Below are 41,941 nucleotides of genomic sequence, written 5' to 3'. Positions count from 1 at the left end.
CTGTCAGCGGCGCAGCAGTGGGTGACGCGCTTCGTGCAGTGGTACAACCACGAACACCGCCACAGCGCCATACGGTTCGTCACCCCGGGGGAGCGGCATGCCGGCCTGGATAACGAGGTGCTGGCAAGGCGAGACGCCATCTATGCCGAGGCGAAACGGCAACATCCCGGGCGGTGGAGCAGTGCCACCCGCAACTGGACACCGCGCCGGACAGTCTGGCTGAACCCCGACCAGGAAGACCCGCTGGTTCAACAGGATCAGCGATTAGAAGCCGCCTGATTACAGGTTCCAACAAGCTTGACAGACATCGGTCTCACGGCGCCTGAAATCGAAGGCTAACCTCATGAGGATCAGCAAGGCATGAAATTTGATTAAAGCCCTTGTTTTAGAAAATCTGAGAGCAATATGACGTCTAACCACGAGAAATCGAAGTACTCTTGAGCAATTCTCACCTTCAGATATATGTGCTGAGACCTTGTCTGCTTGAGGAAAAATAGACCCCACAAGATCGCTTCACGTTTGCTGAAGCCCAAGGCGCGAGTGCCATGCAGCAATACTTTCCTCGGGATATTGCGCAAAGCACTGATCATTCTCCTGTATGTCAGGTGTGACCCAATCAGCCTTACTGTCGAGCATGATATGCACGTGCTCTGGTGCACGCGGTAACGGCGTATCAATGGCGCTGGCATAAAGGTGCACTAGCGCTGGCCAGCGACTATCGAAGACCCAGAGTGAAGTCCCGCATTCACGGCAGAAATGTCGCTCGCCTATCGTCGGCTGCCCCTCGATCAGGGGGTGATATATCCCCTTGTGCTCATCACCCTCCACCTGAAGGCTTTCCGCCTCACCGCTGATATTGATGGCGTAACCGCCGCCGCCATTCAACTTTCGACAGATGGAGCAATAACAGCGCTGATAGGGATACGGATGAGGTGATTCAAGACTAAAACTCACTGCACGGCAGTGGCACGCACCTTCCAGAAACATATCGCCTCCCGGCATTGGTCATCATCGAGCGTCACAGATGCCTGCGCTCATTTTTAGAACATCTAGCGTGTTTCTTTAGCGCACCGCTCCTGACAATACTGAGTTGCTGTCATCAGTGTGAGCAAGATGCGCGGGATAGCTGATGAACAAGAACATACAATAACAACCGGAGTCTCTCATGCCCCTTAACCAACTATTGGACTGGCGGCTGCACCTGCTGGTCGTGGTGCTCTCCCTCGGAGCCGAGTTCATCGGTATCCTCAAGTTCCCTATTGGCCCTGGCACTCTGTTGCTGCTGCCATTGTTCTACGCCTTCATCGCGGCAGTACTGTGTAATCCGCATCTGTTCAGTGGCACCAAGCGCTTCATTCCTCCTGTCGTCAGCATGGCGGCAGGCCCGGTAATTCTACTGTCGATCATGCCGTTCATCGCTCGCTTCGGCTCGACCATTGGTCCGGCGATAGAGCAGTTGATCTCTGCAGGGCCGGCACTGGTGCTTCAGGAGCTGGGCAATCTCGGCACCATGTTGATTGCGATGCCGATTGCCGTCGTTGTGCTCAAGATGGGCCGCGAGGCCATTGGCGCAACCTATTCGATTGCCCGTGAACCGAATATCGCGATCATCTCCGACAAGTATGGCCTCAAGGGGCCGGAAGGCGTCGGGGTAATGGGCGTCTATGTGGTCGGCACCATGTTTGGCACCTTGTGGTTTGCGCTGATGGCGGGATATCTGACGTCGTTGGACATCTTCGATCCGCGGGCGCTGGCCATGGCCTGTGGCGTCGGTAGCGGCAGCATGGTGGCGGCCTGTTCCGGCGCGATTGCCGGGGCACTGCCGGAGATGGGCGAAGAGCTGCTGGCCTTTGCCGGTGCCAGTAACCTGCTGACCTACGCGACCGGCCTTTATGTATCGTTGTTCATTGCACTGCCCGTCGCTGAGCGTCTGTTCACATTCTTCAGTGCCAAGCGTGGCGTGGCACCAGATGCATTGGCCGAAGAAGACGCCAAGGTGGCCAAGGATGCCATGGTAGAAGAACGTCCGGAACAGCAGCTGGGCAAGACGGCCATCGTCGTTGCGGTCGTCTGTGTGGTGGGCTGGGTAGTCAACACCATCAACGGCGCCGGTCTGATCGATGCGGCACCCGGCATGTTGATCCTGTATGTGATGACGATGCTGGGCCTACTGGTTGCCCGTATCATGCCCTTCTATCTTCCAGCCATCGCCTGGGTGTCACTGGTCAGCATCCTGATGACACTGCCGTGGTTCCCGGGAAGTGGATGGATTACCGAGCAGCTCTCGTTCGTCAACTTCCTCGCCATCGTCACACCGGTACTGGCCTATGCAGGCCTGGCTCTCAGCCGTCGTGAGTTCACCATGTTCCGCCAGGCAGGCTGGAAGCTGGTCATCATCTCACTACTGGTCTTCACCGGCACCTATATCGGCTCTGCCGCCATCGCGCAGTGGCTGCTGTAACGACGACGCATGATGCGTGCAACGTGCGCGCTGATTGATCACTGACTCACTCGTTCTACCGGCGTCGACAGGCGCCGGCATCAACAGGATTTCGTCATGCAATTACCTGAGATCATCGACGACGCCCTCTTACGTAGCTGGCGTCACGAGTTTCACCGCCATCCCGAAACGGCCTTTGAAGAACATCGCACCTCCGCGCGAGTCGCCGAGATACTTCGGGCTGCCGGCCTTGAGGTCACTACCGGTCTTGCCGAGACGGGCGTGATAGCAGTGCTGGACGGCAACAAGGGACCAGGCCAGACCATTGGGCTGCGCGCTGACATGGATGCGCTGGATGTCACCGAATCCAATGCGGTGGCTCACTGCTCACATATTCCCGGCAAGATGCATGCCTGCGGACATGATGGCCATACCACGATGTTGCTGGGAGCCGCATGTCAGCTGGCGCGCCAACCGGACTTCGCCGGACGCGTGGTCTTCGTGTTCCAGCCAGCTGAAGAGAATGAAGGCGGCGGACGCCGCATGGTCGAAGATGGCCTGTTCGAACAGTTCCCGATGGATGCCATCTACGGTCTACATAACTGGCCGGGGCTTGCGCTGGGTGAAGCCGCCGTACACGAAGATGCTGTCATGGCAGCGTTTGATGTCTTCACTCTGACACTGAGTGGTCATGGCTGTCATGCCGCCATGCCGCACTTGGGTAAGGACACCATCCTGGCGGCCTGCCAGCTGGTCACGCAGTTGCAGGGATTGATCAGCCGCGAGACACCCGCACACAAGACAGCGATTCTGAGCGTGACCCAGTTCCATGCGGGCGATGCATTCAATGTCATGCCTGAGCACGTCGAGCTACGTGGGACATTGCGCTGCTTTGACCCTGAGCTGCGCGCGCACCTTCAACAGCGCTTCCAGCAGGCCGTCGAGGCAACTGCCAGCTTCCATGGCCTCAAGGTCAACTTCGATTATCAGCCACGCTATCCGGCCACACTCAATGCGCCAGGCCATGCCGAGCGTTGCGCCAGTGTGCTGGAGCAACTGCCGGGGATGCGCAAGGTGCACCGCGACCTGCCGCCGTCCATGGCCTCGGAAGATTTTGCTTATCTCCTGCAGGAATGCCCAGGCGCCTATATCTGGCTCGGCAACGGCGAAGACAGCGCCTCATTACACAATCCGTATTACGACTTCAATGACGCAGCGATACCGCTCGGCGTGAGTTACTGGACATCACTTATCCGCCGGTTGCTCGCAGCAACCTGTCCATGACGATGGTGCCCTGATGAGGCCCAGATGACTCCAATGAGAGAAACGCGGCATGAAGATTAGCGTAATCGGTTCGGGATCACTGGGAGCTCATGTGACCGAGGCTCTCCAAAGGGAGAGCTTTGATGTTGTGGCGCAAGACACTGCACACACGCTACCCAACTGCGATGTCTATCTGCTGGCATTATCGACCTCACAGCAGATACAGAAGGTACTGTCAGGACATGAGGGACTACTGCGCCTGGCCCCCATGGGCAGTGTCATCATCGATATGTCGACTGGTGATGTGAATATCAGTCGTGAGCTGGCCGTCCAGACGCGCCTGGCAGGCCACTATTGGCTGGAGGCACCGGTCAGCCATAACCCCGCTGATAATGCGGCGGGGAATCTGACGCTGTTGGTCGGCAGTGATGCCGCAACGCTCGAACGCATGGCCCCCGTGCTGGAGGCCATCTGTACCCGCTATCAGCATGTTGGCGATGCAGGCTGTGGTCACGCCGTCGTACTGGCCAACGACTATCTCCACGCCGCTCACCTCATCACGACGGCAGAGGCTGTCGCCATGACGTATCGCGCTGGCGTCGCGCCGGAGGCTTGCATCCAAGGCATCAATGTCGGCGCTGGGCGTAGTGTCGTCAGCGAGATAAATTTCCCACGTTGGGTACTCCCGGGACGCTATGACTCGGAGTTCACGACGGGGACGATGCGTCGCGATTTACGGCTGGCACGCAGCTTTGTTACCACACAGAACCTGCCAGAAGGACTCATGAAGGCAGTGTTTGAACGCTGGCAGCCACCCGAACAGTGTCCGGCTGATGACGACGACCTCAATCGCATCTGTGACCGCTGGCTCAGAGATGTACCAACCCCTCCCTCATCGACATCGCGCTAACTCTGCGCTCAAGCGTCAGGGCAGCGGAAAGACGTGATCCAGCGTTCAAGATGTCGCAATAATTGCAGGCTGGCGCGCGGCATGCGGCGCCCAATTCGCGTGATGATATGCGCGCGAGCCTCGCGGAAAGTGGTGTATTCGACGGCGCGTGCGACGAGTACCCCCTCGCTCAGCTCACGAGCCGCCGCAAAGGCCGGCAATAGCGTGATGCAGAGATGTGAGCGTGCAGCCTGCTTGAGCACTTCCATCGAATTCGTCTGCACCACTGTCTGCGGACGGACGCCAGCATCATTGAAACCATCATCCATCAACTGACGCACCCCGTGTCCCGGCCCCCATAGTGCCAGTGGGTGAGCCGCGACCTCCTCAAGCGTCAGTGCATGATGCTCCCCCGCCAGCGGGTGTTCCGGCGACATCAGTGCCATCAATGGCTGCGGGCTTGAGTGCCAGAAACGAAGCTGCGGATGGACTCGCTCGTGATACATCAAGCCAATATCCGCCTCATCCTCGACTACGGAATCGATGATGCATTGCATACTGCCGGTATCAACCTTGAGCTTGATGCCGGGATACTGCTCACGGAAGGCACGTAGTGGCGTATTGATGAGATCACCGACGAATCCTTCACCAATGATGAGCCGAATCTCACCCGTTTCAAGGCGCTGATAAGCATCCAGCTGCTCACCAAATACCTGATCAAGCTTCTCGCGTTGCTGGATGTAATCCAGCAACATTTCGCCCACGGCCGTGGGCTGAACACCGTCACGTGTTCGTTCGACAAGGGGGGCGGCAAGCGCTTCCTCGATCAGTCCGATCTGACGGCTGACCGCCGAGGGCGCAATATCGAGACGCGCCGCAGCACGCCGAATCGAGCCGGCAGCGACGGTAACCTGGAAGTAGACAAGGCGCTGATGCGGGATATCCATGAGTAGGGTCTTGTAAGTGGCAGACGGAGGCACGACGAAGCAGGCAGCGCATCGGCGCGCTTATGGAGAGGCACGATGAAGTGAAACAGAGATTATCAGATTCTGCCTCCATAAAGGCGCTGCCCTGAAGCCAAACGCTGAATGCGTTAGAATGGGGATTCAGCTTTTCGACTGCTGTCTTCAAGATCCTGTTTTTCAGGGCCTATTGCTCATGAACAGATGACGCAGCCCCAACGACAAGGAGATCCATCATGCTGACACTTTCCAGCTCGGTGACACTGGCCGATTGGGAGATTGACCTGACCCAGATTCGTGCCCAAGGCAATGGTGGCCAAAACGTCAACAAGGTGGCGTCGGCCGTCCACCTTCGCTTTGATGTCCAGCGCTCCACACTGCCGGCGTTCTACAAGGAACGGTTGATGCAGCTGTCGGACCAGCGTATCAGCAAGGATGGCATCATCATTCTCAAGGCCCAGAGCCACCGTACCCTTGAACACAATAAGGAAGATGCGCTGGCACGCTTGAAAGCGCTGATTCTGGATGCCGTCAAAGTGCAAAAAGCACGCCGTGCGACGCGCCCCAGCAAGAGTGCCAAACGACGACGTGTCGATAGCAAGACGCGCAAGGGCAAGATCAAGACCATGCGCAGCAAGGTAGAAGATTGAGACTTGTTGCTCCCTGAATTCACACAGTAAGCTCATCGCTTGAGCATAGAGACTTACCGATGCTCGCCACTCTTCTTTCAAGGATGATATTCGATGAGCCATACGCGCAGTTCTCTGGCACTCCCTTCCCTCATCATCGGTAGCCTATTGGCTGTAGGGCTGGTATGGAGTGGCAGCTATATCAAGCAAGCCGCGCAGGTATGGGAATCCTCCAGCCGCGTCGTCACCGTCAAAGGACTGGCAGAACGTGAGGTCAAGGCTGACCTGGCACTATGGCCGCTGCATTTCAGCGTCAATGCCAACAAGCTGGTCGGCTTGCATGAAGCACTGGCCAATGATGAGCAGAAGATCCGCGCATTCCTCACCACGCAGGGCTTCCCTACGGACCAGGTCAGCGTGACGTCACCGCAGGTCACGGACCTCTATGCCAACAGCTATAACGCCCAGCGTCCAGATGAGCGCTATCGCGCAGAGGCAACCGTCCTGGTCCGCTCGCCCAAGGTAGATCTGGTCAAGGACAGTGCCTCGAAAACGGGAGAGCTGGTTCGCGAAGGCATCCTGCTATCGGCTGATTATGCCTACCGCACCGAATTCCTCTTTACGGGGCTCGAAGCGATCAAGCCAGACATGATTGCCGTGGCAACAGCAGATGCTCGCCGTGCCGCGCAACAGTTCGCCAAGGATTCGGGTAGCAGCGTCGGTCATATCAAACATGCCAGTCAGGGCTATTTCTCGATCTCCGATCTCGACAGTTACACCCCGGATATCAAGCAGGTCAGAGTCGTCACCACGATTGACTACACCCTAAAGAACTAACAACGGGTGCTTGTTCATCAGCGCATACCTTCCCTTCTATTCCCACTATCGGAGCCAGCATGCCGGATACTGCCCTGAGCAAAACGCAGACTAGCTTTTACCGTCGTATATTCGTTGCCCACCTGATTGCCCATGATATCGCCAGCGTGCCCGCGATCATCGAGGCGACAGGCATGCCGAGGCGTACGGCTCAGGACACCATCACCGCACTGGCAGAGCTGGATATCGTCTGCGAATTCCAGCATGGCGAAGGTCAGCGACATAACATCGGCCACTACGTCATTCGTGACTGGGGCCCTATCAATGCACGCTGGGTGGCTGACAACGCCACCCACCTGCAACATGCACTGGGTTATGCCTGAGCGTACTGAATAAATGACGGTCGAAATATGGAATAGCGCCCTGCAGCACGGCGTGATCGCCCTCATGATTCAGCTCATGCTATGGCCGCTGTTCGGCCTCTGGTCAGCGGGAGGCATTGCCGTCGCGCTGTTCCTTGGGCGTGAAATTGCCCAACACGAATACAAGGGTAGCGGCCCCAAAATCGTCGCCTGGGATTACGGGCTGCTACACCACTGGACTCTAGATTCCTGCCTGGATATCGCACTGCCTTTTCTGTTCTGTCTTTGTCTGGCACTTGCGGTATGGGCTGCGCGACACTGGCACGCTCGCCATCAGTGATCAGCTGCCAGATATCAACATTATCAGCAAGTAGATGTTACGAGCGGCGTTTTACGCTGACGTCGTAGTGGATGCCGAGCACGACTCTTCAGGTACGCTGACAATGTCTCGGGCAATATCCCCGGGTGCTGATAAACGTAGTCTTCGGTAATGATCGACAGAAACTCTGCACTGCGTGCACCTGCCACTTCAAATCCCAGTATGAAATTTCGGGCCTGACTCACCTCAAAACAGAAATTTGGGGCATCCGCAGCACAGGTTAGCCCTCCCCGAGCCGCTCCTTGAGGATAGAACGCTCGGGGTTGAAGCGCGTTTCGGTATAAATCTCTACTATTTGCATTCTCACCTCCTATGAAGGCGAGTGAGTATATACGAGAAATCTAATGCTATCCTCATCAGGAAACTCATCCTGCCGGATGCGATAGCTCAGATTCTTGAAATCTTGATCCCGATCAATTTCGAACGTGCCTTTCAGTCACACCAGATCATTCTAGCCAACGTGTTACGACTGAAAGGCTCCTGTGGAATTGAGGGGCTGCACCAGGCATTCGGTAGCAGCGCAATGTCGACATGAGGCATTATAGGAACGAACATCAGTGGCCGTTTGCATGCTCATGGGGCTCTTGAGAGTGTAAGTCCCGAGCGGGCGCCTCATCGTGATGGCCTTCACTGCCGACGGCAGCATTCTCTTGCGCAGAAGCAACGTCTGCCACCTCTTCATGGTGAGCTTCATTGGTTGTCTCATCGTGCCCATCTGCGGAAATACCTACCGAATCGGTGTCCTGTGCCTGCCGAACCGTGTCAGTCATCGCCTCGTGATGTGAATCACCAGCATTGCTAGCGTGATGGTCACTCGATGTTTCCCCCCCACCATGCTGATGGCCAGCGCTTGACGCCACCAGTGTCTGATAACGCTGCGGGCTCATGCCCGGTAGTTCATCCATGAATGCCACCATCTGCCAGATATAGTCATCCTGCATGCTTTTACCCCAAGCAGGCATACCACTGGCTTTTATCCCATGTTTGATGATCCAGAAGTTTTCAGCGGGATTATCATTCACACCGGTTTGCCAGAAATTGGGTGGCTGGGGATATAGGCCCTGACTGAGTTCCGTTTCCGACATGCCAGGTGCGAGGTGACAACTGGTGCACATGGCAGCGTAGTTACCTGCTCCTGCCGTTATCAATGCTTCGCCCTGCAGATCTGGTATTTCAATATCCGAAGCATATCGTTCTACTGAACGAGTACGCGCCGTATCCAACAAAGCATACACCCAGCCTTCATGAGGGCTATCCGCACCGACATTGATTACACCGGAGTACACTCCTCCGGCCCCGATAGCAGCAAAAAGAGATAATGTCAGGCTTGCTGTGATCAGCACTTTCTTCATATGGTTTCTCCATACACCTTGGCAAGATAAGCACGAGGACATTTAAAAAGGCCAGCAATTGCCGGCCATCAATACGAGCATCTGTCAAGGAACTCAGGAATAGCATTTAAGCCATCATTCATAGTTACGTAATATTATATTTACGCAAACCACTCTTCTATCAATTAATTGAATGTCACTTCCAATGAATATTTATTGGTACTTTCGTCAGCAGCCCCATTGCTGGATGCACCGGTCACCTCCAGCTGATAGCGGCCAGCGACGACTGAGCGCTGCAGGACAAAATGACCATTGGCATCCATGGCTGTTGCAACGACACTGCCATCAGGTCCACGCAATGTCGCAGATATCATATTGTTCTGACTGGAAGACCCTGCAAAGTGTCGGCTTACGATTTTCAGACTGGTGGGGTGTTCAATATCAAGCTGATAGCGCTTTACCTGCCCCGCCACCAGTGCCTGAGTATCGGAAACACCCGCCGTCAGTAACGGCAGGTTACTCTGAGTATTATTGGCCTGCACTGTCATTGATGAAAATACAATACCGACTACCAGCGTCATTATCTTGGCTTTCATCATGATAACCTCTTTATGGATGTAAGGAGACTATAATCATTGAGTCTGAAATGACGCTGAATATATTTCCTGCCAGGCTATTTTTTTACTCAGCATGTAAGCCATAACGCAATATCAAAACATCAATTTCACCCCGACGACGACACCCGTATTTTCCACCTCTTCATCCTCTACGCGCTGCATATCAGCGGTCGCGCCATATTGACGCTCCCAATACATGCCGACATAAGGAGCAAATCGCCGCGTAATCTCATAGCGTGCGCGCAGTCCGATGCGTAGGGAGTTGACGCCTCTTCCGATACCCAATGCTTCTGATTCATTGGCGGCGACCACTATTTCACTGCGAGGTTGCAGGTACCAACGCTGAGTCAGTCGGACATCATGCTCAAGCTCAATGCTTGCCGTGACGATTCCACCTTCATTGAACTGAAGCGCTGCATCCGTTTCTATCCGGTAAGGTGCCGTGCCTTGGAATCCGAGGACGCCGTAGACTCTCTCCTCATGATCGTCACTGAACACGCCACCCTGGTAGCCCATACCGGCCTGAAATTCCCAGAAGTCAGCCACCAGACGACTGTACAACAACTCCAGTGACTCAAATTCGGCGTCTTCACCATCACCCTGAATATTCTCGCCTTCCGACTTCACATACAGTCGATTGACGTCACTGCCATACCAAGCCTGAAAATCCCATACCAGAGCATTATTACCCTTATCGGGACTGGCGTATTCCAGTCGATCAAACGCAGCAGACCATTGTAGATGTTCGGCCATCGGCGACGGCCAGTCATCAGGCGCGTCATAACCATCTTCAGCGTAAGCCAGTAGCGGCATGACGCTCAGTGTCGCGGAAGCAGCCGATGCAATAACGGCATGCCTTGAGATACAGATAATGGACATGTCGACTCCTCAGGAAACCTTGACCACGCGGAACATGCCCGCATCCATGTGATAAAGCAGGTGGCAATGAAACGCCCAGCTGCCCTCGGCATCCGCGGTGATCAGCGCAGAAACGCGCTCTCCTGGCTTGACGTTCAGAGTGTGCTTGCGGGGAATCATCTCACCGTGACCATTTTCCAACTCCATCCACATGCCATGCAGATGAATCGGATGCTCCATCATGGTGTCGTTGATCAGGATCAGGCGCAGACGCTCATCCTTGTTGAAGTGAATCGGGCCATTTACCTCACTGAATTTCTTGCCATCGAATGACCACATGTAGCGCTCCATGTTGCCAGTGAGATGTAGCTCCATCTCCCGTTGCGGGGGACGCTGATCAGGCCAAGGTGCCAATGCCTTGAGGTCCTGATAAACCAGTACTCGGCGCTGCTGCTGGTCCAATCCGATACCCGCTTGGTCATAACGTGCCCCCGGCTGCACGGCACCTGCTGCCAGCATGCCGGCGGCCAGTGCTTCGCCTTGTATACCGGCCATCTTGGAATGGTCCATGCCTGCCATCCTGGAGTGGTCCATACCGGCCATCTTGGAGTGGTCCATGCCGGCCATCTTGGAATGGTCCATGCCGGCCATCTTGGAAGAATCCATACCTGCCATCTTGGAGTGATTCATGCCGCCATGCGCACCCATGGCCTCCATGCCACGATCGGCAATGTCACGCCGAGCAGGAATGTTCGCTTGCATGCCCATGCGCGGTGCCAGAGTGGCGCGGGCATAGCCACTACGGTCCATCGCTTCGGCAAAGATGGTGTATGCCTTGTCATCTTCCGGCGTCACCAGCACGTCATACGCCTCGGCAACACCAATGCGAAACTCATCGACCGGCACCGGCTGAACGGGCTGACCGTCAGCGGCAACTACTGTCATCTTGAGTCCAGGGATACGCAGATCGAAGTAGCTCATGGCAGAGCCATTGATGACACGAAGACGCACGGTCTCACCGCGGCGGAATAGGCCGGTCCAGTTCTCGTCAGGCGCATTGCCATTGAGTAGATAGGTATAGGTGCTGCCGGTCACATCGGAGATGTCACGTGAGCTCATGCGCATCTCAGCCCACATACTGCGCGCCTCGACGGTATCTTGCAGACCATTGCGGCGCACATCGGCGAAGAAGTCCGCCACGGTGCGCTCCTGGAAGTTGTAATAGCCTTCCATGGTCTTGAGATTACGGAAGACGTTCTTGGGATCCTCGAATGTCCAATCGGTCAGTAGTAATACGTGCTCACGGTCATACTGAAAGGCGTCGGGAGTTGCGGCATCAATGATCAGCGGTCCCGCGTGCCCCTCCTGCTCTTGAAGGCCCGAGTGGCTGTGATACCAATAGGTACCGCTCTGCGTGACAGGGAAACGATAGGTAAAGGTGTCACCGGGGGCGATACCCGCAAAGCTGATTCCTGGCACACCATCCATTTCAGGCGGCAGAATGATGCCGTGCCAGTGGATCGAGGTAGGTTCATCCATCAGGTTGGTCACCCGGATCACTGCCTCTTGTCCTTCCTTGAGGCGCACCATCGGGCCAGGGCTACTGCCATTGATGGTGATTGGCCGGGTACGCTGACCCGCGACCAGACGATCTTCCCGGCGGATGGCCAACGCAATCTCCGGACCGGATTCGACCGTTCGGGAAGCCGCTGCTGCACGCCCCAAGGGCGATGCCCAGGCAGGTGTCATGCCCAACGCCATTGCCCCCAGGCCCAGCGCTGAACTCGTTTTGAGCAGCTGCCGGCGGGAAGTGGAAAACGTGGATGTCGTGCCCTTCATGGCCATCTCCAGTAATAAGTCATGATGCGATGACACCACGCCAACCTGAATCAAGCCTGAATAGGTGTTGGCTGATTGACGGGGAGAGTCATCTCGACCCGCAATCCTCCTTCGGGGGCGCTGGAATAGTACAGTTGGCCTGCATAGTGCGTCACGAGCTGGGCGAGAATGGATAACCCAAGCCCATAGCCAGGATAACGCTCATCCAATCGACGACCACGCTCCCCCAATCGATCATGCTCCTCATGTGGCACACCGGGACCATCATCGTCCACCGTCAGCTTTAGCGTGGTCGCGTTGATCGCCAACCGACAACGCACCTGCTGACGTGACCACTTGCCAGCATTATCGAGCACAATGCCCAGCATTTCAGTGAAGTCCTGAGTTTCGATACTGACCCAGCTAGACGCTCCACTACTCGACTGGCCCACTTCACTACTGGCCACCTCAAGACTGAACCTTCGTTCTGGATACAGTCCGCAGAACATCTCTATCAACCGTTCAGCTTCTTCAACGGGACGTGTCGCCTGGCCAGCCCGCGGACCTGCAATGCGTGCACGTTGTAATTCTGCAGCCAGCTGCGCATGTAACGACTCGACACGCGCTAGCATTTTAGTACGCCGCACATCGTCAATCGGCCGTCTACCTCGTAATACCTGAGCCAGTGCTGCCAAGGGCGTCTTGAGAGCATGCGAGAGATTGGCGACCGACTCACGCGAGCGCGTCAGGCGTCGGTCGAATTCATCCAACAAATGATTGAGCTGCGTGACTAGCGAATCGAGCTCCGAAGGAGCCTCCAGCGCAATTCGCTTACGGCGACCGGCCTGTAACTCTTTCAACTGATGCCCTAACGTCATTAGAGGCCGCAGACCACGTCTGACAGCCAGCAAGTTGAGAGAGACCAATACGCCCCATAGCAGGATAGCCGTGCCCCCTATCCACCAGTGCACACGATCAAGACCTTGCTGCACGGGCGAAAAATTCTCAGCGATCAATAGCTGTGCCGATTGGCCTTGCACCTGGAAGGTATGGCGATATACCAGTAGTGGATGCTGCTGATCCTGAAGCGTGAACAGCGCATCACTGCCTGCCAGCAGTGGCATCAGTGTCGTGAGCATGGCGGGATGCGAGGTGCTGGTCTGACCTGCAGTGCGCAATACATAGAAGTGGTGGAAAACCTGATATTCCTCACGCGCCGCTGTCAGGAGCTCGACTGCAGGTCGATCGCCCTGCTTGAGCAATGTCACGACATGCGTCGCTTCATCCTTGAGGCGTTCGCCCAGAAAATCCTGTGCCAGCTGATGCAGAAAGAAGCCATGTAGATACCAGGCCAGTAGAACGACAGCCAGTGCCACGCCGCCCAACCGAGTGAGCAAACGAAAACGAAGGCTGCGGCGGTCAATGTGAAGCAAGTAGATACCCCTGTCCGCGGCGCGTCACGATCAATTCGCGACCCAATCGTCGACGTAGTTTGGCGATATAGACTTCTACCAGGTTGGGCGCGGCAGCATCTTGATCAAGGGCATACAGCTGGTCCAACAGCTGCTCCTTGGAATGCACCCTGTCCGGGTGATGCATCAAATAACGTAACAACCGGAACTCGGTAGCGGTCAGTGGCTCCCACTGCCCTCCATCACGACTCACACTTTGCATCTGCTCATCCAACTGAATGCCGCTGACTTGCAAATACGGGGTGCTCCCTCCCGTGTGACGTCTGAGTAGCGCATGGAGTCGTGCCAATAATTCAGCTTCATGAAAGGGTTTGGTGAGATAGTCATCTGCTCCGCCACGCAGCCCGACCACCTTATCTTCCCAGGTATCGCGCGCGGTCAGGATAAGCACCGGAGTATCACGGTGCTGCTGACGCCAGCGTGCCAAAAGATCCAGGCCACTACCGTCGGGTAGACCCAGATCGAGAATCGCCAGCGCATATTCCTGCGTTGCCACAAAGGTTTCCGCCTCTTTTATTGAGGCCGCAATATCCAGTCGATAGCCATTGTCTTCCAGCATTTCAGCCAAACTATCGGCCAGCAAGTCATCGTCTTCGAGCAAGAGCAGTTTCATGTCATCCATCCCGGGACGTCAGGGGGTGCCGATGCCTCACGACTTTGTCAGCGTGGGTAGTCAGTATGCCTTCTTTTACATCCTCTACCTGAATGCAGGCTGAAAGAAAGTAACGTGACAAATAAGAGACAGACATGGAAATGCCGGTGTGATCATCACTGAGAAAACAGCGTAGCCCAGCATTGCACCAGACCCGCTGAGCCATCTCTTGCCGGACTGATGACTACCGATAGGTGGGAGTTGCGCGATTTGTCTGCCACGGCATTTAGTATCCAAAGCCAAGGCACGAGTTTATGGCGTCCTACCGTACACTGGGAGCTTGGCATCTCTACATGAGCAGCTGATGTCTGCATCCCTGATATTCCGGCGAACAAGTACATATCAATACCCTTGATAAGAGGCCTTGATATGCCGCTGGTGACTCTTCAATACCTGCTCTGATTAGCATAAAAAAAAGACCACCCGGAAGAACCGGATGGTCTTTTTTACTTGATTCTGGTCGGGACGACAGGATTCGAACCTGCGACCTCTGCAACCCCATTGCAGCGCGCTACCAAGCTGCGCCACGTCCCGACTATGGTCTGAAAAGGCTTCCCTCTCAAGACGAGGCGTAATGTACCGCATTGATCTCAAAAAGAAAAGCGGGGATTGAATATTTTTTGCAGCCAGTGGAGACAACCTGCAAAAACCACACATGTCACCCCATCAACATTGCAATCCACACGACAACAACGCATGTTCTAATTTCTATCTATTCTTTAGAACACATCACAGGAGACATGCAATGGCGAAACTCTATTTCAAACTCACCACCACAATGAGTAGCGGCGCGCGCGTAAACGGTGACCCGGTGAAAGTAGATGCTCAACATGCCCCGACTATCGGCAGTAGCATTGCCAAAGGCGAGTGGCCAGCATTGGATGCCATGTCACCGAACTTTCCTGTCAGCGTGACAGGAACAGAACAGGATGATGATGGACACACCATCGTGCTGCTGTGCGAAGCGGATGCACCTGATGCCAAGGATCCAGAGAGCTATCGCTACACCCCCTGGAAGTGATGGACTGAAAGTTAAGCGCAGCATCATCTGACACCGTCAGTGGCGCTGCGTTAGCTAAAGGTAGGCTATCGACTTTGTCATCTCGGATAAGCTATACCTGCAAATGACGCTATATTCCATGTTTATCCCTTCCAGCATGATACTGACCCGCCATGGAATGGCTGCAATGCCCTCTTCTTCAGCGTTCTTTTCTTCAATGCTTGAGCCCTTCATTCGGGGCGGCAGCCCTCTGACGGTGAGATAACATGGCCAGTCCTCTGAAAATGATTGGGTCTTCATGGCGCTGGCTAGTAGGCGAGAATGTCTCGGCACGTCAGATTTTACATCATGGATTTCTGGTTTCGGCCATGCTGATCGGCTTGTTCTCAGCCGTTTTCAACTACCTGATGGAGCTTACGGTACCCGCCTACAGCTTAGCCTTGCTGGTGATCAGCCTAATGATCATGGTGATGTGGTATCGCTCACGCTTTCATGGCGAATACCGCCGCATGTCATGGCTATTTTGCACCTTGGTCACCTTCGTGATGTTACCGGCCAACTGGTTATTCAATAATGGCGCGAACGGCCCGACACTGCTCTTCTACTTGATGGCTTCGGCCTACGTGCTTGGCGTACTGCCTCCCGATCGCATACGTCGTGGCGTCCTGATCAGTGGTTTGATGCTGATGCCTTGGTTGCTGCTGGCACTGGAGCAAACATACCCCGGACTAGTTGCCGTCTATGCAAGTCCGTCCATTCGAAGCCTCGACATGGGCGTTAGCTACACTCTGGCATTTGGGCTACTTAGTGTCGTCATCGCGGGTTATGCCAAACGTATCCGCGAGGAGCGCAATATCTCACGCGCCTACGCTCACAAGCTTGAGCGCCTGAGTCGTCTCGATGGCTTGACCGGACTCTACAATCACCGCACCATCCACGAACATGCTGAAACTTGGATCAACCAGTACGAGAAAGCCTGCCTTTTGATCTGTGATCTAGATAATTTCAAACTGATCAATGATGCGCATGGCCATCCCTACGGCGATCAGGTGCTTGCCACTTTTTCTGCCCATATTCAAGATCTCAGCCATGGAATCGAAGGCAAGGCTGGTCGCTACGGCGGGGAGGAGTTCATGATTCTGCTACCGGGCAACCTGGCAACGGCACGCCAGTTCGATCGTCAACTGCGGGAACGTTGCGATGCCTCTCCCCTAATGCACGGCAATATCCGCTTCAGCGCTGGCGCCAGTGAACTGCGCCACAATGATTCACTTGCCAGCTGGGTACAACGCAGTGATGAGGCGCTTTATCACGCCAAAGCTCATGGTCGAGATCAACTGATTGTGGACCACGACATCAGCGCGGTGTAACTCAGCACTTCAAAAACGGTGTAACCCGGCACTTCAAAAAAGATGCCCCTGCAAGCTTGGCTTGCAGGGGCATCTTTGGGCAGTCCGTCAGGGCAAGAACCTAACGCTCGCCTTTTAGCCACTCGAGATTGATCTCGTGCTGACCATTGTCGTCTGTGATGAAGATGGTGCCTTCGGTGATCATCACCGTCCACTTGATGTTCCGCGGTAACGATGCAGTGATGGCATCCAACGACCCTTCAGGTACAGCAGCGATATTGAGGTTGGATAGCCCAGCTACCGCAGGCAATATCTTGCCTTCCCAGACACGCAAGCTACCGTAGGCCAGTAGTGAGGTGCGCTCGGTGCGCCGTGAGCACCAGGTCAAACGATCAGCATCAGGCTGCCCAACCTCGATCCAATGCAGAACACGGCCATCGAGACTTTTCTCCCACAACGCCGGTTCATCAACATCGGAAAGCCCGCGACCAAAGGCGATATGTTCGCTGTACCACAGCGCATGGCCTAGCAGACGCACGCACAGGCGCAGCTCAGTTTCGGACGGGTGGCGGGCAACAGTGAAACGCAGGGTCTCGTAGACACCGCGATCAAGGTCGGTCAGCGACAGATCCACCTTGTAAGGCGTGGAAGACAGGGCCATGAAAGTCTCTTATTGAGCGTACAGTGAGCGTAGACGCAAAACACATGAGCCTGCCGACGGCAGGCTCATGGATTACAGTGCGCAAAGTCTACCCGAGTGGATGATCAAAAGCCCGAGCGCAGTTGCTCACTATCAGCTCAGATGGCGACGAATGGTAGCATCGAGCACCACCATATCACTCAAGGCATGTCGTTGGAGGATCAGTTCACGCCCCAGCGCCAGGGCTCGACGCTCTGCCTTGGCGCGCGCGCCCTCCTCACTGATCGACTCAAGCTCCAGCACATGCGCCAAGCCCAGAGTACGGCGCACCAGCTCACAGCCAGCATAGCCAATGGCATCACTCAGCATTCGCTGCAAACAACGTTCGGCAACACCGGCCACTGCAAAGCTTGCATCGATACTGGTCACTGCTTGCGCCTGATACTGCGTCGCGAAGGCTTCCCAGCTGGTAACGGCATGCGCACACAGCTGCTCGATATAGCCTTTATTGGCACCCGCCTCAAGTTCGGTATGTGCGCAAGCCGCCAGCCACAGGCCTGCCATCCAGCTGCCAATATCAAAACCAGCAGGCCCGAAAAAGGCAAATTCAGGATCGATGATCTTGGTGCTGTCTTCACGCACGAAAATGGAGCCAGCGTGCAGATCACCATGCAGCAAGGCTTCAGGAGTCGACAGGAAACGTAGCTTGAGCTCAGCCACTTCCACTTTCAGTTGCTGATCGCTCCACAGTGCTTCGGCATCAGAACGTAGCGCAGGATTGATGCTGTTGCGCTCGTGATCGCAGAACGGATCAAGAAAGAAGAGGTCTTCGGTGATCTTGCATTGATCTGGATTGATGAAGCGGGCGACACGCGCCTTCTTGTCGTGTGCATCTAGTGCCAGATCACTGCTGCGATAGAGCGTCGTAGCAAGGAAACGCCCCATGTGCTCGCCTAGAAACGGCAGCGCTGCCTTCTCAATGAAGGCATGACGTAGATTGCGATGGTCCCCGATATCCTCCATCACGATAGCAGACCTTGCATCATCGAAATGATAAAGCGCCGGCACAAGATCCGCTGCACACTCGGCTTCAAAAGCCAGGGTTTCAGCCTCGATACGCACACGCACCAACGAGAGCGGCCAACTTTCACCGATGATCCGCACCCACGGCAACCCCTGCTTGACGATCACCGATGCCAAGCGGTCTGGCGTACATACGCGATAGACATAGTTGATGTTGCCATCACCAATCTCTTCCACCTGCAGTGCTGCCGCCTGCGCGAATGCCGGATACTGATCCGCGACGTGCAGACGCGCAAAGGCAATGACATCTGCATCATCGCGAAACTGATAGGCAATGGACGTGGCGGGAGCCGACGTATCAACAAGCGTGTCTTGGACAGTCATGGCATATCTCGATGCGAAATTCCTTGGAGCCCCGAGCCATGAAACGCTGAAATTGACGGCATTATCATGGCACTTTATTTATTCCCAAAAAGAATAATAAGGCGCTTGGTTATAGCGCTAAAGATGCCCGCAAAGAGAGGATGTGACAAGCCCCTGCACAGGGAATTTTATTCACCCGAGCATGAGCGATCATCACGCCCTGAACAGGTCAGTTATTGAATGGGCGCAAGGAGGTAGGCAGCGCGTGACACCAGCTTGCGCCACATCGGGCGTGCCTCCAGCTCTTCACAGCTGATCTCGCGACAATGCCTGAAATCTTCTTCCAACATGGCTTCCACTTCAGAGGCAAATTGATGATCCGGCACGAAAGCAGTCACCTCAAAATTGAGACGAAACGAGCGATTATCCAGATTGACGGTACCAATGGTCGCCGTATGGCTGTCCATCAACATCACCTTCTGATGCAGGAACCCCGGCTGGTAACGGAAGACACGCACACCGGAGCGAATCATGTCGGAGAGGAACGAGAACGCCGACAGGAAGACCAGCAGATGGTCTGGTCGCTCAGGAATCATGACCCGCACGTCCACGCCACGCAGCGCGGCAATCTTGAGCGCATCCTGAACGCCTTGATCAGGCACGAAGTAAGGGCTGGTAATCCAGATACGGCTCACCGAGGAGTGAATGGCCTGTTGCACCAGAAGGCTAGCCGTCTCGCGGCGATCCGCCGGGCCTGAGGGGACGATGACCACATGTTGGCATTCGTCACAGCTGATACGCGGCTGCCATTCCAGTGATAACACCTCGCCCGTGGCCCAGTGCCAGTCCTCCCAGAAGGCCTCCTGCAATCCCATCACGCTGGGGCCTTCGAGCTTGAGGTGCGTATCACGCCAGGCACCGTAGCGCTCGGAATGACCCAGATATTCGTTGCCGACATTCAACCCACCGACAAAGCCGATACGCCCATCAATGACCGTGATCTTACGATGATTGCGGAAATTGATCTGAAAACGGTGCCGCCAGCCTCGTGAGGAATTGAAAGCACTGACCTCACAACCCGACTCTTCGAGGTCCTTCAGGTAGCCATCCGAGAGCTTGCGCGAGCCGATCTCATCATACAAAAAGCAGACCCGCACTCCGCGTTCGGCTTTATGCATTAGCTTCTGCTTGAGTCGCACACCCAGTTCATCGTGACGCACGATGAAGAATTGGATCAGGATATATTCTTCGGCAGCATCGATGCCGGCGAAAAGCGACTCGAAGGTCTGCTCGCCATTGATCAACAATTGGGCACGGTTACCAGTGGTGACCGGCATCATCGCCAGACGCTCAATGGCATCAAGATGCGTAGGATTGCCACCCAACGGTCGCGATAGCCACGGCGAGAGCTTGGGACGAAAACGCATCAGAACACGCCGCATGGTGGAGTCGCGCTCTTCCCGAGCGCTCACATAACCATAAAAACGCGGGCGACCAAACACCCAATAGAGTGGCAGTGCCACATAGGGGAAGGTCAGTAAACAGAGAATCCAGGCGATCGCTCCCTGCGAAGTGCGACTGGACATCAGCGCAACGACAGCCGTCATGGCGCCGAGCACGTGACTGGCCAGTAGTAAAAAGCCAAGTAACCAAGCGGTCATTGCAACTCCATTGCAAGCTCTAGGGTGTGCGAAGTATGCCACAGTGCGCCACGCAACGAATCCAGCGCACCTGATGACAAAGGTACTTAATACGGCCTATCGGACGGTATACGCAAGAACCCCGCCACAAAGGGCGGGGTTCTTGACTCAACAGATCTGCCTCTCAGCCTTTCTCTCTCGACAAATACCGGCTGAGACTTGCCATCAGGCACGGCTGGCGATGATTTCCTTCCACTTCGCCGGGCCAGTCTGGTGCACGGAGATACCCGCACTATCGACAGCCACAGTGACCGGCATATCTTCGACTTCAAACTCGTAGATCGCTTCCATCCCCAGGTCTTCAAAGGCCAGTACACGCGACTTCTTGATCGCTTGGGCGACCAGATACGCGGCGCCGCCGACGGCCATCAAGTAGCTGGACTTGTTATCACGAATGGCTTCAATCGCAGTAGGGCCACGCTCGGCCTTGCCGACCATGCCCAGCAAGCCGGTTTCTTCCAGCAACGTGCGCGTAAACTTGTCCATACGCGTCGCAGTGGTCGGACCTGCCGGACCCACGACTTCGTCACGGATCGGATCAACAGGGCCGACGTAGTAGATGAAGCGACCTTTCAGGTCGACTGGCAGCTGTTCGCCACGAGCCAGCATTTCGGTCATGCGCTTGTGCGCAGCATCACGGCCGGTCAGCAGTTTACCATTCAGCAGCAGCGTATCGCCCGGCTGCCAGCTCTGCACCTCTTCCGGGGTGATGGTGTCAAGATTGACGCGCTTGACGCTATCGCCCGCTTCACGGGTGATTTCCGGCCAGTCTTCAAGCTTTGGTACCGGCAATTCAGCCGCACCGCTTCCGTCCAGCGTGAAGTGTACGTGACGGGTCGCCGCGCAGTTCGGAATGATCGCCACCGGCTTGTTGGCCGCGTGAGTCGGATAATCCATCACCTTGATGTCGAGCACGGTGGTCAAACCGCCGAGGCCTTGTGCACCAACGCCGGTCGCGTTGACCTTGTCGAACAGTTCGAGGCGGATCTCTTCAGCACGGTTGGAAGCACCACGCGCTTGCAGCTCCTGGATATCGATCGGTTCAAGCAGGGATTCCTTGGCCAGCAGCATCGCCTTCTCGGCAGTCCCGCCGATACCGATACCCAGCATGCCGGGCGGACACCAGCCGGCACCCATCTTCGGAATCTGCTCCAGCACCCAGTCAACGACGGAATCAGACGGATTGAGCATCGCGAATTTGGACTTGGCTTCGCTGCCGCCGCCCTTGGCTGCGACGTGAATCTCGATCGTGTCACCCGGCACCAGCTTGTGGTGAATGATGGCGGGGGTATTGTCCTTGGTATTGGCACGCTTGCCATCCGGATCAGCCAGCACGGAGGCGCGCAGCACGTTGTCCGGCAGCAGGTAAGCGCGACGCACACCTTCATTGACCATATCATCGAGGCTCATGTCGGCCTCAATACGCACGTTCATGCCGACGTTCACGAAGACAGTGACAATGCCGGTATCCTGACAGATCGGACGATGACCCAGGGCACACATCCGCGAGTTGATCAGAATCTGCGCGATGGCATCTTTCGCCGCCGGATTCTCTTCGCGCTCGTACGCCGCATTCATGGCGTCGATGAAATCTTTCGGATGGTAGTAGGAAATGTACTGCAGTGCGTCGGCAACGCTCTGGATCAGATCATCCTGGCGGATCACGGTCATCAGGATCGGCTCCTTGGAGGCAAGCAACATTGAAGGCAAATACACTGGCACGCAGGGCCTCGCCGCGATTACTGTTGTCAGGGACAGAAAACGCGTGACCACGGGGCGGACGCCAGCTCAGGTGGCGGGCATTATACCCCAAGCAGGTCCTTGGCGGCAGAGCGAATCCTGCAACCGACAACTCCTGCCATCGGCTCGGCGATGCTCCAGTGCACTCAATCATCTCACCTAGACCCGCTCATATTTAGAGGCTCTGATGTTCTTGTTTCACTTGCCGTCCCTGCTGCCGCTGTCATCACTCCGCACGCGCACTGCACTGCTGTTAGCCCTCCCATTGGCGCTCGCAGGTTGCGCCTCGACATCAGTCACCTACGCGCCTGTCAGCACGGCCTTTCAGTTTGCTGATACTCCTCTCACAGGCGAAAGTGATTCACGTATACATCACCTGATACTGCACTACACCGATGATGATCTCGCGGGCTCATTGGCAAGCCTGACCGGCCCCCGCGTCAGCGCACATTACTTGCTATCGGCCCCGCAGCAGTCAGCAGACCTGCCACGCGTCTATGCACTGGTACCCGAATCGCGTCGTGCCTGGCACGCCGGCATCAGTCACTGGGCACAGCGTGACAATCTCAATGACACCTCCATCGGGATAGAAATCGTCAATGAAGGCCCATTGCCACTCGAACCCCTCACCGCCGGAGAGAAAGACTCTCTGGTGCCCGGTGTGGCCCGGCGCTGGTCACCTGAGCGTCAGTTTGCGCCATGGGACGAACATCAGATTCAGGCACTCATTGCACTCATAAAGCCCATGCTGGCGCGTCATGACATTGCGCCAGTCGATATCATCGGCCACTCGGATATCGCGCCAGACCGCAAGACCGACCCTGGCCCACGCTTCCCTTGGCAACAATTGCATGAGGCAGGAATAGGCGCCTGGCCAGCGGACAGTGATATCAATTGCTTCCGACGCAAGTTGACACAGGATGGCATGCCACCACGTCACACACTACTGAAGGCTCTCGCGCTCTATGGCTACTCGATCGACGTTGATGCGCCATGGCTAGCCATCGCCGCCTTCCAGGCGCACTTCAGAGCAGGCGCCATCACCGGACAGTTTGATACCGAGAGTGCCGCCATTCTGATGGCACTCGTCGCGCGTTATCGTGATGGCCATGAGTGTTTAGACACGCAAGTCCCTTTGTCGCAGGCCCCTCTATCGTAAACCCCTCTATCGTAAACCCCTCTGCCGTAAACCCCTCTGTCGTAGGCCCACCCCTCTCAAGACAGGCCATGCACATGAGATGGCTGACCCGTAATGACCAATTCACCGCACATCCGGCACGTATCATCGCATTGCAACCCAACGGTCATTTGCGAGGCACACGCTTACTGACACTCACCGGCTTGGGTCAAAGCGGATGGCGTTTTGCGAGGCAAGGACTACCTTGTGTTGAGGATGGAAATTACCGCGAAAGGCGCACGTGTCTGACGCAGACAACTGGCCTAGAGAGGTCAGCTGACATGATGGAACAATGAACGAGGTTGACCATGCCAGATAACATACTCAACTCAATTCCCGACACGCTGTCATCGTCCCCCTCATCACCCCCGGAGTGGACTGGCAGTCGTGTGCCAGCCCCTGCACTGGGCTTTGTAGTGTGCGATGACCACCGTATCTACGGTGCGGGGATGAGTGAAGATGAGTGTCTCGATAACGCGCTTGAATGCCTGTGTGGCTTCTGTGAACGCAGCGCACTGAAAAAGATGCTCGAGCTCTGCCAGTGCGGCGTGCGCTATCCACTCCGCCAGATTCCGGCTACCGCCGCTTGTGTCACCGAATGCCAACGCAAAGGTACAACTGAGCACTATCGAATACATGAAGGTACCGCATACTCACTGGGAGAGCTCGCAGAGCCACTTTCAGCATGACTTCTGCGTGAGTCTCAAACGGGCTCGATCCTTTATCATTGGTTGAGGCAATAAAAACGCCCGCTTCTGCATCAGAAAGCGGCGTTTTTATTGCTATCTCCGTTCGGTTCAATGCCATCAGTTCTACAACGATGTTAGCCACCCAGATAAGCGCGACGCACATCATCATTGGCCAGCAGCGCCTTGCCACTGTCTGCCAGCACGACATGGCCATGCTCCAGCACATAGCCGCGATCAGCAATCGACAGCGCACGATGAGCATTCTGCTCGACCAGAAAAATGGTCGTGCCCTGCTCACGTAGCTGTTCAACAATATCGAAAATCTGGCCAATCACGATCGGCGCCAGCCCCAGCGACGGCTCATCCAGCAGCAACAGCCGCGGACGACTCATCAGTGCACGCCCGATCGCCAGCATCTGCTGTTCGCCACCGGACATGGTGCCGCCGCGCTGATTGAAGCGCTCACGCAAACGCGGGAAGAGATCAAGCACATGCTCGATGCTGCGCTCGTTTTCCTCACGCGTCTGGTAATAACCGCCCATCGCCAGGTTCTCCTCCACCGTCATGCCGGTGAAGATACGTCGTCCTTCTGGCACCACCGACAGCCCACCGCGCATGACGCGTGCAGTAGGTGTGCCGGTAATCTCTTCGCCCTCGAACCACACACGCCCACTGGTCGGGCGCGGATCACCACAGATCGACATTAAAAGTGTCGTCTTGCCGGCACCATTGGCACCGATCAGCGTCACTATTTCACCCTTGCCTACGGCCAGAGAAACATCATTGAGCGCCTGTACTGGCCCGTAATGAGTGGTCAGATTCTCGAGCGCCAACATGGCATCTTGCGGAGCCAGCACCTCACCGGCACAGGAAGCCAATATACCGACGTCTTCGACATGCTCGGTCATCCTTACTCCTCCCCAAGATAGGCTTTGATCACAGCGTCATTGTGACGAATCTCGTCAGGTGTGCCATCTGCAAGCGGTTGACCCTGATTGACTACATAAATGTGGTCGGAGATACCCATGACCAGGCTCATGTCGTGCTCGATCAGCAACACCGAAATTCCTTCATCACGCGTCAGGCTAACGATCAAGTCATCCAGATCACGCGTCTCATTAGGATTCAATCCAGCGGCGGGCTCATCGAGCATCAATAACTTCGGTCTTGCTACCATGCAACGAGCAATTTCAAGACGCCGCTGCTGGCCATAGGCCAGATTACCGGCTTCACGATTCGCAAATTCAAGTAGCCCAACACGCTCAAGCCAATCGCCCGCCTGCTGCATTAGTGCTTTTTCGCTGCGTCGATAGCCCGGCGTCTTGAAAAGACCGCGCAGCAGGTTGCGCTCGGCATGCATATGCTGCGCGACCAGCAGGTTCTCCACCACGGTCATTTCCTTGAACAGGCGCACATTCTGAAAGGTGCGCACCATGCCTGCCTGAGCAATCTTGAAGCCCGGTAGACGGTGCATGGGCTTATCCTCGAAATACACCTCTCCGCCAGTAGGCTGATAGAAGCCGGAGATACAGTTGAAGACGGTGGTCTTGCCAGCACCATTAGGACCAATTACCGAGACAACCTCGCCCGGATGTACTTTCAGTGCAACGCCATCGACGGCCTTGAGGCCACCAAACTGCATGGCAAGATCACGTACATTCAGCAGAGGTGCCTCACCGGCCAATCGCGCTTGTGTGGTGGACGACATATCTGAATTGTCGGCATTACGGAGAGCATCAGCCACGGTCGAGCTCCATGTGCGGTCGTTTAAGAGGAACCAGACCCTGCGGGCGCCACACCATCATCAGCACCATCATCAGCCCGAACAGCAGCATGCGATATTCATTGAATTCGCGCGCCAGCTCCGGCAATAGCGTCATGGCTATCGCTGCCAGAATCACACCCAGCTGAGACCCCATCCCCCCCAACACCACGATGGCGAGAATGATTGCCGATTCAATGAAGGTGAAAGACTCCGGGCTGATAAAACCTTGGCGCGCAGCAAAGAAGGCACCCGCGAAGCCCGCAAAACTGGCCCCGATGGTAAATGCCGATAGCTTGATGCCGGTGGGGTTCATGCCCAGCGAGCGACAGGCAATATCATCTTCGCGCAGCGCTTCCCACGCGCGGCCGATCGGCATGCGCAGCAGGCGATAGATGACGAACAAGGTAATCAACACCAGAATCAGCGCTAGCAGATAGAGATAGATGATCTTGTACGACGGGTCGTAAGCAATCCCGAAGTACTCGTGAAATGGCACATTGCCCTCTTGCGCCTTGCGTGTGAATTCCAGGTCAAAGAACGTCGGCTTGGGAATACGCGCAATCCCATTGGGTCCGCCAGTCAGCTCGGTCCAGTTATTGAGCAAGATACGAATAATCTCGCCAAACCCCAGAGTGACGATGGCGAGATAATCACCTCGCAATCTCAGCACCGGAAAGCCGAGCAAGTAACCGAACAGTGCCGTCATCAGGCCCGCAAGCGGTAACGCTTCCCAGAAGCTGAAGCCGAGATAGCTATTGAGTAACGCATAGGTATAAGCGCCAACGGCGTAGAAGCCGACATAGCCAAGATCCAGCAAGCCGGCCAGTCCTACCACCACGTTGAGACCCAGTCCCAACATGATGTAGATCAGCGTCAGGGTTGCCAGGTCGACGGCCGAACGGTTGGACATGAACGGGAAGATCAGCAAGGCACCGATCGCCAGCATGATCCACAACTGGCGCTTCTGCCCACTGAAGATCTTCGGCAGCGTAAAGCGTGATGGCTTGCGTGTACGCGCACGCCAATCCTCGACCTGCGGGCGTATCAGCTGATGCAAGAACACAGCGAGAGCCGCTGCCAGCAACCACCCCCAAGTCTCCATGCCCATCAAGCGCACTGTGGTCGTGATACCGGTAGATTCAAGCTGTACACCGAGCACTGAGCCCCCCAGCACCAGGGTCAGCACAGCGGCAGCCGTCGCCGACCACCAAGGGCGCCGATAAGACGGCTGTGGAGGAATCGCTTCAGCAGGTGAAGTGCCCGCTTTCTTGAGTATCTGAGCCATCAGATTTTCTCCACTTCGGGCTTGCCGAGAATCCCGGAGGGACGGAACAGCAAAATCAGAATCAATAGGCCGAAGGCCACCACGTCCTTGTATTCGGTCGATAGATAGCCGCCTGTCAGTGCTTCAGCAACACCTAACAACAAGCCACCCAACATGGCGCCCGGAATGCTTCCGATACCGCCCAACACGGCTGCCGTAAACGCTTTAAGCCCTGCAAGAAAACCGATATACGGATTAACCACACCGTAATACATCCCAAGTAGCAGGCCCGCTACTGCTGCCAGTGCGGCACCGATCACAAAGGTCATCGAGATGATCATGTCGGTATTGATGCCCAATAGCCGCGCCATACCAGCATCCTGGGAACAGGCACGGCAGGCTCGCCCGAGGCGTGAACGCGAGATGAAAGTCGAAAGCAGCAACATGCAACCGAGTGTCACACCAAAGATGATGACCTGCATGTAGGATAGATTGACGGCGAAGCTCTCGATGCCGAACTCCCAACCACCCGGGATGAGGCTGGAGATCGCCATGTCCCGTGAACCCTGCGCGAGACGCATATAGTTCTGTAGGAAGATGGACATGCCAATTGCTGAAATCAGCGCAATCAGACGCTTGGAACCACGAACCGGCCGATAGGCGACTCGCTCTACGGCAAAGCCATAGGCACACGAGACCAATACTGCCACCAGTAAAGCAGCCCCCATCAGGAAGAAGGGATTGGCAATGCCGAGCATCCCGAGTGCCGAAATGACGATGAACGTCACATAGGTCCCGATCATGTAGATCTCGCCATGTGCAAAATTGATCATGCCGATGATGCCATAAACCATTGTGTAGCCGATGGCGATCAAAGCGTAGGTACTACCGATGGTCAGGCCATTGATGACCTGCTGCAGGAAGTAAAGAATTTCTTCCATCGAAACGACCCTTGGCCGCGACAGCTACTGACTTGTGGCCATTGACTGTCAGGGATAAGCCGCATGTGCGGCGAAAACGGGAAGACACGACGATATTGCATCGTCGCTGACTCGACCGAATAGAATACCCCCACCACAGCGTGGCGAGGGCTGAAAGGTAGGTTACTGGGCAGCTTCGCTCTTGGTGCCGTCAGCATGCCAGTTATAGACCACGAAGCTGAAGTCCTTCAGGTCGCCCTTCTCATCGTATTCGACCTTGCCGATAGGCGTATCGAAGCTGTTGGCCTTGAGATACTCGGCCACATCTTCAGGATCGGTAGAGTCCGCTCCCTTGATGCCATCCGCAATCAGTTCAACGGCGGTATACGCCGGCATCACGAACGGGCCAGACGGATCCTGCTGCTTGGCTTTGAAGGCTTCGACCAGATCCGCATTCTTGGGATCATTTTCGAAGGCCGGCGGCAGGGTGACGTAAAGTCCCTCGGAGGCTTGGCCGGCAATCTTGGAGATATCCGGGTTGCCCACGCCTTCAGGCCCCATGAATGGAGCATCAAAGCCCAGCTCACGTGACTGACGCAGCAACAATCCCAACTCCGGGTGGTAACCACCGTAGTAGACGAAGTCGACATTCTCTTTCTTGAGCTTGGAGATCAGCGCCGAGAAGTCCTTGTCACCCGCAGTGATGCCTTCAAAGAGCACCACATCGATGCCAGCTTCCTTGACGGTTTCGCGCACACCCGTTGCAATACCTTCACCGTACTGCTGCTTGTCGTGAATGATGGCCATGTGCTTTGGCTGGATGGTATTGGCGATATAACGACCCGCGACCGGCCCTTGCAGAGAATCAAGCCCGATAGTACGGAAGACCAGCTCATAGCCCTGCTCGGTGATGGTCGGGCTGGTAGAGGCTGCCGTGATCATCATGACGCCTTCCTCGGCGTAGATGTCAGAAGCCGGCTGAGTGGCACTGGAACACAGATGGCCGACGACATACTGAACACCATCGTTGACGATCTGGTTGGCAACTGCCACAGCCTGTTTCGGATCGCAGGCATCATCATACTTGACACCTTTGAGCATCTCGCCATTAACACCACCGGCGGCATTGATTCGCTCGATGGCCATCTCTGCACCGGTGAACTGCATGTCACCATACTGTGCAACGGGACCAGTGACCGGACCAGCCATCGCGATAGTGATATCTGCCTGAGCCTGAGTCGAAATCGCCGCGGCGATCCCCAGGACGAGAAGTGACCTGCGCATCATGATAGATATTCCTGTTCCCGATTATTGTTGTACTGCGAGTCTGGCAGACCTGGCAGATGCGTTCTGATGACGCCTGGATGTCCCGAGTGAAGAACTGGCCATCAACCACAGAATAAGCGAACTGGATTCTGCTGAAATGAAGCACAGCATCACACACAGGAATGCCTTGAAATCATTATTGGCAGCAGGGAATACGCATGTAAAGCGGCCGTTTGACGGCTTATGAATGCATTCAACGAGTCTCCAACAGACTAAAATCCTGCCGCTACCACTTTTACAAAGCAATCTATGGCAATATAAAAAAAAGCCAGTGTTTGCGCGATGGTATTTTCTTAATGACAGGATTTAACTCCGCGACTGCACCATGAGGTCGCATGGCTCGACAGGTGCTCTTTACGCCCAAGGTTGTAGACATCATGAACAATCATCGCACCACAGGTAACGCGGGCGATGCAGGAATAGATAGGAAAATAAACAAGATAACGGGATAACTACTTCACCTTTATCCTGTTGGCATTGACACACATGATGCATCGAAATCTGGCGGCGCAAGAACAATCGCCCGGCACGGCATGACCGTGTCGGGCGATAACAGTACTAACGGTGCAAGTTGGCTAGCCGAGTGCTATCAGACGATTACGCACATCATTGATCTGGTCACGCAGCCGCCCTGCTGCCTCGAACTCGAGATTCTTGGCGGCTGCGTACATATTATCTTCGAGGCGACTGATTTCTTTTTCCAGTGCCTTCGGCCCCTGTGCTGCCAACGCTGCATAATCGGGCGTTTCTTCGGCAACCTGACGCTCGTTATTCTTGCGACGACTGCTTTTACGCCCAGGTGCCTGCGCACCTTCCATGATGTCCGCGACTGACTTGGTAATAGTACGCGGGGTAATGCCGTGCTCTTGATTGAATTCAGTCTGCTTCTCACGGCGGCGCTCCGTCTCGGCAATCGCACGCTGCATGGAATCAGTGATGCGATTACCGTAGAGGATCGCCTTACCATTGGCATTACGGGCCGCGCGGCCAATGGTCTGGATCAACGAGCGCTCCGAGCGCAGAAAGCCCTCTTTATCCGCATCGAGAATAGCCACCAGCGAAACCTCGGGAATATCCAATCCTTCACGCAACAGGTTAATACCGACCAGCACATCGAACTTGCCCAGACGCAAATCGCGAATGATCTCGACACGCTCAACAGTATCGATATCCGAATGCAGATAGCGAACACGCACGTCGTGCTCACCGAGATATTCGGTCAAATCTTCTGACATCCGCTTGGTGAGTGTCGTGATCAGTACACGCTCGCCGACCTCAACGCGAGCCCGGATCTCGGACAGTACATCGTCGACCTGAGTAGATGCCGAACGCACCTCGATGACAGGATCCAGCAGCCCGGTAGGCCGCACCACCTGCTCGACGACCTGCCCCGTATGCTCTGCTTCATACGCCCCCGGTGTTGCAGAGACGAAGACAGCCTGCGGAAGAATACTTTCCCATTCCTCGAATTTCATCGGTCGGTTATCAAGCGCCGACGGCAGACGGAAGCCATATTCAACCAGAGTTTCCTTGCGCGAGCGGTCACCGCGATACATACCCCCTACCTGCGGCACGCTGACATGCGACTCATCAATGAAGACCAACGCATCTTTCGGCAGGTAATCAAAGAAGGTCGGCGGCGCCTGCCCGGGGTCACGCCCCGAGAGATAGCGAGAGTAATTCTCGATACCGTTGCAGTAGCCCAGCTCCATCATCATTTCGATGTCATAAAGCGTGCGCTGCTCGAGTCGCTGTGCCTCGACCAGCTTGTCATTCTTGCGCAAATACGCGAGGCGTTCGACCAGCTCTGCTTTGATATGGTCTATCGCAGCCACGATGGTCTCGCGAGGCGTGACATAGTGGCTCTTGGGATAGATGGTCATCCGCGGCACTGACTCACTGACTTCTCCGGTCAGCGGATCAAACAGTCGGATGGAATCTATTTCATCATCAAACAACTCAATCCGCACCGCTTGCTCTTCAGAGTCTGCGGGGAAGACATCAATGACATCGCCTCGCACACGATAGGTGCCGCGCCGGAAGTCCATGTCGTTACGCGTATATTGAAGCTCCGCCAATCGACGCAGGAAGGCACGCTGATCAATCTGCTCGCCACGATTGAAGTGCAGACGCATCTTCAAATACTGCTCAGGATCACCCAGGCCGTAGATGGCCGAGACGGACACGACGATCAGCGCATCGCGCCGCTCCAGAAGTGCCTTGGTCGCTGACAGCCGCATCTGCTCGATATGATCATTGATCGAGGCATCCTTCTCGATGAAGGTATCCGAGGAGGCGACGTAGGCTTCTGGCTGGTAGTAATCGTAATAGGAGACGAAGTATTCGATGGCGTTGTCAGGGAAAAATGCCTTGAACTCACCGTACAGCTGAGCCGCCAACGTCTTGTTGGGTGCCATGACAATAGTAGGACGCTGTAGGCGCTCCACCACATTGGCGACGGTGAACGTCTTGCCAGAACCGGTAACACCCAGCAGCGTCTGATGAGCCAAACCCGCCTCAAGGCCGGTAATCAGCTTCTCGATAGCTGCAGGCTGATCACCGGCAGGCTTGAACTTGGACTCGATGCGAAATGGTTTACTCATGCGCCCTCAATGGTGGCGGCCAAGCCGCTCTTCAACTGGCAACTCGCCACGCGAGCTCTATCAGCTATCGCTGCTGGTCTCTCGGCTAACCACTGACACCTGACTGCTGGTCATCAGACGATGGATAGGGCAACGCTCCGATATCTCGAGCAAGCGTGTCCGCGTCATCTCATCAAGCTCGCTGCCGGATTCGGCGATAAACTGCATGCTGACAGTGAGGCGATACTCACCCCGTCGCTCGTCACTGTCGTCACGATCCACGGTCGTCACGATACTTGCCAGCGGTAGTGCCTTGCGGCGTGCATACATCAACACGGTGATCGACTTGCAGGCACCTAGCGAGAGATCGAAGTAGTCATGAGGATCAGGGGCACTGTCGTCGCCCCCGACCACCGCAGGAATATCCACCAGCAACTCATCAAAGCTTGCGACCTTGACCCGCTGAACGAAGCTTCCTGCCTGACGAGTCACTACCTCGATGCTCATGCGCCACCTTCCCTGTCGTTATTACACGTGAGGAGCTTACTGGATCATTTGACCTTGTAACCCGCCTTCTCTACCACCTTGACCACAGCCTCATAGCGTACCTGCCCATCAACCTCAGCAAATCCACGTCCGACTTCGGCTTCCTTGACGCCGTCCATCATCATCAACGCCGTGGTGACCTTGTTAACGTCGTTGACACTTTCGACGCCGATCAACGTCAGGGAAAAACTGGCCATCGTGTAGTTCCTGTCATGCAGATAAATGAGCGCGCCGGAGCGCATTGCAGCCGCCAAGAGTAGCACGGTTGCCTTTGTGAGGCAGAGCCAGCGGAGAAGCTCACAGAGAGAATATAGGGTTCAGAGACGACAGGGGCTGACAGCCGCCAGCTAGCGCGTGACAATGCCGTCATCAGGAACGTCGGCGACAAGCTGACACCTCACATACCTCGCAACAGGATGCATGTTCATGAATGCGCTCAATACCTTGATGCAGCAACACGGCTATCACTCTGCTGAGGATGGCAGTCTGGCACTGGATACCCCCGTGTGCGAAAGCCACTACCTCGCCCCGCTCGAAACATTCGAGATACTTGAGGTGAACGGAAAGGATGGCGAGCGCTTCCTCCAAGGCCAGACATCACAACATCTGACACTGGTCGATGGCAGCCTTGCTCCCCTGACCGCCTTTTGCACGCCCAAGGGGCGAATCATGGGCATGGCGCAGCTGCTACGTGTCACGCCAGAGCAACTCTGGCTGTTGATGCCCACAGGGACCGCAGCACCGCTCAAGACTCACCTTGCGAAGTTCGCCCCCTTCTACAAAGTCACACTTGAGATCCCCGACACACTCAAAGTCATCGGGCTCAGCGGCCAGGACTCACTGACAGCGGCGGCCAGATTCCTTGAGAGTGATCAGCCGCTGCCGACGCACGATTTTGCCATGCTGGCTGCAGGTAATGCCGTATTGGCTCGCCAGCCAGCACAAGCTGAGCCACGCGGTGTATTGATCGCTCAAGAGGCACAGATGATTGAGGCCATGCATTATCTACTTGAGGCTGGAGTCACGCCTGCCGATGGCAGAAGCTGGACGCTAGGGGATATCCGCGCAGGGCTACAATGGGTTACGGCGACACAAACGGATAGCTGGCTTCCTCAGATGCTTAATCTTGAGGCGCTGGCTGCCATCAGTTTCAAGAAGGGCTGTTATACTGGGCAGGAAGTGGTGGCACGTGCGCATTTCCGTGGCCAGGTAAAGAAGCGCCTGATGCGCTTGATCAGTCACCAAGACATGGCACTCCCCTCCCCTGGCACCAAGGTGCTGGATAGCAATAACAAATCATTGGGCGCAGTAATGACCGCCGCCCATGCACCCGACGGCACGCTGGAAATACTGGCTGTCGTCAGCTTGCGTGATGAAGACGCCATCCTGAAGCTTGAGACCCAGCAGACGCTAGCGCACGCAGCACTTCCCTACAGTGTTGAGCGACGCGATCCGGAGCGCCTCAAGGACTGAAGTCACGCTTCCTCTTTCTATTTCTCCCAAAACCTTTTCAGAAAGCTTCTGGCAAAATGACAATGCCCCCGCTCGTGATCTCTCGAACGGGGGCATTGGTACATGTCGTGAAGCGTCTGGGATGGGCGCCTTTTACCTGTCAGGAGTTATCGATTCCCTGCAGGTCTGCCGGTAACCAATGGTCACCCGCCATCAGATGGTCAATGAGCTCCTGCGCCGGCAGTGGTCGAGAATAAAGATAGCCTTGATGCAGCGTGCATCCATGAGCAATCAGGGCCGCGCGCTCCTTGGGGGTTTCAATCCCCTCTGCCACCACCGATAACTGAAAGGCTTCCGCTAGCCCCAGCATGGCATCAATCATCGCCTGCCCTTGGCTTGAGCCTTCGCCCAATCCCGTCACGAATTGTCGATCAATCTTGAGCTTATCGAAGGGTAACCGCTGCAGCTGGGACAGCGATGAATAGCCGGTACCAAAATCATCCAACGCCAATGCCACACCATGAGCGCGTATTTTCTGGAACAGTATCGCCAGTGTCTGAATATCGTCCGGCAGCTGGCTTTCGACCAGCTCCAATGTCAGTTGCTGACAGAGCCCAGGATAGCGGAATAGTCCATCAAGATCAGACAAGAAGCGCTTATCCATCATATGCCGTACGGTTACATTGACACTCAAATTCAGCTCATGACCGGCTTCATGCACTCTGATCAAGGTTGCAATACTTTCCTTGAGCACCCAGCGACCCAGTGCAACATCGAGCCTGGCCGATTCGACAATCGCCATGAAGTCCGCCGACCCCATCAGGCCATGATCCGGATGCTGCCATCTGACCAGTGCCTCAGATAGCATGAGTGTGCCATCACGGCCATCCACGATCGGCTGAAGGTGGAGCCGCAATTGTCCTTCCCTGAGGCCGACAATAAACTCGGCTTCCAACTGCTTCAGACGACGCACCTCACGCTCGGCAGCCTCATCGAAGAAGTGCCACTCTCGTTTGAGTTGCAAGGTGTCATGTAACGCACGCTCACTGCGATACACCAACGCATCCATCTGCTGACCATCCTCGGGATAACGGCTGATACCAAGGCTGGCCTGCAGGTAGATCACCTCATTATCCAGCGTGACCTTATGGCGAACTGCCCCGAGCAGACTATCTAACCAGCCGCTGATACCGCCACACGTCGCTTCGAGCAATCGGCGCTGAACCATGATCAATAGCCGGTCTGTTTCCAGGCGCGCCACATGCCCTGCATTGCCAAGTAACGGTGCAATACGTTTCTGCACCAACTCCAGCTGATGATTCCCCAAGCTTGCACCTTCGTGCTCGTAAAGCTCCTGAAGCCCACCGATCCGAAGGGCCATCAGCACAAAGCCATCCATCGGCGATACAGACCCAAGCTGATCGATACGCATCTTGATCAGTCGCAGGATGCCTTCACGGCTCAACAAGCCAGTATCGGCATCCGTTTCCCGCTCCTGTAGCAATTGATGCTGCAGCAATATTCTTTCCTGCTCGAGCCCTCGAATGATCAAGGTGTTCAGTGTCCTGTCCAGCACGGGCATCAGCGCAACCTCATCTAGCGCATTGCCACGGCTCACAATCAACAACAGCTCACTCCGGCCTGGGTGCGGAGATATCGAATAACCCAGCAGTTGGCTGGCGCCCAATCGCTGACAGAGCTGCAATGCACGATTCTCAACGCCTGCGGATTGTGGCTCAGAACTATTGATGCGGATCGGACCCACTGGCAGGCGCCAGAGTGGATCACGCTTCAATGATGCCTCACTCAACCATTCGCGCTCATCGCGGCTTTGCAGAATCAGATAACCTGCGCTCGGATTCCCCACCTCTCGCCGGTAAATGATGACTTCTGCACCTGCCATTTCGCGCACGCGGCGCAGGTACTGTGAAAGTATCGCCTTGGCATGTTCCTGATTGTGTGTCTCATAAGGCACTGTCAGAAACTGTTCGTTGAACTGGTGATGCAAATCGAGTTGAACAGCACACTGCACTTCTTTGCCACGACTTATCTTGCGACGGATATGGTCACGCCAGATCATGCAGCATGCCCCGATGACAGCCAGCAGAATGACCAGCAGCAACGCGCCAAACGGTGCTCCAAGACTTAACAGCAGCTCTGCACCACGACTTTCATCTTTCCAGCAGGCACGAATACTGTTGCGCAGGCCAGCGTGCACTAGCGCCTGTGGCAATAGCACACAGGTCCGCTCAGTCGCGATTGGCTCTGAAAGCTTATTGCTGACTATCTCCAGTCCATTCAAACCAAGGACTGCTGCCTGCTCGCTTAACACTGCCGCCGTCATCGGAATGCCAAAGATCAGCAACCCTTGCTGATCACGTGATGGCAACGCCTCTTCATCAGCATAAAGGCCTTGAACACCGACTAACCAGGGCTGCCCTGCGACGCGTACCCAAGTGATCTGTGGCACCGTTGGTGTATTCCAAGACTTCACCAACAAGGGAGAAAGCGCTCGCCGCCAGCCTTCCGGTTGCTCGCCCAACCATTGCTCCGATGCAGCAACATGCTCGCCCCACGCTGCTACCCGACCATTTCCACGCACGACACCTATCAGGTGAATGCCGGTGTTCGTCGCAAACTCAGCCCCGTACATATAGTCGAGCCAAGCGTTATCGGGGGTAGGCTTGCGCAGCATTTCTTCGACAGCTTCCTCCCAATAAGCATTCTCACGTAACTGACCGCCCAGCATGCGCTGTTCAGCATTCATCCATAACGTCAGGCGTTGCGCTGCAGATTGGCGATCATTATCACGTATTTGGTTTATCTGACTAACGGTCAACCAACCGCTAACCAAGATCAACGCAATGAGCAGTATGGGAATCAGCAGAAAACGATAGCGAGGATTGTCCGAGACAGTTTCATTATCAAAAGCAGAAAACGCCTCATGAGCTTGCTCACGCGAGGCTTGATCGGACACTGGAGAACGAGACATTGATTTACCGATGATTACGCGACCTCCTGAGCCAATGTGGCATGAATATACCTAGCCACCATGTTCAGTCTAGATCAGACGTTCAGTTGAAGAACACGTCGAACATTTGCCGTGGTTAACTCCCCGATATGCTGCACAGAGGTCGCACGCAGTTCAGCCACCACCTCCGCTACCTGCTTCACTCTCACGGGCTCGTTTCGTTGGCCTGGTAACCGCTCAATGGCATGTCCGGACTATCCGTCTCGAGGATAAACCCCTCATCCGGTAATCGAGACACGACATGACGCAATTTCTGTGCGCGGGAATACGTCACACTGCCGCCTAACCCGAGAACAAAACCCAGCGCTAGAAAGCGTTCCGCCTGCACCTCGCTCCCAGCAAAGGCATGGATGATGCCACCACGTGGCAGGCAAGCCTCACGAAGGTGCTTGGCGACCTGATCATTGGCACGCACACAGTGCACGATAACTGGTAACGAGAACTCTCTGGCGAGCGCCAACTGCGCATCAAACAGTTGCCATTGTCGCTGGGGATCGGGCAAGCGTGCGTCAAATCCGCATTCGCCTACTGCCACTACACCTGGAGTGTTATTCAGTGCATTGCGGAGCGCTGTCAGCGCCTCATCATCATGTTCAGACATGAAATAGGGATGAAGTCCTAATGCGGCATACACCTGAATGCTCTCCCGCGACAACGTCAGTACCTTCTCAAAACTTGCTGCAGTCGTCGCAGGCACGACATAGGCAGCAACACCGGCGGTGATCGCACGTGTGAGTACCTGTGCTCGATCGCCATCAAAGACGCTGAAATCCAGGTGGCAGTGACTATCTATCAACATGAGTTTCCCCGAGGCAACTATCTCGGACATGATGAAGCACCGCATGTGCAAGGTCACGAACCGACGTAGTATCCACACTAAAAATCGACCACCAGGGCCGATTTTTAGTGCAGTACCACTTGGGAAAATTGCTGCATCAAATAAGGAAATATCCTTTTGCCAAGATAATGTCGTGACACGACATCAGGACGTAAATTCTCGATCAGGCAGCTGTGGCAGGTGCCAGAGACTCAATCTCCGAGGTGCAATGACCACAGCGCGTGGCGGCAAGTGGTACCTTGGAGAGACAGTAAGGGCAATCCTTGTCAGTGATCTCTTCAGGCTCTGCCTCAGCTTCCTTCTTGAGCTTGTTGATCTGACGAATCAGAAAAAATACCGCCATGGCCACCAGTGCAAAACTGATGATGGCATTGATGAACAGGCCGTAATTCAATGTGACTGCACCAGCTTCCTTGGCCGCTTCGAGACTGGCGTAAGGCCCTGCTGCTGCACCGTCCTTGAGTACGACAAAGAAGTTGGCGAAGTCCACACCGCCAATCAGTAAGCCGATCAAGGGGTTGAGCAGGTCACCCACAAGGCTTTTGACGATCAGGGTAAAGGCACCCCCGATGATGATACCCACCGCCATATCGACAACATTACCCTTGACCGCGAAATCGCGGAATTCCTTCATGAAACCGGCCATTGCCTGACTCCCTTGCTCGTATCGTTATTATCACAGCACCTGAACCCATCTGGCACTTATCCCACATCCGACAACGTACTGGTCCGCTTACGTTGGCATCACGCGGGAATTATGAGGATAGACAGAGCTGCGCAAGGTTGGGAGATTTAACGCTTGATGACAGAAAGGTGCGTAACAAAAAACGCCACCCTTATTGGGTGGCGTTTTTTGTTAGCGACTGGCAGTGTAATCAGTGCTCGCGTGTTGCAAGGAAGGTGATATCCGGCCAACGCTCCTGCGTCAATTGAAGATTGACGCGAGTTGGTGCGATGTAGGTCAAGCAACCACCACCATCATAGGCAAGGTTGGTACTGGCCTTACGCTTGAAGTCTTCAAGCATTTTGATGTCGTCACAGTAAATCCAGCGCGCCGTTTTTACATTGACCGCTTCATACATGCACTCGACCTTATACTCTTCCTTCAGGCGATGCGCGACCACATCGAACTGCAGGGTACCGACGGCACCCACAATCAGATCGTTGTTGTCGAAGGGCTGGAAGACCTGAGTCGCGCCCTCTTCGGAGAGCTGCTGGAGACCTTTCTGCAAGGCCTTCATCTTCAGCGGGTCTTTCAGGCGCACGCGCTTGAAGAGTTCCGGTGCGAAGTGCGGAATGCCAGTGAAGCGCATGTCCTCACCGATGGTGAAGGTATCACCGATCTGGATGGTACCGTGATTGTGCAGACCGATGATGTCACCCGGCCATGCCTCTTCCACGTGAGAACGATCAGCCGCCATGAAGGTCAGAGCATCAGGAATCTTGACGTCCTTGTTGATGCGCACATGACGCATTTTCATGTTCTTCTCGTACTTTCCTGAGCAAACACGCAAAAACGCTACACGGTCACGGTGCTTGGGATCCATATTCGCCTGAATCTTGAACACGAAGCCGGTGAAACGTTCATCATGAGCCGTGACTTCGCGGGTATCGGTATCACGCGGCTGAGGCGGCGGCGCGTACTCAACGAAACCGTCAAGCATCTCGCGCACGCCGAAGTTACCCATGGCGGTACCGAAGTAGACCGGTGTTAATTCACCGCGACGATAGGCGGCGAGATCAAATTCATGGGAGGCACCACGCACGAGCTCGACTTCCATGCTCAGCTCTTCAACGAGGTCTTCGCCCAGCACCTCAATAGCCTCCGGACTATCAAGCCCCTTGATGCGAACATCATCAGGAATGCGGCTACCCTGTCCCTGCTTATAAAGATGAATCTCGTCGGTGTAAAAGTGGTAAACACCTTTGAAACCTTTACCGACACCGATCGGCCATGTCATCGGCGCACACTGAATGTTCAGTACCGTCTCGACTTCATCCATCACTTCAACCGGGTCACGAGTTTCACGGTCCATCTTGTTGATGAAGGTCAGAATCGGCGTGGTACGCAAACGACAGACTTCCATCAACTTGACGGTACGCTCCTCGACACCCTTCGCGCCATCGATGACCATCAGCGCCGAATCTACCGCTGTCAGCGTACGGTAGGTATCTTCCGAGAAATCCTCGTGCCCTGGCGTATCCAGTAGATTGACCATGCGTCCCTTGTAGGGAAACTGCATGACGGAGGTCGTCACGGAGATACCGCGCTCCTGCTCCATCTTCATCCAATCGGACGTCGCATGGCGATCAGCACGCTTGCTCTTGACCGAGCCTGCCATCTGAATGGCATTCCCGAACAGCAGCAACTTTTCGGTGATGGTGGTTTTACCGGCATCCGGGTGAGAAATGATAGCAAACGTACGGCGAATGTCGGCCGCCTGGGCAATCTGGGAATCTGACATGGCTGAAAGGTATCCGGCTCGACGTGAAAGCACGCCGTGCACACTGTGTGGTGAATAGCAGAACAAAACGAATGGCGCGCATTGTAGCGGCTGGCGAGGCTGGGCAACAGAGGTGATAGCCCCGACTCAATGGATCACGCGTCCTACTCGGTAGTCTGTGATAGTGCTTCAACAATCCGGCACTGGGCGATCACACCGCCAGCACAACAAGACGTGAGACGCACCAGTTCCTGCTCCATGGCTGCCAGATCTCGCTGTCGCTCGCGCACTTGCGCTAGTTGTGCCTCGATTCGCTCATCGACCTGATCGCAGGGCAAGGCGTGCTGGTCGGCGAGTCCCAGCATGACGCGAATATCATCCAGCGCGAAGCCCAACCGCCGACAGCGACGAATGAAGGTCAAGCGCTTCAATTGCGCACGACCATATTCGCGATACCCATTGGCACTACGATGTGCGGGATCCAATAGCCCCTGCTTCTCATAATAACGAATCGTCACCGCCTGCACATCGGACGCCGCCGCCAGCTGACCGATGCTCATCCATTCATTCGCACCTTTTGATGCTAGCCCCTCAGACTCTGTCGCTGTCATTTCTCCCCCTCAGCACTTGACCTTATAGTCACTATAACCCTCATGCTGACAGCATCATGAAGGGAGGCCAAGTCGCCATATGAAAAGCTGTTGCGAAAGCAAGACGAGTGAGTTGATGCAGTTGCGCGCATCACAGGCAAAAGTGTTGAAGATATTGCTGATACTGAACGCCAGCATGTTCTTCGTCGAATTCACCGCCGCTTGGTGGCTGGGGTCTACCGCACTGCTCGGGGATTCACTGGACATGTTCGGCGACGCCAGCGTTTACGCCCTGACGCTGTACGTGCTTCACCGTAGCCTGCGCGCTCGAGCGATGAGTGCAATGGTCAAAGGCGTGATGATGTTGGCCCTCGGCGCCATCGTGCTGGTCGAGGCTGGCTTCCAGGCATTCAATGGCGTAGCGCCAGCGGCACACGGCATGGGGGCCTTCGCGTTATTGGCGCTGGCAGTCAATCTAGCCTGCTTCGCGATGCTGTGGCGCTTCAAGTCAGATGACCTGAACATGCGCTCCACCTGGTTGTGCTCACGCAATGACATCATGGCCAATGCCGCCGTCTTCGTGGCTGCCATCCTCGTCGGCTGGACAGGGTCACGCTGGCCGGACGTATTGCTGGGCGCAGCTATTGCCGCCCTGTTCCTGCAATCAGCCTGGCAAGTCATGGGAGATGCACGCCTTGAAATGCGCGCCGCGAAACAGGGAACACAAGGTACCGCGGCTATAGATTCGGCGGCTCCTGCGGCCTGTACGACAGCGGTGACAGGAGGAATGACGACTGAAGACGTCGAAACGCAAGCCATCAAGTCAGGTGGCAGCTGCTGCTCTCCCAAGCCTGCTCCGACTGAAACAGCACCTGCTTCAGGATGCTGCTCAAGCAAGCGCTGTGATTGAACCTCGTACGCTGACACAAGCGCCCACCGGTACCGGTGGGGCCGCTTGTGTTTTCAGTCTTGCGCTGATGTCGTAATCCACTCGACTCATCATCAGGTCATTCA

At 55.4% G+C, this 41,941-nt stretch carries 39 protein-coding genes, 1 tRNA gene and 1 pseudogene; 14 read left to right on the top strand and 27 right to left on the bottom strand.

The window, feature by feature from the left end; genetic code table 11:
- Positions 1-279: pseudogene (locus BF12_RS22200) on the top strand (IS3 family transposase); the annotation flags it as partial.
- A gap of 234 nt (positions 280-513) precedes the next feature.
- Here BF12_RS22200 and BF12_RS0109150 read toward each other — a convergent pair.
- A complete protein-coding gene (locus BF12_RS0109150; protein WP_024952011.1) occupies positions 514-987 on the bottom strand; it encodes a GFA family protein in 474 nt (157 codons plus the stop codon).
- A 178-nt stretch (positions 988-1,165) separates the two neighbouring features.
- On the opposite strand from BF12_RS0109150, the gene BF12_RS0109145 reads away from it, so the two are divergent.
- The 3 genes from BF12_RS0109145 to BF12_RS0109135 all read left to right on the top strand — a co-directional run bounded on the left by BF12_RS0109145 (position 1,166) and on the right by BF12_RS0109135 (position 4,613).
- Positions 1,166-2,461: a DUF3100 domain-containing protein gene (locus BF12_RS0109145; RefSeq protein WP_024952010.1), complete on the top strand. Its 1,296-nt coding sequence runs from the start codon at positions 1,166-1,168 to the stop codon at positions 2,459-2,461.
- A 96-nt stretch (positions 2,462-2,557) separates the two neighbouring features.
- Positions 2,558-3,724: a M20 aminoacylase family protein gene (locus tag BF12_RS0109140; protein WP_024952009.1), complete on the top strand. Its 1,167-nt coding sequence runs from the start codon at positions 2,558-2,560 to the stop codon at positions 3,722-3,724.
- Between the two features lie 49 nt (positions 3,725-3,773).
- On the top strand, positions 3,774-4,613 hold the full coding sequence (locus tag BF12_RS0109135; protein WP_051510881.1) for an NAD(P)-dependent oxidoreductase: 840 nt from the start codon (positions 3,774-3,776) through the stop codon (positions 4,611-4,613).
- 8 nt (positions 4,614-4,621) lie between these two features.
- On the opposite strand, the gene BF12_RS0109130 is transcribed toward BF12_RS0109135, so the two are convergent.
- Entirely contained in the window at positions 4,622-5,539 is a 918-nt protein-coding gene (locus BF12_RS0109130; RefSeq protein WP_024952007.1) for a LysR family transcriptional regulator, read from the bottom strand.
- Positions 5,540-5,790: 251 nt separating this feature from the next.
- Here BF12_RS0109130 and arfB point away from each other — a divergent pair, with 251 nt between their 5' ends.
- The 4 genes from arfB to BF12_RS0109110 all read left to right on the top strand — a co-directional run bounded on the left by arfB (position 5,791) and on the right by BF12_RS0109110 (position 7,701).
- The gene (gene arfB, locus BF12_RS0109125) at positions 5,791-6,204 is read left to right on the top strand and encodes an alternative ribosome rescue aminoacyl-tRNA hydrolase ArfB (protein ID WP_024952006.1); all 414 of its coding nucleotides are present in this window, start codon (positions 5,791-5,793) and stop codon (positions 6,202-6,204) included.
- 93 nt (positions 6,205-6,297) lie between these two features.
- A complete protein-coding gene (locus BF12_RS0109120; RefSeq protein WP_024952005.1) occupies positions 6,298-7,020 on the top strand; it encodes an SIMPL domain-containing protein in 723 nt (240 codons plus the stop codon).
- 59 nt (positions 7,021-7,079) lie between these two features.
- Complete coding sequence (locus BF12_RS0109115; RefSeq protein WP_024952004.1) at positions 7,080-7,382, top strand: winged helix-turn-helix domain-containing protein; 303 nt, start codon at positions 7,080-7,082, stop codon at positions 7,380-7,382.
- A 13-nt stretch (positions 7,383-7,395) separates the two neighbouring features.
- Positions 7,396-7,701 (top strand): hypothetical protein, encoded by a 306-nt coding sequence (locus BF12_RS0109110; RefSeq protein ID WP_024952003.1) that lies wholly within the window; start codon positions 7,396-7,398, stop codon positions 7,699-7,701.
- Between the two features lie 593 nt (positions 7,702-8,294).
- Here the strand turns inward: BF12_RS0109110 and BF12_RS0109095 are convergent.
- The 7 genes from BF12_RS0109095 to BF12_RS0109060 all read right to left on the bottom strand — a co-directional run bounded on the left by BF12_RS0109095 (position 8,295) and on the right by BF12_RS0109060 (position 15,022).
- A complete protein-coding gene (locus tag BF12_RS0109095; RefSeq protein WP_024952001.1) occupies positions 8,295-9,092 on the bottom strand; it encodes a c-type cytochrome in 798 nt (265 codons plus the stop codon).
- 164 nt (positions 9,093-9,256) lie between these two features.
- Positions 9,257-9,670, bottom strand: a complete 414-nt coding sequence (locus tag BF12_RS0109090) for a hypothetical protein (protein ID WP_024952000.1) — start codon at positions 9,668-9,670, stop codon at positions 9,257-9,259.
- A gap of 111 nt (positions 9,671-9,781) precedes the next feature.
- On the bottom strand, positions 9,782-10,567 hold the full coding sequence (locus tag BF12_RS0109085; protein WP_024951999.1) for a copper resistance protein B: 786 nt from the start codon (positions 10,565-10,567) through the stop codon (positions 9,782-9,784).
- 9 nt (positions 10,568-10,576) lie between these two features.
- Complete coding sequence (locus tag BF12_RS0109080; protein ID WP_024951998.1) at positions 10,577-12,385, bottom strand: copper resistance system multicopper oxidase; 1,809 nt, start codon at positions 12,383-12,385, stop codon at positions 10,577-10,579.
- A gap of 50 nt (positions 12,386-12,435) precedes the next feature.
- On the bottom strand, positions 12,436-13,797 hold the full coding sequence (locus tag BF12_RS0109075; protein ID WP_024951997.1) for an ATP-binding protein: 1,362 nt from the start codon (positions 13,795-13,797) through the stop codon (positions 12,436-12,438).
- Complete coding sequence (locus tag BF12_RS0109070) at positions 13,784-14,449, bottom strand: response regulator transcription factor (protein ID WP_024951996.1); 666 nt, start codon at positions 14,447-14,449, stop codon at positions 13,784-13,786. The genes BF12_RS0109075 and BF12_RS0109070 overlap by 14 nt, the downstream gene beginning before the upstream one ends.
- A gap of 496 nt (positions 14,450-14,945) precedes the next feature.
- Positions 14,946-15,022 (bottom strand) — tRNA-Pro (locus tag BF12_RS0109060).
- 211 nt (positions 15,023-15,233) lie between these two features.
- Between BF12_RS0109060 and BF12_RS0109055 the strand changes: the two genes are divergently transcribed.
- Together BF12_RS0109055 and BF12_RS0109045 are read left to right on the top strand one after the other, a co-directional pair.
- A complete protein-coding gene (locus tag BF12_RS0109055) occupies positions 15,234-15,509 on the top strand; it encodes a hypothetical protein (RefSeq protein WP_024951995.1) in 276 nt (91 codons plus the stop codon).
- 245 nt (positions 15,510-15,754) lie between these two features.
- Positions 15,755-16,858 carry a GGDEF domain-containing protein gene (locus BF12_RS0109045; RefSeq protein WP_024951994.1) on the top strand — a complete coding sequence of 368 codons (1,104 nt, stop codon included), beginning with the start codon at positions 15,755-15,757 and terminating at the stop codon, positions 16,856-16,858.
- A 100-nt stretch (positions 16,859-16,958) separates the two neighbouring features.
- Here the strand turns inward: BF12_RS0109045 and BF12_RS0109040 are convergent, their stop codons facing one another.
- The 4 genes from BF12_RS0109040 to BF12_RS0109025 all read right to left on the bottom strand — a co-directional run bounded on the left by BF12_RS0109040 (position 16,959) and on the right by BF12_RS0109025 (position 22,234).
- Positions 16,959-17,498, bottom strand: a complete 540-nt coding sequence (locus BF12_RS0109040) for a YaeQ family protein (protein ID WP_024951993.1) — start codon at positions 17,496-17,498, stop codon at positions 16,959-16,961.
- Positions 17,499-17,630: 132 nt separating this feature from the next.
- Positions 17,631-18,884: an S-methyl-5-thioribose kinase gene (gene mtnK / locus BF12_RS0109035; RefSeq protein ID WP_051510879.1), complete on the bottom strand. Its 1,254-nt coding sequence runs from the start codon at positions 18,882-18,884 to the stop codon at positions 17,631-17,633.
- A gap of 212 nt (positions 18,885-19,096) precedes the next feature.
- Entirely contained in the window at positions 19,097-20,524 is a 1,428-nt protein-coding gene (gene cls, locus BF12_RS0109030) for a cardiolipin synthase (RefSeq protein WP_024951991.1), read from the bottom strand.
- A gap of 204 nt (positions 20,525-20,728) precedes the next feature.
- Positions 20,729-22,234, bottom strand: coding sequence for a fumarate hydratase (locus BF12_RS0109025; protein ID WP_024951990.1), 1,506 nt, complete (start codon positions 22,232-22,234; stop codon positions 20,729-20,731).
- A gap of 256 nt (positions 22,235-22,490) precedes the next feature.
- Here BF12_RS0109025 and BF12_RS0109020 point away from each other — a divergent pair, with 256 nt between their 5' ends.
- Positions 22,491-23,462 carry an N-acetylmuramoyl-L-alanine amidase gene (locus BF12_RS0109020; RefSeq protein ID WP_051510878.1) on the top strand — a complete coding sequence of 324 codons (972 nt, stop codon included), beginning with the start codon at positions 22,491-22,493 and terminating at the stop codon, positions 23,460-23,462.
- 326 nt (positions 23,463-23,788) lie between these two features.
- Positions 23,789-24,169, top strand: a complete 381-nt coding sequence (locus tag BF12_RS21995; RefSeq protein WP_141103659.1) for a hypothetical protein — start codon at positions 23,789-23,791, stop codon at positions 24,167-24,169.
- 134 nt (positions 24,170-24,303) lie between these two features.
- Here the strand turns inward: BF12_RS21995 and BF12_RS0109010 are convergent, their stop codons facing one another.
- The 8 genes from BF12_RS0109010 to BF12_RS0108970 all read right to left on the bottom strand — a co-directional run bounded on the left by BF12_RS0109010 (position 24,304) and on the right by BF12_RS0108970 (position 32,769).
- Positions 24,304-25,005, bottom strand: coding sequence for an ABC transporter ATP-binding protein (locus BF12_RS0109010; protein ID WP_024951987.1), 702 nt, complete (start codon positions 25,003-25,005; stop codon positions 24,304-24,306).
- Between the two features lie 74 nt (positions 25,006-25,079).
- Entirely contained in the window at positions 25,080-25,877 is a 798-nt protein-coding gene (livG, locus tag BF12_RS0109005; RefSeq protein ID WP_051510884.1) for a high-affinity branched-chain amino acid ABC transporter ATP-binding protein LivG, read from the bottom strand.
- A 28-nt stretch (positions 25,878-25,905) separates the two neighbouring features.
- Entirely contained in the window at positions 25,906-27,219 is a 1,314-nt protein-coding gene (gene livM, locus BF12_RS0109000) for a high-affinity branched-chain amino acid ABC transporter permease LivM (RefSeq protein WP_024951985.1), read from the bottom strand.
- Positions 27,219-28,139 (bottom strand): high-affinity branched-chain amino acid ABC transporter permease LivH, encoded by a 921-nt coding sequence (gene livH, locus BF12_RS0108995; RefSeq protein WP_024951984.1) that lies wholly within the window; start codon positions 28,137-28,139, stop codon positions 27,219-27,221. Before livH ends, livM begins: the two co-directional genes overlap by 1 nt.
- Before the next feature lie 162 nt (positions 28,140-28,301).
- Positions 28,302-29,402 carry a branched-chain amino acid ABC transporter substrate-binding protein gene (locus BF12_RS0108990; protein ID WP_281284689.1) on the bottom strand — a complete coding sequence of 367 codons (1,101 nt, stop codon included), beginning with the start codon at positions 29,400-29,402 and terminating at the stop codon, positions 28,302-28,304.
- Positions 29,403-30,019: 617 nt separating this feature from the next.
- Positions 30,020-32,047 (bottom strand): excinuclease ABC subunit UvrB, encoded by a 2,028-nt coding sequence (gene uvrB, locus BF12_RS0108980; RefSeq protein ID WP_024951982.1) that lies wholly within the window; start codon positions 32,045-32,047, stop codon positions 30,020-30,022.
- A 60-nt stretch (positions 32,048-32,107) separates the two neighbouring features.
- On the bottom strand, positions 32,108-32,533 hold the full coding sequence (locus BF12_RS0108975) for an OsmC family protein (protein ID WP_024951981.1): 426 nt from the start codon (positions 32,531-32,533) through the stop codon (positions 32,108-32,110).
- 44 nt (positions 32,534-32,577) lie between these two features.
- Positions 32,578-32,769 carry a hypothetical protein gene (locus BF12_RS0108970; RefSeq protein WP_024951980.1) on the bottom strand — a complete coding sequence of 64 codons (192 nt, stop codon included), beginning with the start codon at positions 32,767-32,769 and terminating at the stop codon, positions 32,578-32,580.
- Between the two features lie 229 nt (positions 32,770-32,998).
- On the opposite strand from BF12_RS0108970, the gene ygfZ reads away from it, so the two are divergent.
- Positions 32,999-34,045 (top strand): CAF17-like 4Fe-4S cluster assembly/insertion protein YgfZ, encoded by a 1,047-nt coding sequence (ygfZ, locus tag BF12_RS0108965; RefSeq protein WP_024951979.1) that lies wholly within the window; start codon positions 32,999-33,001, stop codon positions 34,043-34,045.
- A gap of 139 nt (positions 34,046-34,184) precedes the next feature.
- On the opposite strand, the gene BF12_RS0108960 is transcribed toward ygfZ, so the two are convergent.
- From BF12_RS0108960 to BF12_RS0108940, 6 genes are all read right to left on the bottom strand, one after another.
- Entirely contained in the window at positions 34,185-37,016 is a 2,832-nt protein-coding gene (locus BF12_RS0108960) for an EAL domain-containing protein (protein WP_024951978.1), read from the bottom strand.
- Between the two features lie 74 nt (positions 37,017-37,090).
- Entirely contained in the window at positions 37,091-37,177 is an 87-nt protein-coding gene (locus BF12_RS23405; protein WP_345917396.1) for a hypothetical protein, read from the bottom strand.
- A gap of 23 nt (positions 37,178-37,200) precedes the next feature.
- Complete coding sequence (locus BF12_RS19435; protein WP_345917393.1) at positions 37,201-37,884, bottom strand: TatD family hydrolase; 684 nt, start codon at positions 37,882-37,884, stop codon at positions 37,201-37,203.
- A 172-nt stretch (positions 37,885-38,056) separates the two neighbouring features.
- Complete coding sequence (mscL, locus tag BF12_RS0108950) at positions 38,057-38,539, bottom strand: large conductance mechanosensitive channel protein MscL (protein WP_035159717.1); 483 nt, start codon at positions 38,537-38,539, stop codon at positions 38,057-38,059.
- A gap of 229 nt (positions 38,540-38,768) precedes the next feature.
- Positions 38,769-40,358 (bottom strand): peptide chain release factor 3, encoded by a 1,590-nt coding sequence (gene prfC, locus BF12_RS0108945; RefSeq protein ID WP_024951976.1) that lies wholly within the window; start codon positions 40,356-40,358, stop codon positions 38,769-38,771.
- Positions 40,359-40,501: 143 nt separating this feature from the next.
- Positions 40,502-40,897 (bottom strand): MerR family transcriptional regulator, encoded by a 396-nt coding sequence (locus BF12_RS0108940; protein ID WP_024951975.1) that lies wholly within the window; start codon positions 40,895-40,897, stop codon positions 40,502-40,504.
- A gap of 166 nt (positions 40,898-41,063) precedes the next feature.
- On the opposite strand from BF12_RS0108940, the gene BF12_RS19430 reads away from it, so the two are divergent.
- Positions 41,064-41,837 (top strand): cation efflux transmembrane domain-containing protein, encoded by a 774-nt coding sequence (locus BF12_RS19430; protein WP_211242417.1) that lies wholly within the window; start codon positions 41,064-41,066, stop codon positions 41,835-41,837.
- Positions 41,838-41,941 lie beyond the last annotated feature (104 nt).

The sequence above is a fragment of the Cobetia crustatorum genome (genome assembly GCF_000591415.1).
In the GTDB taxonomy this organism is placed as follows: domain Bacteria; phylum Pseudomonadota; class Gammaproteobacteria; order Pseudomonadales; family Halomonadaceae; genus Cobetia; species Cobetia crustatorum.
This window is presented reverse-complemented; position numbering and strand designations above follow the sequence as displayed.

Coding starts and splice junctions, on each gene's coding strand:
- BF12_RS0109110 (WP_024952003.1), top strand. CDS start 7,396: ATGACGGTCGAAATATGGAATAGCGCCCTGCAGCACGGCGTGATCGCC.
- BF12_RS19430 (WP_211242417.1), top strand. CDS start 41,064: ATGCAGTTGCGCGCATCACAGGCAAAAGTGTTGAAGATATTGCTGATA.
- prfC (WP_024951976.1), bottom strand. CDS start 40,358: ATGTCAGATTCCCAGATTGCCCAGGCGGCCGACATTCGCCGTACGTTT.
- BF12_RS0109120 (WP_024952005.1), top strand. CDS start 6,298: ATGAGCCATACGCGCAGTTCTCTGGCACTCCCTTCCCTCATCATCGGT.
- BF12_RS0109070 (WP_024951996.1), bottom strand. CDS start 14,449: ATGAAACTGCTCTTGCTCGAAGACGATGACTTGCTGGCCGATAGTTTG.
- BF12_RS0109095 (WP_024952001.1), bottom strand. CDS start 9,092: ATGAAGAAAGTGCTGATCACAGCAAGCCTGACATTATCTCTTTTTGCT.
- BF12_RS0109045 (WP_024951994.1), top strand. CDS start 15,755: ATGGCCAGTCCTCTGAAAATGATTGGGTCTTCATGGCGCTGGCTAGTA.
- BF12_RS0109135 (WP_051510881.1), top strand. CDS start 3,774: ATGAAGATTAGCGTAATCGGTTCGGGATCACTGGGAGCTCATGTGACC.
- BF12_RS0108990 (WP_281284689.1), bottom strand. CDS start 29,402: ATGCGCAGGTCACTTCTCGTCCTGGGGATCGCCGCGGCGATTTCGACT.
- BF12_RS0109140 (WP_024952009.1), top strand. CDS start 2,558: ATGCAATTACCTGAGATCATCGACGACGCCCTCTTACGTAGCTGGCGT.
- BF12_RS0109025 (WP_024951990.1), bottom strand. CDS start 22,234: ATGACCGTGATCCGCCAGGATGATCTGATCCAGAGCGTTGCCGACGCA.
- BF12_RS0108960 (WP_024951978.1), bottom strand. CDS start 37,016: ATGTCTCGTTCTCCAGTGTCCGATCAAGCCTCGCGTGAGCAAGCTCAT.
- BF12_RS0109145 (WP_024952010.1), top strand. CDS start 1,166: ATGCCCCTTAACCAACTATTGGACTGGCGGCTGCACCTGCTGGTCGTG.
- BF12_RS0108970 (WP_024951980.1), bottom strand. CDS start 32,769: ATGGCCAGTTTTTCCCTGACGTTGATCGGCGTCGAAAGTGTCAACGAC.
- BF12_RS21995 (WP_141103659.1), top strand. CDS start 23,789: ATGCCAGATAACATACTCAACTCAATTCCCGACACGCTGTCATCGTCC.
- BF12_RS0109115 (WP_024952004.1), top strand. CDS start 7,080: ATGCCGGATACTGCCCTGAGCAAAACGCAGACTAGCTTTTACCGTCGT.
- BF12_RS0108975 (WP_024951981.1), bottom strand. CDS start 32,533: ATGAGCATCGAGGTAGTGACTCGTCAGGCAGGAAGCTTCGTTCAGCGG.
- mscL (WP_035159717.1), bottom strand. CDS start 38,539: ATGGCCGGTTTCATGAAGGAATTCCGCGATTTCGCGGTCAAGGGTAAT.
- cls (WP_024951991.1), bottom strand. CDS start 20,524: ATGACCGCTTGGTTACTTGGCTTTTTACTACTGGCCAGTCACGTGCTC.
- BF12_RS0109040 (WP_024951993.1), bottom strand. CDS start 17,498: ATGGCCCTGTCTTCCACGCCTTACAAGGTGGATCTGTCGCTGACCGAC.
- BF12_RS0109085 (WP_024951999.1), bottom strand. CDS start 10,567: ATGTCCATTATCTGTATCTCAAGGCATGCCGTTATTGCATCGGCTGCT.
- BF12_RS0108940 (WP_024951975.1), bottom strand. CDS start 40,897: ATGAGCATCGGTCAGCTGGCGGCGGCGTCCGATGTGCAGGCGGTGACG.
- BF12_RS0109130 (WP_024952007.1), bottom strand. CDS start 5,539: ATGGATATCCCGCATCAGCGCCTTGTCTACTTCCAGGTTACCGTCGCT.
- livH (WP_024951984.1), bottom strand. CDS start 28,139: ATGGAAGAAATTCTTTACTTCCTGCAGCAGGTCATCAATGGCCTGACC.
- arfB (WP_024952006.1), top strand. CDS start 5,791: ATGCTGACACTTTCCAGCTCGGTGACACTGGCCGATTGGGAGATTGAC.
- BF12_RS0109090 (WP_024952000.1), bottom strand. CDS start 9,670: ATGATGAAAGCCAAGATAATGACGCTGGTAGTCGGTATTGTATTTTCA.
- mtnK (WP_051510879.1), bottom strand. CDS start 18,884: ATGACTGTCCAAGACACGCTTGTTGATACGTCGGCTCCCGCCACGTCC.
- BF12_RS0109010 (WP_024951987.1), bottom strand. CDS start 25,005: ATGTTGGCGCTCGAGAATCTGACCACTCATTACGGGCCAGTACAGGCG.
- BF12_RS0109055 (WP_024951995.1), top strand. CDS start 15,234: ATGGCGAAACTCTATTTCAAACTCACCACCACAATGAGTAGCGGCGCG.
- livG (WP_051510884.1), bottom strand. CDS start 25,877: ATGTCGTCCACCACACAAGCGCGATTGGCCGGTGAGGCACCTCTGCTG.
- BF12_RS0109020 (WP_051510878.1), top strand. CDS start 22,491: ATGTTCTTGTTTCACTTGCCGTCCCTGCTGCCGCTGTCATCACTCCGC.
- livM (WP_024951985.1), bottom strand. CDS start 27,219: ATGGCTCAGATACTCAAGAAAGCGGGCACTTCACCTGCTGAAGCGATT.
- uvrB (WP_024951982.1), bottom strand. CDS start 32,047: ATGAGTAAACCATTTCGCATCGAGTCCAAGTTCAAGCCTGCCGGTGAT.
- BF12_RS19435 (WP_345917393.1), bottom strand. CDS start 37,884: ATGTCCGAGATAGTTGCCTCGGGGAAACTCATGTTGATAGATAGTCAC.
- BF12_RS0109080 (WP_024951998.1), bottom strand. CDS start 12,385: ATGAAGGGCACGACATCCACGTTTTCCACTTCCCGCCGGCAGCTGCTC.
- ygfZ (WP_024951979.1), top strand. CDS start 32,999: ATGAATGCGCTCAATACCTTGATGCAGCAACACGGCTATCACTCTGCT.
- BF12_RS0109150 (WP_024952011.1), bottom strand. CDS start 987: ATGTTTCTGGAAGGTGCGTGCCACTGCCGTGCAGTGAGTTTTAGTCTT.